The sequence below is a fragment of the Sporosarcina pasadenensis genome (genome assembly GCF_047228845.1).
In the GTDB taxonomy this organism is placed as follows: Bacteria; Bacillota; Bacilli; order Bacillales_A; family Planococcaceae; genus Sporosarcina.
On the sequence record NZ_JBFEGM010000001.1, the window covers coordinates 634234 to 691904 of the forward strand.

Here is a 57671-nt window from a genome sequence, read left to right on the forward strand (position 1 = left end):
CAAAAGTCTGCATAGCCTTCCCATCTTGCCAGGTCTCCCGACCATTTCCCCGTCGAATCCGATGTGAACGCGACCGTTCGACCGAGTCCATACATCCATTCCGCAATGACAGGATCTTCCTTAGGACTTTGTGCCACGATTGTCGCAGTGCCTTTAGGAGTCGTTGCGATATAGGCATTCATCTGCGGGACGCCTTCTCGGAAGATGGACGTCCACTCTGGAACATTGCTTAACGAAACATAGAACGGATCATCTTCAATATATGTTCTCGTCAGCATCGATGTTTCTCTTGTCAATATAGCGGGAATCGTCGACTCGTCAACAGCATTGTAAAACCTGCCGCCACCCAAATCCGCCAATTCCTCCAATAGCGCGCTATCCGCATCCGTACCTATGGCCACGGTTGATAACGTGACATTCGTGTTTTTACCTTCCGCTATAATCTCTTCATAATCCGGAGGCATGGAAGATTGGCCATCCGTCAACAGGATAATATGTTTCCTTTGAAGCTTCAAATCCCCTAAATCTTCATATGCTTTTGCGATAGAAGGGAAAATATCAGTTCCTCCCCCAGCAGGAATTGACAAGATCTGATCCATCGCTTCTTGCTTATCCTGTAAAGATCCGACGGGGATGACTTCCCAAATTTCATGATCAAACGCCGTGAACCCGAAAGTATCCTCATTACGAAGCAACTCAACCGCTCTTGCAGCAGCTTCCCGCGCAATGATGATTTTTGACCCCGACATACTTCCGGAACGATCCATTGCGATGACAAGTCCAAGAGATGGAAGCTGCTCTTTCCCTTTCACTTCCATTTCAACGGGCAATAAACGCTCGATCGGCGACTTGAAATACCCTCCCAATCCATAGCTCTCATCGCCCCCGACCATCATAAATCCAGTCCCGAAGCTTTTAACAGCCTGCTCGATGACTGTCATTTTATGCTCTCCGACGAGATGTCCCGGTACATTGTCAAAGATGATTGCCCCGTATCCTAAATATCCCGATAAAGTTTCCGGTAATTTTTCCGCATCCACTACGTCGACTTCCATCGTGTTCCGGTCGAGCAGCGACGGGATGACGGATGGGCTCCGCTCGGTCTGAACGACAAGCACTCTCGGGGATTGCTCAAGCATCGTTACGGAAAGCATCCGGTTATTTTCAAGGAGTCCATCATCAGGCACAATCAGCTTTGCCTCATACTTCAGTAGTCCTGTTCCCCTAGCTTCATGATGAAATGCAAATTGATTTGCTCCTTCATCCAAAGCTACCGGTTCACGAATGATCTCCTCGTCATTTAAGAAGACCAACAACTGGCCAGCGGTTTGGGTGGATGACTCGACCTCTACTCGTAATAACTGCCTCTCTCCTTCAAAAGCAGTTCGAGGCGTCTCGAATAATGAGATCGAAGCATCCGCATCATTCGTTCGCCTAAGTACGACCGTGTCAATTTGAACATGATCATTTTCATATTTAGGCAACAGTTCTTCGATAGACCCTTCCGTCTCAAGCCCATCGGACAATAAGACGATTCTTGTCGCAACATTCGCTTTTGCCACAGCGGCGGATAAATCAATGGCATTTGCAATATTCGTTACACCATTCGATTCTATTTGTTCCAACTTCGGCATTTTAATTTCGGCATCAGTCAGTCTACTTTCCGTCCTAAATGTTCCGGCAAATGAATAGATGCCGACGGATTGATTCTCTTTTCTCGCCTTCAAACTCTCCGCGATCCATTCTTCTGCTACTTGCCCCGCCTCTTCAACTGAAACGGATCGATCGACGACAAATATGATCTGTTCCTCATCGTCTGGCAGCATGACATACGGAACAGTTAGGGCAAAAACGATACAGAGGATCACCAAGCTCCTTAAGGCATAGAGGATTGTTCCTTTCTGTGCGAATCGCATATTAGAAGTCTTCCAAGCATACGCCATGTAAAGAGTTACTGGTATGAGCACCAAAAGCCATAACGGCTCCTCAATTCGGATATCCACGTCGTCTCTGCACCTCCCACTCTATCAATAAAAGAAGGAGGACTGGTAAAAGGAATAACCATCCGATCATTTTCTTGCCTTCTTCTTTTTCTGTTTCATCAGCTGAGTCGGATCCTAGTTTATAACTGGACCCAGAGGCGACCGATTTTTCATCAGACTCCAACTGAACAGATAAATAATTTTCTGTTCCGCTGTCGACCAGCTTATAAATTCCCGGCCTTGCTGGGGCGACAAAGTTTTCGCCTGCCGGATAAGTTGCAACGTATTTATCATTGATTGTAAAAATCTCTATCCCTTCCGGTCCGCTTCCCGTCAACAGAGCTTTCCTTTCATTCGGGGTGAACGTTCCGGCAATATCGCTTCCGGACCGCAACATTTCAATCGAACTCCAAAAGAATAAAGGAAACGACGGGTGCAACGGCCAATCCGTTAAACCGATATCCGTCAAGATGACGATATCTCCTCTCGGTGAACGCTGAATGAACGGTTTGCCTTCGATGGTCGCCAAAGTCGAAAACCCTTCAAATGGTGGATAGAGAGCACTTACATATACATTATCGATTGAAGCGATTGAGAATAGTGCATCGTTCGATGATTCTACAACACCTGAAATCGGCTCGGTCGTCGAATCATTTCTGCCAATTAATAATATCGGCTCTGTCCCTTCCTCCAAAAAGGAAGTCTCATTCGTCACAATCATTGCATGGTCCCTTGCTGAAATCATTTCATTGACTGACCCTGAACTGACAGTGAGTCCAATTGCTTCAAACGCTTTCTTGACCAATTCATGCAGTTGGTTGTCGACAATCACTTCCGAGGATTCATTACCGATCACGATAAATGCATCATTGTCTGCTGCATAATCATCTTTCACTTCCATGTGCACATGGAAAGCCGGCAGCTCCGGTAAATCCTTGAATGAGAGGAGAGTGTCCGCTTCTTTTTCAACGGAAAATTTCTGTTCGGCCAGTTTGTCGCCCGTCAACCCATTATTGACAATCACTTTTCCCGACTGTTTGGAAGTTGTTTGATTAGAAAGCTTAACGATGGCCTCAGTGCCACCCGCTGTATGTATGGCACCGAATTTCCCGATAGCGATATTGTCTAATGGACTTTCATTATTATGAATCGTCCAGGTAATTCCTTGTTCACTCCCCATGAATATTGAACGATCAAGGTAATCGGTGAAAATATGGACGTCCGCCCCAGCTTGCGAGGCGATTGATCGGACAAAATCGAGCGAACGTTCAAGATGCTCGTGTTCATAATTCAATTCAAGCCTGTCAATTACGTCCGCAATAAGACGCTCATCGGTCTCTTCCCGAAGCAACAGTGCAGGCTCCTTCCCTGTCGTAATGATGGAAACGGATTCACCCGCAAACTCTTCCACAATTGAACGCATCTTAACTTTACTCTCTTCAATTAAAGAAAGTTCACCAACTTTAGCTGCCATGCTTGCAGAAGTATCCACGATGAATACAGTATGACTGTCAGCAACAGTGTCCTTCGGCAAATAAGGTCGAAGCAAGATGAAAAGCAATAGCAACAATGCCGCCATCTGCAAATAAAATAAGGCATTCCGTTGTAAATTTTTCAAGTAAGGCGAAACCTTTGTTTCCCGCATCGATTTTTCCCAGAACAGAGTGGAAGAGATTGTTGTAGTCACGTACTTCTTTCGGAAAAAATAATAAAGAAGGACGGCCAACGGGAAAATTGCCGTCCATAAATTACCGATTTGATCAAACCCCACTTAGCCGTCCCCTTTCAACGCAACCATCCTACATGTCTCATTTTTTTTGTAAAACAATCCATGGCACCTTCCGAAACTTCCGTGCGCAAAAGCTGGATTCCGTATTTTCTCGCCAATGCCGCCAGTTCTGCTTCGTGTTTCAACTTTTTCTCTTTATATTCTTTGATAATTCTCTGGTTCATCGACACTTCTACGGCCGATCCACTTTCCACATCGACGAGACGGACATCTCCTTCATACGCAGGAAGCTCTTCCAACGGCGAGTGGACAGTCAAAATTCGAATATCCATACAAACACCCGGCAATCTTCTGTACAACCGCTCCCACTTTTCCAACTCTTCCAGTCCGTCAGTAATAATGAATAAGACAGTCATCGCTTTAGGGACGTGCTTTAACAGTTGATCTGCAAATTCCCCTGCAAAATCCGGTTCTTGCATTTGTGACACATATTTTGAGAATGAAGCCCTATGCAATGCACCTTTCTTCCGGAAGAAGTAACTTTTGTCAGAAGACCAAGTTGAAAATGAAACAGTGTCTCCACTTTTTAATGCGATATGTCCTAATCCGATTGCCAATTGACGTGCAAAATCCCACTTTCCATCCGTACCCATCGACTTTGTGGAATCAAGCAGTATATGTACCCGCATCTCTTGTTCATCCAAAAACTGTTTAATGAATGGTTTATCCGTACGGGCGAATACATTCCAGTCGATATGGCGCAAATCATCACCCGGGTGATATTCCCTGAAATCCGAAAAGTCCAATGAAGTCCCGGTTTTATTGGAACGATGTGTACCTTTATGATGTCCGAGCCTTCTTGCTCTTGAAATGATGGATAACGATCCTAATCGCTTGGACAAACGATCAGGAAAGATGTCCTCTCTCATTAGACTTGCGCTCCTTGTCGAATGTTCTCCAGCAATCGATCGATGAGTTTATCGACTTCGATTCCTTCCGCTTCCCCCTCATAATTAATGAGAATTCGGTGTCTTAAAGCCGGTTTGGCAACTGTTTTAATATCCGCAATCGACACATGGAAACGTCCGGCCATGAGCGCCCTCGCCTTTGCCAACCGGATAATGGATTGTAATCCACGGGGACCGCTTCCATACTGGACATATTGATTCCAATCATCTTCCGCGCCCGTCCTGTTATGCGTCGCTGATACTAAATCAACTGCATAATCCATCATTTCATCCGCGATGACAACGGTTTTCGCCATTTCTTGAGCTAGTATAATTGTTTCACTATCCATCACTTTTCGAATGGCTACGGTATTCGGCCCGGTCGTCCGTAGCATAATTTCCTTTAATTCTTCCTTACCCGGATAAGGAAGCAAAACTTTACATAAGAAACGGTCCATTTGTGCTTCTGGCAGCGGATAGGTTCCTTCCATCTCGATCGGATTTTGAGTGGCCAGAACGAAAAATGGTTTTGACATCTTCCTGGTTTCGCCAAGTACAGTAACTGTTTTCTCACCCATTGCTTCTAGTAAAGCACTTTGTGTTTTCGGTGTGGCACGGTTAATCTCATCTGCCAAAACCATTTGGCTGAATATCGGTCCTTCTTTAAATACAAAACGCTGAACCCCTTCCGGTTTCCGCTCCAAAATACTCGTTCCTGTAATATCGGCAGGCATAAGATCGGGCGTAAATTGAATACGGGAAAATGACAAGTCCAATACTTCGGATATTGTTCGAATGAGCATCGTCTTTCCTAGGCCGGGCAGACCTTCCAATAATGCATGCCCATCAGCTAAAATAGAATATAGCGAAAACTCAACAGCTTCCTGTTGGCCTACAATGAATTTCCCGATTTCTTCCCGTACTTCTGCAAGCTTACTGCTCATTTCTTCAAATTGTTCAGGTGAAAACGACATTTGCACATCTCCCATCCATTAATCATTCAATTGATGAAAAGTAATCGGAGAGGACTCGCTGTAAATCCGCAGGGAGATTCATCTTATCCGACCCTTTCAAATAGGCGTCTTTATAGCTTCCGATCACTTCTTTATATGGTCGTAACGTTCCCTTTTCAACAAGGCCTTCACGTTCATTTTCTTCAATAAACTCCCCTTCCCCAAGCTCACCGCCTACTACAGAAGGATCATTATAACTTCCAATTCTGTCGAAAGGGATTGAAAGTAGGTTCCGTCCACCTTGACCGGTTCCTGCTCCAGATCCTTGCCCTTGGCCTTGGCCTTGACCCTGGCCTTGACCCTGACCTTGTCCCTGGCCTTGACCTTGACCTTGTCCCTGGCCTTGGCCTTGACCTTGTCCTTGACCCTGACCCTGGCCTTGACTTTGTCCCTGACCTTTACCTTCGCCTTGACCTTCTCCTTGACCTTCGCCTTCGCCTTGACCTTCACCTTCGCCTTGGCCTTGGCCTTCACCTTCTCCTTGGTTGCCCTCATTAGCGCCGGATTGTGACAATCCCGTGCCGGGCTTCGCATTGGAGCCAGTTTGACTATTGCTTGCTGCAGGTGGAGTTCCGGCACTCGCCAAAGCCGGCAACGATGGGGCTTTGCCTATTTTATTCAATGCACTTTGCGCTTTCCCTGCTTGCTGTGCGAGCTGATCAACAATTGACTGAAGTTCTTCAAGTTCCAATTCTTCGGAGTCGCTCAAGCCTTCCTCAGTAGCATTCTTCTTTTCGGTCAATCGTTGCTCTTTCAGCTTGAACTCCTTTTGCTTCTTGACTAATTCCCTTAATGTTTCCTCGGTCGTTTTTGTCTCTTTCAGTTTCTCAGCGAGCTCAGCCAATTCTTTTTTCTGCTCAGGTGTTTTTTCCTTCTTTACTAGTTCGGCTACTTCCTTCTTCAATTCTTCGATAATTTCCTTTTCCTTCGCGACAGCTTTCGCTTCCTGTTGCGCTTCAGAAGGGAATATGAGCAGCAAGAAGGAGCAAACGAGCAATAATAGAAAGCCGACGAGCATTTTTTCATTCACATATTTTTTATCCCGTTTCTTGAATTGAGGATAAGCAGTGTCCATCGCCCTCTCCGCCCGCTGCACAATCGCTTGTGCAAAGTACGATTGATTAACACGTTCATCCAATGCGGTCACGAGTAAATTGTCCGGTACATAGTGATCCAACATCCAGACTGCTTCGTCTCGGCGGACGTTCTTTATGAACAACACGACGACTGTTACAATGATGGCTATTACAAATATCCAAAAGGCAATCCATTCATAGTGAGGCAATATGAACAGTCTAGAAGCAGCAAGGAACAATGTGGACAACAATGCAGTCATAAACAGCCCCGCTTGCAGCATATGGACCGATCGCTCGATACGCAATGATCTCAGAGCTTTTCCTACATATCGATGTAATGCTGTTTTCTCTTCCAACTGTCTCACCCCATCATTTTAATCTTTTCATATTGACTCGAAGTTTTTTCACAGCAATGAACAGTGCCAACACAGTAATGATTGCATAAAAAATTAAATATCCTGCCCAAATCGGAAAATCGATGTTCGTCATCTCTGCGATCGACCGGTCGAGCTCTGGCGATAGGAATGTCGCAAATAGAACCGCCGGATTAATGGAGGCTAAAAACTGGCCGAGATATGAAGGTGAAGTCACCGGTGTTCCTAAGGCCCCCATATGGTTAAATGCTTTCATTTGTATGACGATTATGAAAAGAAAACCGGTCACTACCGCTAAGAACAGCATCGTGCCATAAGTTGCAATCATGGAAACAACAGTTCTTCGTATTAGTGTCGAGAACATGACGCCAATACTGCCGATGGCTAGCAATGTAGCGAACAGGAAAAGGAATATCTTCACGAAATCGCCAGGGGAAATCCCCCCGAATAGGAAGACTAGACTGTAAACAGGAAGACCTGCCACAATGAGCAACAATAGAAAGGCCACTGAAGATAGCATCTTGCCGGAGATGATTTGAAAAGAGCTTTGTGATGTCGTCAACAAAATAGGCAATGTCTGCTTTTCCCTTTCCGAGCTGATTGCCCCTGCCGTCAAGCCAGGAGCAGTAAACAATACGAGCCCTAGTTGGATATAGGAAAGGAATGCGAATAAGACAAAGCTTTGGCTTGGCCTGAAGTAGGAAGTTCCCGTCAAATTGACGGTTAAAAATATATAACCGAAGACGAAAATGCACATTGCCAACAGAAAGAAGAGGATTCCATTAAAGCCTTTGAATGAGCGGAATCTCAGCTTCAATTCCTTAAAAAGAACCGGGTTATTAATATTCATTGTCAATCGGCTCCTTTCGTTATTTCCATAAAGACATCCTCCAAGTTCGTCACATGCTCCGTGAAGGACACAATCGGTAAATTACTTAGAATCGCACGTTTAAGCATTTCAATTTGCCCCACTTCCTCGCCCCTGTAAACGAAGGAAATCCCTTCATCGCCTTCGAGCCTTTCAATCGAGGTGACAAATGTCTGTTCTTCGAAAAATGCAATCGTCTCTGCGATTTTTCCAGCTAAACGGACTGTTATCATTTTCTCGCCTTGCAGTTTTTGCTGGATTTCGGCGACTGACCCATGAGCTATCAATTTGCCATTGTCAATGACCCCAATTTCATCACACATCTCCGCCAATTCAGGCAAGATATGAGAAGATATTAAAATAGTCTTTCCCATGCCTTTCAACGTCTTTAAAATATCTCGCATTTCAATTCGTGCCCTGGGGTCCAACCCTGAGGCCGGTTCGTCCAAGATGAGCACTTTAGGATCATGAATAAGACATCTAGCCAGACATAATCTTTGTTTCATTCCACGGGATAATAGGTCAACATACGAATACCTCTTATGTGACAGATTCACCAATTCCAGCAGTTGTGGAATGAGCTTCTTCCTCTCCTCTTCAGGAATACCGTAGCTTGCACCATAGAAATCAAGGTATTCATCGGCTTTCAACTGGTCATACACCCCGAAAAAGTCGGGCATATAACCAATCAATTTTCGGATATCTGCAGGTTTTTCCCGCACGCTGACCCCATTAATGATTACGTCGCCAGAAGTCGGCTGCAATAATGTGGAGATAATTAAGAACGTCGTAGATTTACCGGCACCGTTCGCACCGACAAAACCGAATACAGTTCCTTCATGCAACGTTAAATTCAAATCATCGAGCGCGGTGAATTGGCCATACTTTTTCGTTAACCCTTTAATCTCAATCATTTTTTCACCTCGCCATGCAACTTAATATGAGGAGCATGCCCTTCATTGCCTCGTTGCTTATTAATGAACTCCAACTTGAACGTCACTTTTCCATCTTCCGTTATATAGTCATCTATCGAATCCAACGTCAATTTACTTTCGGATTCAAGCGGATCGTACGCTTTTGTTTTAGCATTCCATATTTGCAAAGTGTATAACTGCTTTTGTATTTTTGAAATGTCCATTGATTTCCACGCAGATACTTTTTGCATCAAATCTTCTGGGACTTGCCAAGTTTGAATATACGTATCCTCATCAAAATAATACATATTCGCCGAATAACCAACCGGATGGGCCTGAATGTTATTTACTTCAGATATGAGGTTCATTATCATCATTTCAGGATCCACCGTAAAGTTATCGCTAAACTCAACTTTCGGCGTGAACGCTTGCGACAACAATGTTAAGGAATCCGTGTCAGCTTTTGTTTTCTCCAGTTCAATCGGAACAATTTTTGTATCCGTATAGCCGATAAGTACAGGCTTGGAGCCGCTACTCATAAAATCGCCTGAAAATGAAATAAGGCTATCTTTTCTCATTTTTTCCAAGTCATCTGTTGTAGTGGGCATATGCCCCATGTACATCGAAGAATTGGAGGATAGTTTTTGGACCAAAGTTGACGTTTTCAAGGTCTCATTCACCTTTATCGTTTCTCCTGGACCTAAATCCCCGACTTTTATGCGACTCCTTCCCGACCAGATGGCAAGTTCTGTCACAGGGAATGGAAAGTTATTTGTAATCTCACCTGTCAATTGCTTGTCTTTTACTGTCAAGTCAATATCGTAACTCCCGATTGGGTCTAACGTCGTTTGTCCGTAGACTGTCGCGACATCCCAATAGCCAATATCCCGTAAGTGCAAGTTCGAACCTGTCGCACTTCTCTCAAGAACTGCCCGTTTATGTGAATTTGCCCCCATTGAAGACGGTCTGAATAGCCCCATCGAGTAAGGGGTGTATGTGGAGATTGTCGTTTCCTTCGGCGCTGAGAAAACAAAGTCTCCTGCCTTGTTCGTCAAGATCGACTCGACGAAATAACCGGTCAACCTGCCGTCCTGTTCAACATCGAATACAGACGTTTGTTGAAGTTGCGCTTGGCCAATCCGATCACGGGCTCCATAAGCAAAGATAAAGACGGATACCGCAACTGAAATGGCAGGAATGATCCACCATGTATGTTCCCGTTTGTCTTTCTTTTTTAAGATAATATACAAGACCGGAATGATAATAATAATGTAAAAGATGATTACACCAAATAGAAGCGGGGCCGATACTTTAAATGAAGGAAAAAGTTCATTCGAATTGCCGATCGTCCACCGCAATGATTCCATCGGATCGTTGTAATACGGCATCATGCCGCCCGCAACTACTGACTGGCTCGACAAATCGAGTAATATTCTCCACACCGTTACGGCCCCTTGCATTTTGGAAAACGGTTCATCTCCTGCCGAAAAAGCAGTTTGCAAAACTAAACCTTTTCCAAGCGGCTTGGAAGCAGCAAGAATGTCCGCTCCTTTGGAGAAAACGATTTTTGAATCGGGATTCAGAGTTGCTGCGGCCACAGTGATTTCCTGTTCAAAATCCTCTCTCGACGTCCATGCATTGAAAACTTCCGGGCTGATTGTTGTCTTTCCGTTGAACGCCAATGGCAAATGTTCGGCAAATATACCCGACTCCACTTCCACATGATCGGATCCGCCAAAAATGATAACGCCGCCCGAGCGGACCCAATCTAGAAGAGCTTGCTGCTCCGCTGCGGACATGTCTGCAATTGGATATTCATCCACGATGATCATATCCGTCGGCCCCCATCCAGCTGCCTCTTCAGGTAACAATGCAATTTTCGAAGCGTCTATCATTTGAGTACTCGGAAAATTAGTTAACCGGATTCCTTTCAAGGCGGATAAACGATCGATATTATCCGTGAAAGCTGTCATGATTTTCGTGTCGTCATGAAACATCGCGACAGTAATTTGTTGGGTCCCTTTATGATCGATCTCCTTGCCTGTTTTCCAACCTCCATCATAAAAAAAGATGGATTTGCCATTCATCCCATACATGTTGTAATCGAACATTTTTTGATTGATGAATGTCACAGTTTTCGTTTCGCCCGCCCCTATGTCCAGTGGAAAAACCTCTCCAACACCTGACTCATATGACTGTTGCGTATCGATGACCATGTCGCCATTAAAAGAGCTTGTTCCGCTATTTTCAATTACGACCGTAATTGGCGCCCCTTTGCCGTATTTCGCTTTTCCGTCAAAGCCTGCAGTTACCTTCACTTTTAGCTCAGGCGCGGCTGAAGCATGGATCGCCGGCATGAATAAGTAAAATGCAAATATGACGATAATGATTCCCCATTGTTTCTTCAACATATACGATCCCCCCTATTGGCCACCACCAATATTCTATGTACCTTCCTAATTAGTACGTAGTAAAATTAGGAAAGTTCCATTTACTTCAATTCTTTTCTTAATCTTTCGGCATGGGATGTAAGTACTTCGGTAAAAGCGCTCACTTGCTTCAGTTCAAAAGTGGAATCATACCCTATCAACCATGTGTCCCTCGTCAATTCAAATTCTTCCTCGCTATTCAGCAAAGGGATTTTATTCACTTTCTCATCACCCGTCAAAGTGATGGACGGCAAAATCGCATAGCCGATTCCGTTCAATGCCAGCTGTTTGCAAGTTTCGATTTGATCGACCGTAATTTGCCTCTTTGGATACTGTGAGAAATGACGCTGCCACCATCGCTGGATTTCCATATAGTAATTGGAATCACTTTTAAATTGAATGAACGGACGCTCCGTTCCTGTCAGTTCATTGATGGACGTGATTTCCTGATCGACCAAATAGAGCCGGTCCCTGAACAAGTAAGACTTTCTGCTTTTCCAATCCACTTGACCTCGCACTATTCCGACATGCGCCTCACCTTCATACAGAGCTTTCACAATTTCCGAGCTCCACCCTGTCATCAATGAGATCTTCGCATCAGGATACATTCTTACGAACTCTTTCAACACTTGCGGCAACCATGTCTGACCGACGATTGATGCGCAAGCGATTTTAAGGGTACCGTGCACTCTATCTGCCAACGATGCAATCATTTCGGCAGTTTCCTCTTTTTTCAAGATAGTCTCTTTAGCAAATGAAATGACAAGCTCGCCTGCTGGAGTAGGCTCCAGTCCCTTTTGGGAACGGATGAACAGCAATGTTCCCCACTCCTTTTCGATTGTCTGAAGACGTTGTGATAAGGCGGGCTGGGATAAAAAAAGCCGTTCAGCCGCCTTACGCATATTTCCTTCTTCCGCCAATGCTTTAATGATCTCCAACTCAGTTGTCGTCATGAAGAACCACCTTTCCCCTTGGTATCCGCAATATGAGCAACAGGCTGATGATTGCAAAAATGAGTACGGCTACATACACCCATTGCAAAGATCCATCTAGCGATTGTTGCAGAATATTCATCTTTGAAGCATGCAATGTCGACCTCGACTCTTCCGTCAATAAAAGATTAATATCATTTACTTCATAATCGAGATTTCTTTCCCGGAAGGATGACAATAGTGATGCATTTAATACTGCACCGAAAATTGCTGCACCGACAGTATTTCCGAAATTTCTCATGAACATATTCGCCGCGGTTGCGGATCCCCGCTGTTCATGGCTGACTGCTCCTTGAATCGTTACGATGAAGGAAGTGCTCGTTAAGCCCATTCCGACTCCTACAAAAAAGCTCGAAAACGCAGCCCATAAAGGACCCGAGTCCCCACTCATCCAAACAAACATTAGTGAACCGACCACTAGGGAGATTCCGCCTGCAAACGAAACTGAAAAAGTTCCGAACCTGATCAACAAATGTCCGGCGACAGAAGAAGCAATTGGCCATCCAATTGACATCGCTGTCAATGTAAAACCGGCAATCATGGCCGTCTGTTCCATAACACCCGTCACATAAGTAGGCAAATACGAGGAGATGCCAATAAGAATAACGCCAGTAGTTAAAGAAACGAGATTGGCATAAAGGATTACGGGGTTCTTCCAAATGGAGAAAGGCATCATCGGATCTTCCGCCTTCCTTTCAATCCAAATGAACAACGTAAATAGCCCTGCGCCTAAAATAATGAGGAGAAGACTTACTGAAGAAGATCTGCTAAAGGATTGTCCTCCTTCGACGAGCCAAAATAGGATGATCGATAAGGATGTCGTTAATAATGCGGCTCCCTTAATGTCAATAGCCACTTTTCTTTCAGTTGCAGGCTCTTGAAGAAAGAAATAAATCCCGAGCATTGCTAGCAAGCCTAGGGGTACATTAACCCAGAACACGTACTTCCAATCCCAATACTGAACAATTAAACCTCCGATAACTGGACCGGACACCGCAGAGACGCCCCACACGCTCGATAAATACCCTTGGATTTTAGCGCGTTCCTCAGTTGAGTATATATCCCCAACAATTGTCGTTGCGATCGGCATGACAGCCCCTGCTCCTAAACCTTGTATCAATCTGAAGACAATTAGCTGCTCCATCGTTGAAGCAAACCCGCAAAGAATTGAACCGATCAGGAAAATGGATAAGCCGACGAAAAATATTGGCTTTCGGCCGAACAGATCCGCCAGTTTCCCATAAATGAGAACAGTGACGGTACTCATAAGCAAATAGGCTGAAAATATCCAACTATATCTGGAAAAGCCACCTAGTTCTCCGGCAATTGCAGGCATCGCCGTTGAAACAATTGTCGCCTCTACAGCACCGACAAACATTGCTAGCATGACTGAGATGAGGACAAATGGCCGATTCGTCTTTTTATGTATATTCATTTACATTCTCCTTTCCACCAAAAAGCCCGAGAAATAGCAAAAGGCCCCAAATGGAGCCTTCTATTCAAGGAAAAATTCATTGAACAAAAATTATTTCGTGTAAAGATATTTTTTGAATTCCTTCAACATGACTCTTCTTGTCAGTATACCCGCAAATGTGCCATCTTCTTCAGTGACACATAAGAATGTGTTATTAATAAGCAAATCTAATCCTTTTTGAAATTTATCAGTTGTTATAATTGTAGGAATGTCAGTTTGCATGATGTGGTCTACTCTCAAGTCGGCAAGTTTTTCGTATTCGATCCGTTCCATGCCCAAGATTGAGTCTGTAATCATCCCGATACCTAGCAATCCCCTTAGTTGGTTCTTAACGTCAATGACAGGTATTGCTGAATAACCGGTCTTCGTCAGGACTAGAAGGGCGTGTTCAGCATTATTGCCGATTTGGACACATGCCACTTTCTCTGCAGGAATTAGATAATCTGCAATCGGCACCTGAAGAAAATCCCTGTTATTTACAGAAATCATTGAAAATCGCTCCTTCTGATCATAAGCTGTATACCAAATTCTACAATTCTATCATACCATACTAGTTAGTGAACATCCCATTGAAATATGAAAAAGGATTCATAAGAAAACCTCTCCCTAATTGGAAGAGGCCCAGTAATAGAAAATGACAAACAGTATGAACAGCGACGCCACACCGATTACCCAGATGATCGGGTTCAATGAAAACGGATGATCTTCCACAGCTTCCGGTATTCTATGATCCTTATCATTAAATGACGTTGCAGCTATAGCATCCCATTTCCTGACCGCTCTCCATCCGATAAGTCCGATGATTGCAAAGACGATTGCTAACGGAAAAATCCATATAGCCATTATGGATACTACCTCCCCTATTGCACCAATTGGAATTAGGATGTGCAGGTTGGGGAATAAAATACATAACACTGTTGATTTCCGCTACAGGCGAACGCTTTCCGCGGGCACGGCTTCAATCTCCTCGTCACTGCGTTCCTGCGGGGCTTTCAGCTCGTGCTGTTCCCGCAGGAGTCGTCGCCCTCCGCTACAATCAATAATACACTGCGCGTATCACTAGAGTTTTCATCGACCGGATAGACTCTACATTAGAAAGGATATTGATTCAACCATTGTCCACCGTCGAGCGTGACGATTTCGCCGTTCATGTAGGAGGCTTTGTCTGACATGATGAAGGCTGCTAATTCGGCGATTTCTTCAGGCTTGCCTACTCGTCCGAGCGGGACAGAGTTGATCGTCCGCTTCACCGCTTCCTCCGATTGGAATAAACGTTCCGCTCCGCCTGTCCTCTCAATTGGGCCAGGTGCAATTCCATTCACTCTGAATCCAAACTTCCGTCCCCATTCAACAGCAAGCGTACGCGTCAATGACATGACACCAGCCTTTGCGGCAGCCGAATGGACAACACCCGGACCTGCATCCCAGGCATACGTTGCAAGCATATTCAATATGGAACCTTTTTGACCTTTTTTGATCCAGTAGTTGCCGACTGCACTCGTGCAATAAAAAGTTCCATTCAGCACGATATCGATTACGGCATTCCAGCCATTCGGAGAGAGCTCTTCTGCATGTACAAGGAAATTTCCGGCTGCATTGTTCGCGAGACCATCGATTTTCCCGAACTTCTCGTCTGCAAACTCGACCATGCCTTGTACATTTTCAATGTTGCGCACGTCCATCTGATAAGTATACGCACGTTCCCCGATTTCTACCCGTGCAGCTTCCAAGCGTTCAGTATCACGCCCAGTAATAATGACATGAGCTCCTTCGTCGGCAAATTTTTTCGCCATGGATTTCCCCATACCGCTAGATCCGCCTGTAACGATAATCACTTTGTCTGTAAACATGATAATCCCCCATTTCCAATGAATGAATATTCACTCATAATTATATCATAATTTTCTGCATTAGACGACTACTGCAAAATAAAAAAACTTCCTTTTTCGTGGCATATTCGCCTCGTTGCAGGAAGTCTCATCTATAAATTATGTAAAATACTTTTCAACGATTTCCGAGGCTGGGATTGCTTTACTGAATAAAAAGCCTTGTGCCTTATGGCAATCCGCTTCTCTCAAGATCTTCGCCTGCAAATCTTTCTCCACGCCTTCCGCGATGACTTGCATCCCGAGACTGTGGGCAAGGTTAATGATTGTCTTCGCAATCGCCTCGTTCTTTTCATCGAGTTCAATATCTTTGATGAATGAGCGGTCGATTTTTATAATATCAATCGGATATTGCTTTAAGTAACTAAGTGAAGAATAGCCCGTCCCAAAATCATCGACTGAAATCGTCACTCCGATTTCCTTTAATTTCTGTAAGGTGGATAATGTGTCCTTCATATACATCAAAGCAGTTTCCGTTATTTCAACTTCAAAAGACGAGGGATGGATTCCATGCTTACCAATGACGTTTTTTGCTTTTTCTGCAAATGCGCCTGTCCGGAATTGTTTGGAAGAGATATTGACCGCAATACGGACAGGTCTGAACTGCTTATCCTGCCACTCCTTTAACTGCCTGCATACAATTTCCAGCACCCAATCGCCAATTGAATGGATTAAACCTGATTCCTCCGCCAACGGAATGAATTCGGCTGGAGAAACAAAACCGAACTTCCGGTTATTCCATCTTAACAATGCTTCGAAACTGTCAATTTCACCGGTTTGCAAATTCACTTGCGGCTGATAGTGGAGTTCTAACTCATTAAATTCAATTGCACGGCGCAAATGAGCTTCCATTAAAGCTGCATCGGTGAAGGAAGTGTTCATTTCTTCACGGTAAAACCGGTAATGAGAGCGTCCACGTTCCTTTACATAACGTACAGCTTGCTCAGCTTTTTGGAGCAGCTCTTCCAATGACGTTCCGTCGTCAGGGTAAACTGAAATACCAATCGAGGATGAAAGGAAATACTCCTGATGATTGAAATAGAACGGTTTTGTAAAATCACTTAATATCTTCTGTGTAAGCTTTTCAGTTTTTTCAATGGAGTGGTTTTGAAGCAAGATGATATATTCATCCCCGCCATTCCTATATAGCTTTCCCTCTTTTGGACAAACTACCTTAATGCGATCTGCGACCCTCTTCAGGATTTCATCTGCACCGTTTCTTCCAATTGAATCATTGATCGTATTGAAACGATCCAAATCTAAATGTATTAATGAGAGCTTCTCATCACTTCGAATGGCATACTCTGCATCTACATTAAAATGTTCTTTCATTGCTCTCCTGTTCCATAAGCCTGTCAGCTGGTCATGGTACGATAGGAATAAAAGTCTTTCATTGTTCTTGTTATGATAAGAAGTATCCCTTAAAATTAAGTGGATTTCCCGTATTTCTCCCCGGACCGAGACCGGGATCGTCTTCACGTATGCGGATAAATATTGGCCCCGTTTATGAAAGAACAGTATCCCTTCCATTTCAATCGATTCTCCGGAAAATGAACGCGATAAAAAATTCTTGAAGTCGCCAACTTTGTCATCGCCGATCAAATCGATAATGGCACGACCTGACAATTCTTTCAATCGGTAGCCGAACGCTTTATGGACTGCAGTATTTGCATATGCAATACGGCCATTTCGATTGACCGTGATAATTGGATCTAAATTATGATCGATGACGGACATGTATTTTTGTTCGTATTCCAATCTTTTTTTCCGTTCCATCATCAATGCTTCCTGTAGTCTGTTATTGTCCATGTATGCCTCCATGCATGTTATGCTCCTATGTACAATAATTTTGATTATAGACGCCGAAACAGATTTTTCTACGTTATTTTACAAGTATACCTTTAATTCCGACAAAAAAATAGCCGTTTGCAAATATTTCGGTTATCTAGAGTAAATCGCTTTGAAATTGTTTGGGGAACCAGTATGATAGTGTTAAGAAGAACATAACGAAATGAGGGGGAATCCATTGAAAAAAGAAGAAACGGTTCGTCAACTTGCCATCGCCATTTATACAGTGAACCGGCATGCGAAAACAGCAACGAATAACCGTGAACTATATTCATTAAAAAACAAGGCGATCCAACGGCTGCTTCAGTCGGGGGATGCAAAAAAAATCGGCTTGCATTTTGTCGACAATCCTCAGCTTAGCCAGCAAAGCTCCACTGTGCTCGTAAAGTGCAGCGATTTCCTCTTTCATACCTTACCGGAAAAAGGCGACTTCACGTCCCTTCCTCATTTAGGCACGCAAGACCAAACTTTCCGCAATCCACAAGAGAGAATGAATTTAAAAACAGCCAAGGAGTTACTGAGTGAGTTTGTCGGGGAGCAAAAGGTACCGATAAAAACGAGGAAACAAACATTCATTCCAAAACGTCCAAAAGTGTCCAACACACAATCATTCCGATCGTCTTATTTAGACGGTAAATAATAAAAGGCGAATTAACGGGCAGTTCTAGAAAATCAGTTGTACTGATTGACTGGACAGCCCGTTTGTTTTATCCGCGTCTATATTGTTTGTACAAAACTTGAGTCCCTTTTTCGCCATATCCTTCTTCGACGAGTTCATTGTACATTTCCTTCGCCAATTGGAGGCCTGGCAATGGCAATTTCATTAACTCCGCTTCTGCCAAGGCGATCTTCATATCCTTCAGGAAATGCTTAACGTAAAAACCGGGTTCAAAATCCCCTTTGATCATGCGTGGCGCCAAATTTGAAAGCGACCAAGACCCCGCAGCACCCGAGGAAATGGATTTGAGAACTGTTTCTAGATCAAGACCCGCTTCCTTTCCATAAGCCAGAGCTTCACACACGCCGATCATATTCGTTGCAATGGCGATCTGGTTGCACATTTTCGTATGTTGGCCTGCCCCTGCTTCGCCTTGATAGACAATTTGCTTTCCGAACACTTGCAGTAGAGGAAGAACTTCTTGGAATGTCTGTTCATTTCCTCCGCACATAATGGACAGCGTCCCGTTTTTCGCTCCGACATCCCCGCCTGAAACGGGAGCATCGATTGAGGAAATCCCCCTCTTTTCCGCGTCGGCAGCAATTTTTTTCGCCAATGCTGGACTGGATGTCGTCATATCGATGAAAACCATCCCTTCACGTGCATTCTCAAAAATTCCAGCTTCTGAATAATAGACCTCTTCCACATCAGTTGGATAACCGACCATTGTCAAAACGATATCCGCGCCGGCAGTTGCTAGTCCCGCCGTTTCAGCCCATTTTGCTCCGTGTTCAATTAGTGCTTCCGCTTTTTCCTTAGTACGGGTGAATACAGTCACTTCATAGTCCGCTCTCAATAAATGCTTAATGATGCTGCTTCCCATTACACCTGTTCCAATAAATGCAATCTTTTTATTCCCCATCATAACCCCTCCATCTTTACTGTCATTATCCATTATAAGCGTTTCAGACAAAAAAAGGAGGACAGATCCTGTAATAGGGTCCGTCCTCAAAAGGGGGAAATGAGAATGTTGCTGTGTTCAATTATAATGTCCCCCGTTTGAAAACATCTTAAACCTCTTTTTTGAAAAAAGTTTTTTTAATATGATCGAGCTCTTGGAGAAATTTAGAATGCTCCCCTTCAGAAGGTGTCCGTGAGCCATAGCGGACATCATTGTAAATCGATAATATCCATTCATTCTGCTTCCAGCCCATACGAGAAAACCATTCTCTTACTGTTTCCCCATGTAAACGGCTGAAATTGTATTCTTGCGCTTCCTTCTCGAACTGTTCGAATGTTTTCCTTACTTCATCCCGTGCAGATGAATAGTCGTACAACAACTGACGATGTTCTTCTGGTTTTTCTCTTCTTCCTTTAAAAGAGAAAGAATATGTCTCCAGTTGTTCCACTTCTCGTTTCTTCGCTTTTTTTCGTAGAAGTATGATGATAATTACTATAAGGGTTACTAAAACCAATCCTAACGAAGTATACTCGAAAATGGAAGAAGTGGCACCGTGAGTATTCAACTCCTCATCCATTCTAAAATCGATGTATTCTTCTACTATTTCCTCTAAATTTTCTTCTATGAATCGTTCAGAACCCGATTTAAAAAATTCAAGGAGGGAATCCGTCGATTTCCCAAAAAGTGTTAGGATACCACCGAAAAGAAAGCCGAGCACACCTATAACGCCTCTCCTCACCGGATCAAGAACAAAGAAGACGACAATAAATGCAGCAGCCCCCAATCCGATAATGTAACCGAAAATCTTGCTCGCTTCCCTTACTTTGAAATTGCCTAATTGCCGACTATTGACGGTAATCGAAACCATACGTATAAAGAAGTACAAGAACGATGTTAATAGAAAGAGAATCAATTGCTGCATCATAAGTTCTTTTGGGTGATTATGGGCAAAAATCAATCTCGCCATGAAAAAAAGCACTACGAAAACAAGTGTGTTGACCGACAAAAATGGCCATCCTTGAATTCTGGACCCGTTGAAATTCGCTTGAATCCTCCACAAAATATACACGAAGAATATGAGCATATTCATTAGTGGCGCGTTGAAAAGTAGTAAAGATGATGTGAGCACTAGTGCCAATCCAGCACCATAACCGAGGGAATAATCGCGATTGTAAAACAGGAAATAAGCGATGATTCCTCCCATAATTGAGATGAATATCCATACATACGGCATTGCGGATCCAATTTCCCCTAGAAAGAAAATGAATACATAGGATAGGAGAAACATTTCGACAATTAGACGTTCAGATAGGTTGAATCGGTTCCGGTCTTTTTCGTATTTTGATTGTCCCAAATCCTTTCATTCCTTTCATGGGAATTGTCCAAAATGACTTCATAACGTTTCACCCATTGTTTTGCGAGAGCTTTTATACGATCATTTTCATGAGTGATCAAAACTACTGTTTGAGAAAGCTGTCCCGTCCCTTCCATATGTTGAAGCATTTCTTCAAAAGGCAATTTCGCATGTTTGTCCGATATTTTCGCAAGCATAACCATCAATTTCTGAAATTGCACTTTTCCTGATCCGCTAGGCAAAATCAAATACGGTTTTGCTCCAAAACTCCGTATATTAATAGCAACTGAATACGGAATATCATTCTTCATGCAGTAATCTGCATACGATACGAGACGCTCGACCTTTGTTTCAAAGTCCAAAAAACCTCTGTCTTTTTCAATTGTGTTCATCATCAGAACAACACTTTGCGAGCTGACCGGAAGGAATTCCTTCGTCTGCAATTTTTGCATCCTGGCACTTGCTTTCCAGTGAATCTGGTCAAAGCGATCTGTTTGTATATAATCCCGAGTACCAATTGGCTGGAATGAATCGATGAACAAAGATTGTCTCTGTTCGATTTCCCCAGGTTTGAAAGGCGAAGATTTCAATTCCCTACCGAGCGGAGTCACCCTAGGATACACTAAGCTTTGATAATATATCGGCTCATTCAGTTCCATAGTGACAAATCCATCGCCAAATAGATGAGGGATTTCTAACATGACCCTTGTCACTCTCGACATCCCCCTTTTTTTACCTTCAAGAGGAATTCGGATCTCCACTTTTTTATTCCCGCCTATAGCAAAAGGGACCGTCAAATCATAGATTCCACTATAATGCTTCTTATCATCCGCGCTTGGAGCAACAGCATCTTCAAGCGAGAGAGTCAATGTTCCATTCCATATGGGCACAGTTCCATTCTCGAACTCCATGACGAGCTCTTCCGTTTCGCCGATCAAAATCCGCTTCTGCTTCGCACGAAAAGCGACTGACAAACCATTTCCAACTTTAGAAAAATAGATATTTTGGAATGCGAGCATCGCAAATACTGCTGCAAAGCAAGCGGCAAGCCACACTTGCAAATAAATGAAGGCGAATAAGAAAAAAACTGCTGTTATGGTCATCCCTTGGTGAATCGATTTAAAACCATGTTCATAACGTATCCACTTCATTAGACAGTCGCCTCAAGCGGTGCTGTGATGGAACTTGCTATTTCTTCAAGCACTTCTTCGATTGTTTTCGTCAATACCCCTTCCGTCGAAAGTTCCATCCGATGCAATGCGGCTGGAGGAAGAATATATTTGACGTCATCCGGAGTGACATAATCCCTGCCTTCAATATAAGCTTTCGTCCTCGCAGCCTGTAGAATTGCGAGAGCGGCACGGGAACTTAAACCAAGATCTAAGTAAGGATGCTCCCTAGTTGCACGGACAATCTTCAATATATATTTCTCCACATCTTCATGTACTGTCACTTCAGCGGCTTCAGCAGCCCATTTTCCGACCGTTTCGGCATCGATGATCTCCTCTGTCATGATTTTGCCAGGATTCTTGCCGTATTGACGCAATATCTCATGCTCCTCTTCAAATGACGGGTAATCGATGTTCAGTTTGAATAAAAACCGATCCAACTGCGCTGCCGGCAATGGGAACGTACCTTGCTGAGATTCAATCGGATTTTGTGTCGCAATGACCATGAAAGGTGTCGGCAATTGAACCGTTTCCCCATCGATCGTCACTTGCCTCTCTTCCATTGATTCCAACAAGCTTGATTGTGTACGAGGAGTCGCCCTGTTTATTTCATCTGCCAATAATATATTTGTTGAGACCGGACCAGCTTTTAGGATGAATTCCTGTGACTGCGGGTTATAATAACGAATGCCAGTCACATCCGAAGGCAACACATCCGGTGTAAATTGGACACGTTTGAAGTCCCCTCTAAAAGCATTCGCAAAGCTCTTGGCCATCATTGTCTTACCGGAGCCGGGAACACTTTCAAGCAATACATGTCCCTGCTGCAATAAAGCGATGAGCATCAAATCGAATTCTTTCTCTCTTCCAATGACAGCTTTGTTCAATTCTGTTCGAAAGTCTTTAATTGTTACCAATGTAACCCCACCCTTTCTAGTTTTCTGTCCATTCCAACTGTCCAGGCATTCCTTCACGAGAATTGTATTCATTGATCAAGCGATCGAGCACTTGGCTTATCTTTAATGTCTCTATTGACGAGTAGCCCTTTTGGCCAGCAATTATGATCAATTCCATGCGCGTCGACTCAATTTCAGCTTCCAATTTCCGCTTCATGCGCAATACCTCCCGTGTAAGATATACCTAAAAGACCATTATACAGGATTCTATAGAGAAAAAGAAATTCAATTTCCGACATTTTCCGACAAATGAAAACGCTTTTATTTAGTATGAAACACTTTACGTATTACGCTTTTTCAGGCAAACTATAAAAGATAATCTGTTTAAGGAGTGTTTTATAATGAAGATTGCAGAGGTTGGCAATATTATAGAGTTTAAAGATGGTTTGCAAGGAATCGTAGAGAAAGTGAATGAGAACTCCGTCATCGTTGATTTAACTTATATGGAAAACTTCGATGAGTTGGAACTCGAGGAAAAGACAGTCGTCAATCATAAACGCTATACGATCATCCACGGAAGCGATGAATGAAACATTTTTCACCTTCGTTCGTCCAATTATTGAATAGGAGGGATTTTCAATGAAATTCAATTGGAAAATAGTGTGCACAGGATTTGCAGCTGCGATTCTCCTTACAGCTTGTGGAACTGATAATGCGGAACAAAAAGAAGGGGCAAACCCGGATAACGCAGAACAAGTTGTCGACGAGACAAATGGCAGCGTAACAGACGGTACGTCAACAGATTCTGATTCCAAGTCTGGTTCAGAAAGCGAAGGCGTCGAAGAGCCAACAGATAAGATGGCTGGTGCTGTATTGACTGAAAGTGATGAGCAATCATATGCAATTGAAGTACTGCCCGGCTATACATTGACAAGTGAAGAGCCTGGACGGGACAGCTTGTATGCTGAGGAGAATTCAAACGCTTTTATGCGGATTGAAACTCAACCTGCTGAAGACGGATCGTATGAGTATTTATTGGAAAATATGCAAGAAGTGTTGAAAGCTGCGAGTAATGGCGGAGAGCCAGAAGAATTGACAGATGTTTATTCAGACGTGGCTGATAAAGGCATCGATAACGTTAAGGCGTTCAAGGTGGATACAGAAACAGGCCCAGTTACGGGAGTTGTTTTTGAAAAAGATGGTATGGTCGTAAGACTTACTTTGTTTGACACACCAGAAGAAAACTACAAAGAAGATTTCTTGAATATGGGACAGACGATACAGTAAACAAAAGCGGAGGGCGCTCGGAACCACTGCTCGTAATGCTTCGCTTTTACTCCCAAAAGCTGTTCTTCGTCACAGCTTTAGCTGCGACAGGCATAAGACAAAGATACGAAGTGGCGGTCTTTGCCACGTAGTAGCTTTATCTTATGACCCGAGCAGCTAGCGCCCGGAGTATAGACGTGAATACCGTAAAAAAGCCGAACAGGTTAATCCTGTTCGGCTTTTTTATGGAATGAAATTAAGACAGATTCTTTATGGACAAACCTAATTTCCTCAGCAGTTCGATTGCCGTTTCCTGTTCCGAGTTTGAAAGGACGGACATCAATTCATTAATCTTTTCTTCATGGGACGGAAAAATTTCTTCGATCAATTCCTTGCCTGCATCAGTGATGGACATATATGTAACCCTTTTATCTTCCTTGCAAAACACGCGTTTAAGAAGCCCTTTTTTTTCGAGCTTATCGACTACATATGTCATTGATCCACTGCTCAGCAATATTTTTTGACCGATTTTTTGAATCGGCTGCCTACCTTTATGGTATAAAAGTTCGAGGACAGCAAATTCCGTAGGATTCAGCTTATAGGACTCTATCAGTTTATTCGCCTCTTCTAGGACAACTTTGCTTGCCCTTGAAAGGACGATGAATAATTTCAAAGCACGCTCTGTATCATTTACCATTGTTCGGATCCACCTTTTATTTTCCTGTCAACGACTCGACACTATTATATATATAAATGGACGAATGTGTCAAAACGAATCGGTTCAAGAGACGATGGACTGTTTGCTCGGCAAAGAATTGTTCACACCTTCTTTTGCCCTAGGAAAGGATAATGTGAATTTCGTGCCGATGCCGATTTGACTTTCAACACCAATTGCACCCCCGTGGTCTTCCACCGTTTTCAGGACGAATGGCAGACCCAAACCTGTACCGCCTGGCTTCGAGCTGAAGAAAGGCATGAATACTTGATTCACTTGATGGCGCGTCATCCCTTTTCCCGTATCCGATATTGACAGGATCAATTTACCGTCAGACTCGGCAAGATGAATGGAGAGCGTTCCCCCAATTTGCATTGACTCCAATGCATTTTTAAATAAATTCAAAAGCACTTGCTTTATCTTATCAGGATCGCCAAACATGAGAGGATTACCGTTAAGTTCCACTTGCTGAACAACTTCGATACCATCCATGACAGCTTTTGGGGATAGTATTGAAACCATATCTCCTACTAATACTTCGAGGGAGAAGACAGATTTCTTCTTTCCTGACGGTTTCGATAGGACAAGCATCTCCCCAAGGATGGACTCCATTCTTTCGATTTCATCCTCAATTACAGAAATATAACGAATCGAGTCCTCTGTAGCCGACACTTTCAACAGTTGTGTAAATCCCTTTAATGTCGTGATGGGATTTCTTATTTCATGGGCTATGCTTGCCGCAATCTGACCAACTGCAGATAATGAACCCGAATGGGCCAACTGAACTTGGAGATTTTCTTTTTCCGTTGAATCGGACATTTGGACGACAAACATATTTGTTTCTTTATCATAGGAAGTTATAATATGATAGTATCTTGTATCCTCCACTGATCTTTGATACGTTTTAATGGATTCAACAAACCCATGACCTTTTACCTTTTCAAGGATATCCTGAACAGGTTCGTCATGGTTAGGGTCAACTATAGATAGGACTTTGCTTATGCAATGACCAACCAATTCTTTTTTCGGTTGATTGATAAAAATAGTATGCATTTCGTTCACATCGCGGATTTTCCCATTGTGATCGACCAACAGCAAAAAATTGGACGATTGCCTGAATGCGTTAAAATATGTTTTTAAAGAAGGTATATCACAAGGATTCTGCATGTCAAACTTGGCAATGATCTTCTTGATATCAGGAATATAGAATAATTGCATATGACCTTGGCAATTTTCGTTGAAACATAAATTAATCGACATTTTTTCCATCAACATTTGTTCCGATTTCCCCGCTCGCTCAGAAAATGCTGTCCAATCACGCATGGAAGTCGAATCGATGATTTCATTGATATTTCTCTTGTTTATTATGTCGAATTGCATTTTAAATGGCTCATTTTCATAATAAATGTCTCCATTTAAATGTAAAATCAAACTTGGTCGAAAACTATCATCCACTAGAAATGACAAGTTTTTTCTCATATTATCGAAATCACTCAATTTGATACCTCCTGTGCCTATTACCAAACAGTATGTGAAACGACAAGATTTCATGCGAACGAATCGGAAGTGATCGGAAATTAATTTAAATTAAGAACCTTCAATTCTGATTATTTCATATTGTCAGTCGTAATGACATAGTACAAAAAGACTAAAAATGACAACTAATAATGAGTATTATACCAAAGGAGTAGGAATATGAACATAGTCCTGACAACATTAAATGCAAAATATATTCACACGAATCTCGCAATACGATATTTAAAATCGTATGCAATGCCCGAATACGAACCTATCTTGGCTGAGTATACAATTAAAGATCCGACTTTAAATATTGTATCAGACATTTATCAAAAAAAGCCAAATATTGTCGGATTCAGTTTGTACATATGGAATATAGAAGAGTCCATCAAAGTCATCAGGACCTTAAAGAAAGCGAATCCTGAGATGGTCATTGTCGCTGGAGGACCCGAAGTGACGTACGACTTTGACAAGTGGTTGGAAAAAGTGCCTGAAATCGATTTTATCGTGCTGGGCGAAGGGGAAAGGACCTTTAAGCAACTGCTTGATTACCACTCTGGGAAGATTGGTATTAACGAAGTGCAAGGTGTCGCCTATATGGAAGATGGCAAGTTGAAATCATCTGCTCCCGGTCCAAAACTCGACTTGCGTGAGCTGCCCTCCCCTTTCCGATTTCCTGAAGATGTCCCCCATCTTTCCAATCGGGTGACATACATCGAGACGAGTAGAGGATGTCCGTTCTCTTGCCAATTCTGTCTGTCTTCCATCGAAGTCGGTGTCCGTTATTTTAATCGGGATTCAGTCAAAGATGATATTCGTTTCTTGATGAAGAATGGTGCAAAGACAATCAAATTCGTCGACCGCACCTTCAATATTAGCCGGAGCTATGCGATGGAGATGTTCCAATTCCTAATTGATGAACATCTTCCTGGAACAGTGTTCCAGTTTGAAATTACAGGAGACATCATGCGTCCGGAAGTAATCGACTTTTTAAACGAAAACGCTCCCGCCGGCATCTTCCGTTTTGAAATCGGTGTTCAATCGACAAATGACCTGACGAATGAGCTTGTGCAACGTAGACAGAATTTCGAAAAGTTGTCCAGAACAGTCACTATGGTGAAAGAGGGCGGGAAAATCGCGCAGCATCTTGATTTGATCGCCGGACTGCCGGAAGAGGATTATGATTCATTCAGAGATACATTCAACGATGTGTTCGCCATGCGGCCTGAAGAGCTGCAGTTAGGCTTCCTTAAGCTATTAAGAGGGACCGGCTTGCGAATCCAGGCAGAACAATTCGGGTACACATATATCGATGAGGCGCCATACGAAATTTTATCCAATAACGTCCTTACATTCGATGACATTTTACGGATCAAGCAGACCGAAGACGTACTCGAAAAATATTGGAATGACAATCGTATGCCGCGGACGGTTGAGTATCTTGTTTCCGAAGTGTTTGAAACACCTTTCGACTTCTTCCAGCAATTCGGTACGTTTTGGGAAACGCAGGGTTGGTCCAGAATCGGCCACCAACTTCAAGATTTATATACAAGGCTGGAAGAGTTCCTCCTTGTATCTGGGAAAACGGATATGAACATTGTCAGAAGCCTAATGAAGATTGATTATTTAGCCCATCATACATTCCAACCACGTCATGTTTGGTGGAATGACAACCTGGATCCGGCAACATTGACGGCAATCGAGCGGTCGGTCTTAGGTAACAAAGAACTGTTAGACAAAGTGACGACCCCGACACGGCTTACGGAGAGGAACATCCGGAAGCATACATTCATCACACCAGTCGCCGTCAGACCGATGGAAGCAAATGAACAGGATTTTTCGAAGGAAGACGGTTACCTCATCACGTTCTTCTGCAAAGGGCAACAACCACAATTTCATTTTCTCGAAGAAGCAAATTGTGTAGTATGATAAACAAAAAGCATCTTTCCTCACTTTGAAGGAAAGATGCTTTTTTTCATCCGATGATGACACGTTCTTTAGGATAGGCGAAAGGCTTTTTGTTCGTCTTCCCGCCTAATGTATACAGGAACGAAATAAGTCCGACCCTTCCTATGAACATGAGGACCATAATGATCAATTTACCGATAACAGACAAGTCGGACGTAATTCCGAGCGACATGCCACAAGTACCGAATGCGGAAGTAATTTCAAACAACAGCGCGACAACAGGCACGTCCTTTTCAGTAAGGAGCAAAATAAGCAACGCTGTCATGACCATCACCGCCGCAAGCAAAATGACTGCATAAGAGCGGTAGACGTCTATAAGCTTGATTTCACGCCGGAATATGTTGATGACATTATTGCCCTGGGCAAAGTTGAATAGGAACAGCAGAGCAATGGCGAATGTCGTCGTCCTAATCCCCCCTCCTACCGAACTCGGGGAAGCCCCGATAAACATCAAGGAAGAAATGAAAATGTCAGTAGCCTCACTGAACTGGGTAATATCGTACGTCGTCAATCCGGCCGACCGTGAAGAGACAGAGTGGAACAATGATGCAAAGATCTTTTCATGCCATGCGAGCCCTTTGAAAGAGTGGAACGACTCAAGGATGAATATGAGCAGCGCCCCCCATATAAGCAGTAGACCGAAAGTGACAGTCGTAATTTTCGTGAAGAGAGAAAACCTGAAATTAGGCACTTTCTTCGAGAAAAAACTTTTCACTTCTATAAGAACCGGAAAACCGATTGCCCCAAGGACAATTAAAATCATCGTGACAGTTTGCACGAAGTAATCATTGAAGTAAGGGTGCAACGAGGATCCGGTAATATCGAAACCAGCATTCGTCGTTGCAGATACCGACATGAACATCCCATTCAATAATGCTTCACGGAATGAATCGTAATACTTCATAATATACAATGTCAGTATAATTCCACCAGTGAGTTCAATCAAAAAGATAATCCGGACAATATGTTTAATGAGCTCCACAACTCCGGCTAGCGAATATTGGTTATGGTCCACCATAATAAGCTGGCGTTCACGAAGTCCGATTCGCTTCTTGACCAATAGCCAGAAAAAGGTCCCGATCGACATGATACCGATGCCGCCCAATTGAAGGACGAGCATGAGCATGCATAGCCCGAAGACCGAATAGGTGTCCCCTATGCTAATAGGAGTCAGTCCAGTCACACTCACAGCACTTACAGCTGTGAATAGACTATCTATGAAGCTGACGTCGACGCCTGGCAAATAAACGCCTGGCAAATTCAACAATAGGAAGGAAAATCCGATAGCCAAAAAATAATAAAACACAATAACTTGTGCAGGTGTAAACCGACGGAGATTTTCCCTTGTGAATTTCATAAGATCAGACCTTTCTAAAAAGATGGAATCGTCTTCCCATTTTAGTGAACTTCTCTGAAAAAGGAAAGAAAACTACAATGAAATAACTTTGACCGGTACATTTAATATGTACCGGTCAATGTGTATCACGCTTTTTTTCGGTTTTTCGCCATGGCTGTCAAGTAACCGCCTACAGCAATTGCCAAAAGCACTACCCAGAAGGTCGACTTCCAAATTGTCGAATGTGGAAACGCCTCATCGATAATTTGAAGTTTAGGATGTGACAATGTCAACACGACCAATTTAACCCCTACCCAGCCGACGATGAGGAATGCCGCTGTTTCTAGCGATGGGTATTTTTCAAGAAGCACAACGAACTGTCTTGCAGCAAAACGGATAATGACGAGACCGATGATTCCGCCGAGTAACATGACGACGAATTGCCCTCCGTTTATTCCACCGATATGAAAGTCTCCAAGCTCCGGCAAAGTCACGGCCAAAGCGACAGCCGCAAGCATCGAATCGAGGGCGAATGCGATGTCTGCAAGCTCCACCTTAAACACTGTCATCCAGAAGCCGGATTGCTTACGCTGTTTTTTCACATCATTATGTTCATCTTTCCCTCTATCTAATAAGGCTTTGATCGATATGAATAATAGATACGCAGCCCCTAACGCTTGTATTTGCCAGATATTTACTAAGAACGTAATCATGAACAACGCAGCGAAACGGAAGACAAATGCCCCGAGTAGCCCGTAGAATAATGCTTTTTTCTGTTGCGGCTTCGGAAGGTGTTTCACCATAACAGCCATGACAACTGCATTATCCGCAGCCAACAATCCTTCGAGTGCGATCAATACAACTAGTACCCATGCGTATTCCAATAATATTGCTTCCAACTTATTTCCTCCTTATTTCTCCAAATAAAAAAACCCTCACCTAATAATAGGCAAAGGTCTCGCTAAGTCAGAAATTTATGTAGTAAAAATCCTGCTATCATAACCGATGGCGCTTGCCATGTATTGACGACTATGAAATAGGTTGCCCTATAGCTACTCCCCTTTGACAACTGTCAAAAGAATTATTGAGTTGTTGAGTGATTCTGTAGTGATTATACCATCAAATATTTCCGGACACAATTTATTCACCTATTTTTATTTGGAATGCATCATTAAGCTTATGTTCCACGTAAAATTCAGCCATTGAAGGGATCGTTTTTATGAAATCCGGACAGACGATTGCGCTGCCTTCAAGTAGTTTTTCGGCTAATGATGTATCAAAATGGGAATTCCAATTTAAATAATCCAATGTCTCGACTTCAACCCCCAGCTTCCGCTGAACAAAAGTAGGTTTAAGCGACAATTCAACAATTTTCTGCGGCAATCTTCCTTTCGGCTTTTTTCCGGTTAGCGCAATTGTCATTGCCCTGAAAACTTCTTCAACCGGGTGCGGCGAAGGATCCGTCAAATGGATCGTCTTGCCAACCGCTTCATCTTTGCCGGAGAGGTAGATCGTTGCGCTAAGTATATAATCAATCGGAACGACATTGATGCGTGCATGCGTCTTTCCGACATACGGAATGAAAGGCATCCATCGTAAACGGTCTATCATATTCATAAAGAAATAAGGACCGTCAAACTTCATCGTCTCCCCAGTCACAGAATGCCCACGAACGATTCCTGGCCGAATGATCGTAATCGGCTTTTCCTTTTTCAGATTTTCAACAAGAAGCTCAGCCTCGAATTTTGTCTCCTCATAATGGTTTTTAAAGGCTGTCGGGCGAACGAGTTCCGTTTCCAATAAACGCCCTTCCCTCCGCCCAGCTACATATGCTGTACTAAAATACATATACCGGTCAATTGACGGATGTTCATAGACAAATGCATTAACATGGCGCGTTCCTTCAACATTCACCTTCCAAGCAATGTCGGGCTTTACAGCGAGGTCGTAAATAGCGGCCAAATGCCATATGGTCAGCCTGTACCCACGTATTTCTGAAAGATTTTTCTTCGCCAACGCAAGATCAGGCTGTGTAATATCGCCGATAATTATTTTCACAGGAACCTCTTCGCCAACCTCTTGCATAATTTCACGAATCTTTTGCTGCGCATTTTCGGCTTCATGCTGCAAGACAAGTACATAAATCTTTCCAGCCTCGCCCTGACGAATTAACTCTTTAATGAGCTCAGTTGCAATGAACCCTGGAAATCCTGTAAAAAAATGAGTCCGCATAGTTTTTCCTCTTTTTCATCCATTATAGCATTATAATAAACCAATTCATATGATCATTCACACTATTTGAAAATAGAGAGAGCCCGGAGACACTTTGCATCTCCGAGCTTGTATCTACTATTTATTCATTTCAACGGCTCGCCTTCTCGTTTGCCGGTCGAACAAGCTATAGACGATCGGCACGATATACAGCGTAAGGAAGGTGGAACTGATCAATCCTCCGATAACAGCAATCCCCATAGGCTGGTTCATCTCTGTCCCCTCACCGATGCCGAGCGCTAATGGCAACAGCCCTAGAATCGTCGTCAAGGCCGTCATCAAAATTGGCCGGACACGATCCCGCACTGATGCGATAATTGCGTCATACGAAGACATACCCGCCTCTTTCCGCTGATTTATATAATCAACGAGGACAATACCGTTATTGACGACGATACCGACGAGCACGAGAATCCCGATGACTGCAGTCACACTTATCGGCGTATTCGTCACAATTAAGCCGAATGCCACCCCGATCACCATCAGCGGTACGGAGAACATGATAACGAACGGATACTTAAATGATTCGAACTGCGCAGCCATGACGATGTAGACGAGGACGACTGCAAGTACGATCGCCATGAGCATGTCATTGATGGCGCTCTCAAACAGTTCCCGATCGCCGCCATAAGACATTTCCGTCTCTTCCGGCAGATCGATACGATCAACTATTTCATTCACTTTGGTAGTCATGTCGCCTAATGATATTGACGATTCATATTTTACATCGAAGGTGACTGAGTGGGCTTGGTCAACACGTTGGATGGACACTGGCCCTTCCGCAATGGAAATCTTTGCGATGTCACGTAATGCGATGAATTCACCGGACGGCGACCTTAATTTAATCTGCTTCAGTTTCTCGATACTGTTCCGATACTTTTCATCATACTGGACGATGATCGAGACAACATTCTCCTTTTTATCTACGAATTGCGAAGCAAATTGACCGCGTGTTATTGAATTCACAGTTTGCGCGATTTGATAAGGGGCGAGTCCAAGGTCAGATGCCTTCTCTCGATTCACATCGATATGGATCTCTTCGACCGTATCTTGAAGATTATTCGAAATTTCAAGTACCGAATCCATTTTCCGCAGTTCTTCATCGAGTTTAGCTACCGATTCGTTCAGCCTCATCTCGTTCGTATCTTTCAATGTGAAGGATAGTGTATTCGGACTAGATCCAGCTGCAGTCTGCATCTCAAAGCTGACGCGTGCATCTTCTCCTACTAGATTCAGCACATCGGGTTGTACATCATCGACAAACTCAAATACCGAACGACTCCTATCCGCAAGCGGTGCGAGCTTAACGTACATTTCGGCACGATCCGATTTGGAACCGCCTTGCGCCATACTTTGCTGCGTCCCCCCGACAAGACTGACGTATACGTCAATATCTTTTTCCTCTTTTAACCTGTTTTCTATCTTTTTCACGACGTCATTTGTGGAAGATAGCGATGACCCATTCGGCATCTTAATTGAGATGCTGAAGAAGCCCTCATCCGTCGGTGGAAGGAATTCAGTGCCAACCTTGAACAATCCGAAACCGCTTCCCGCAAGAAGGACGATTGTCAAAAGAATAATGACAGCACGGTGCCTGAGCGACCATTTAACAGATCGTTCAAATCTGTTCAATGTCTTTGAACGACGTCTTCTCGCTTCGATATTCTTACGTGGCTTTGTAAGCATCCGACTTGCCATCATCGGCACTACTGTCAATGCAACGACGAGGGACGCAAAAAGACTGAAGGAAATTGTCAATGCGAATTCCGTAAAAATCTGCCCGATCAAACCACTAATGAAAATGACGGGGACAAACACGGCTAGTGTTGTTAACGTCGAAGCGGTAATCGCGCCGCTAATCTCTTTAGCACCATCCCTTGCCGCTTCCTTCCTGTCTTTCCCCATCGCTATATGCCGTTCGATATTCTCGATGACAACGATCGCATTATCGACCAACATCCCGATTCCTAACGCCAACGCGCCAAGCGTCATAATATTGAGCGAAAAATCGGCGAAAAACATAAGCACAAACGTGACGATGACCGAATAAGGGATGGCGATGCCGATTATGATCGGGCTTTTGATTCCCCTGAGGAATAAGAATAAAACGATCATCGCAAATAATCCGCCAAGCAACAATGATTGTCCTATATTTCCAACGGCGAGCTTCACATAGTCACCTTGGTCGAACAGAATATCCGCTTCGACACCTTTATATTCCTCTTGAGCGAGTAACTGATCCAGCGCATCCTTAAATGCTGTGGAAACTGTTGCGGTATTTGCACCAGATTCCTGCAGCACCGACATGAGGACAGCCTGCTGATCATTCGCCCTCGTTTCAGAAGTCGATTTTGCTTCAAGCATCGCAACGTCTGCAACATCTGCAACCCTCACTTTGCCGCCAGTCAGCGGATTGACACCGACGGCGACATTCCTGATGTCGGTTATTGTCGTCAGTGCACTTATGATCCTCGTTGTCAGTTGCTTTCCGTCGTTCGTTTCAATCGGTTCACCAGGCATCGATACATTGTTGGCTTGGATCGCCTGAACAATATCCGACTGGACGAGCCCAAGATCCTCAAGCTTTTTTTGATCTAGGATGACTTGGACTTCTTCCACTAATTTACCTGTAACTGTGACGCTCGCGACTCCTTTCGTCCGCCTTAGCTCAGTTTCGAGCCTTTCGGCGATATCCCGTATATCTGCTTCTTCCGAGCTCGTCCGAAGCGATAACTGAATGACTGGGAATTGGGCAGGGTCGAATTTCATGAATCTAGGAGCATTCGCACCTTCAGGAACTGGCACTTGGTCAATTCGTTGCATGATGTCCAGTTGCACATCATCGATTTTAGTGGACCAGTCAAACATGAGAAGAATGAAGTTTGCGCCTTCCTGTGATGACGATTGCATTGATTTTAATCCAGGTGCGGTAGATAAACTCGCCTCCAGCGGCTTCGTCAGTTTCTCACTCACTTCGGTTGAAGAAGCGCCTGGATAGTTAGTGACGACGACTGCTACCGGCGGATTCAACTCAGGAATGAGTGTCACCGGAATTTTGAAGAAGGAAACTGCCCCTAGGATGATGACTAAGAACATTGTCACAATCGTAAAGACAGGTCGTCTTATGGAAAAATTGCTGATTTTCATTTGCACATCCCTTTCGTGAAACAAACGCTTACTTCTATCATATTGAAAGTCGCATTTAACATCAATCGCGAGCTATCAGAACCGGATATCCGCTACAGGCGTACGCTTTCCGCGGGCGAGCGGTGAGCCTCCTCAGTCGCTATGCTCCTTCCGGGGTCTCCCCTGTCTCGCTTTCCCGCAGGAGTCGACGCCTTTCGCTCCAATCCCAATCATAAATCCAGTTCTACAACAATTGAAATATTCACATTAAAAAACCGGAGAGACTTGATATGTTAAGTCTTCCGGTGGGGTAATAATTATAATAAGCTGTACAGTCGGATGTCCGGATATTTGTCGCCGAACCAACGTAGTGCAAAGTCGTTTTCGAATAGGAATACAAGATTGTCATAACGGTCCTTCACGAGCATGGAACGTTGACCCGTCATCGACTCTTTCACGTCGCTCTCATTTTCAATCCAGCGGGCTACTTTGGAACCGATGTGCTCCATATGGACTTCCACATTGTATTCATTTTTCATACGGTGCTCGAACACTTCGAATTGGAGTTGGCCGACAGCACCTAATAAGACTTCTTCCGTGTGCAACGTTTTGTAATATTGGATGGCGCCTTCTTGAACCAACTGAAGGATCCCTTTATGGAAATGCTTCGATTTCATAACGTTTTTCGCTGTGACACGGACGAACAGCTCAGGCGTGAACTGCGGTAGTGCTTCGAATTGGAAGTTCGATTTCCCTCCGACAACAGTATCGCCGATTTGATAGTTCCCTGTATCATACAAGCCGATGATGTCGCCTGCTACCGCCTCGTTAACCGTTTCGCGGTCATCCGCCAGGAATTGCGTCGTCTGAGATAATTTGATCGTTTTCGAAATACGAGGTACGGTCACCGACATTCCTCTTTCGAATCCGCCGGAAACAATCCGGACAAATGCGATACGGTCACGGTGAGCAGGGTTCATATTCGCTTGGATTTTGAAAATGAAGCCTGAAAACTCCTCGGAATTCGGATCGACAAGTTGATCATCCTTCGTTTTCCTAGCTTGTGGGGCAGGTGCAAATTGAAGGAATGTCTCCAAAAATGTCTGCACACCGAAATTCGTCAATGCGCTTCCGAAAAATACAGGCGTCAATTCACCTTTAGCAACCCGTTCCACATCGAACTCATTGCCGGCTTCATTCAAAAGCAAGACGTCTTCAAGCGCTTGCTGATAATAGGAAGTTTCCGTCATCGGATGCTCAACTGCCAGCTCGCCTTCGTCGTTCAACGGAAGGAAATGGCTGTCCCCTTCGACACGAGCTTGCTCAATACGATTGTTATAACGGTCATAAACGCCGATGAATTCTTTCCCCATGCCGATCGGGTAATTCATCGCGTATGATTCGATTTCCAGTACTTCTTCCAATTCTTCCATCAACTCAAGGGGTTCTTTCCCTTGACGGTCCATTTTGTTCATGAACGTAAAAATTGGTATGCCTCTCATCCGGCATACTTTGAAAAGTTTGATTGTCTGCGGCTCGATTCCTTTTGCCGAGTCAACCATCATGACAGCTGCATCAACCGCCATTAACGTTCGGTATGTGTCTTCACTGAAGTCTTCGTGTCCCGGTGTGTCCAAAATATTGACGCGCTTGCCGTCGTAGTCGAATTGCAACACTGAGGATGTTACTGAAATTCCACGTTGCTTTTCGATTTCCATCCAGTCGGATGTCGCGTATTTGCCTGTCTTCTTCCCTTTTACTGTACCTGCGTCACGGATGGCACCGCCGAAATAGAGCAGTTTTTCCGTCATTGTCGTTTTCCCGGCATCCGGGTGGGAAATGATTGCAAACGTGCGCCGTGATGCAATTTCTTCATGTATAGGTTTTTGCATTTTGTCTGAACTCCTTCTTTTCCACTTTTCTAAGCATAGACAGATTGCAAATCATTTTCAACAATTTTTTCTCGTAACTTTGTAAATTATACTATTGATTTCCGTTACAGGCGGACGCTTTCCGCGGGCGGTCCGTGAGCCTCCTCGGCGCTTGCGCCTGCGGGGTCTCACCTGGACACGCTTTTCCCGCAGGAGTCGCCGCCTTCCACTTCAATCAAAGAAGGATAAATCAAACAATAAAGTAATACAGAACTGCCCAAAACAGAAAAGAGCCGCCCAAATGACAGCTCTTTATCCTCTTATTTCTCTATAAAACCTCTTCCAAATTTCTTTTCAGCTTCGTTCAAAGCAATGGAGGCGTCGGAATGGGGTAGCTTTTCCCTGCCGACGATTTGAAAGTCCTCATGACCTTTTCCGGCAAAGATGATTATATCTCCTTCACCCGCGACTGAAACGGCATGTCGGACGGCTTCCTCTCGATCTCCGATGCACGCGTACTTGTCGTGTTGCATCCCTGCTTCGAGCTCAGACAAAATCGTCTCGTACGCCTCATCTCTCGGATCATCCGTCGTCAATACGACATAATCGGCGATTGACGCTTTTTCTGCCATGATCGGACGTTTAATGCGATCCCTGTTGCCGCCTGTCCCGATGACGAAAATCAATTTACTCTCCGCATGTTTATAAGGAAGCACCGCTTGAATCGCCTTTTCAATTGCATCAGGCGAATGGGCGTAATCGATGTAGATTGTTAATGGCAAATCCGTTTCGACCTTCTCCATCCGTCCTTTAGCGGAAGGAATGACCGCAAGCCCCTCGAGGATCACGTCCATCTCAATCCCTTTCGCATACAAGGCTGCGATGACCGCTAGAGCATTGTATACATTGAACTCACCGATTAGCTCCATCGTGACGTCGAAGCCTCCTGCAGGTGAATCCAAGCGGAATGAAGTGCTGTCCACCGTCAGCTTAATATCCGTTGCACGGAAATCCGCATGATTATGGACACCATATGTCAACACCGGGAAGGAAGTCATTTCTTCCATCCGCTCTCCCCACGGGTCGTCTACATTGACTATACCGAATTTCGACTGTTCTAAGTCTTGTCCGAGCTGTGCAAATAAAAGGCCTTTTGCATGCCCGTAATGTTCCATCGTTCCATGATAGTCCAAATGGTCATGCGATAAGTTCGTGAAGATTGCAATATCAAATTCAGTACCCGCCAATCTTCCTTCCACAAGTCCGTGTGAAGAGACTTCCATCGTCATCGTAGAGCATCCGGCATCGGCCGCTTGCTTAATCATTTGTTGTGTCGTCAGCACGTCCGCGGTCGTATTTTCGGTTTCAAATAAGACGCCGTCTAAATTGAATCCAATCGTTCCTGTCACTGCAGACTTCTCGCCCGCGTGGCGTAAAACGGAATGGAGCATATTGCTGATGCTCGTTTTCCCGTTCGTTCCCGTAACACCGATCATCGTCATACGTTTAGAAGGATAGTTCATAAAACGGGGCGCAAGCAAAGAGATCGCCTTTGATGTGTCTTCCACATAGACGACCGCCACCTTGTCCAAATCGACTTCAACAGGACGGGAAGCCAAGATCACTCTTGCCCCGTTTTCAACCGCTTTCGAAACGAATGCATGTCCATCTACGGTGAACCCTTTTATACAGACAAAAACGCCTCCCGCATTGACAGAGCGCGAATCGACTGCGAGGTCCGTAACTGTTTCAGGCAGAGTTCCTTCCACCTTCTTTACTGGTAAAATTGAAAATAAATAACCGGTTTCCATAACTAGATCTCCTTTAGTTCATCATCTCGGATGTTACATATGCATGCAATAATTGTGCTGTCGCCTTCAAGGAATCGACGTGCGTCCTCTCCAATGCATGGGACGATTCGATGCCAGGGCCAAATAGCGCATGCCGGACATCGAAGCCCGCACGGATTGCAGCGGATGCATCAGATCCATAATAAGGGTAAATATCAAGCTTGAATGGAATGCTCCCTTTTTCACAAAGAGCCGTCAAATGCCTCGTCAGTTCATAATGGTAAGGACCGCTTGAATCCTTCGCACAGATGGATACGGTGTACTCATCGGAAGCTTGTCCATCACCGATCGCTCCCATATCGACAGCAATATATTCAACAGTTTCTAACGGTATATTCGAGTTCCCGCCATAGCCGATCTCTTCATTGTTCGAAATGTAAAAATGGGTCGTGTTCGGAAGTTCCGTTCCATTTTCCTTTAATGAACGGATCAATTCCAATAGAAGGGCAGTACTTGCTTTATCGTCAAGATGCCTTGATTTGACAAAACCGGCCGGCGTCACTTCAAATCTCGGATCAAATGAAACGAAATCCCCCACTTCAATGCCAAGCGCTCTCGTTTCAGCTGCATTCGTCACTTTTTCATCGATACGGACTTCGATATTATCCGCATTTCTCTCTGCGCTTCCCGAATTACGGTATACGTGCACCGTCGTTTGGTGCATCAAAATCGTCCCGCGGACTTCCTTGCCGGCAGCAGTATGTATATGACAATACTCACCTTCCACCGCGTTCCAGTTAAATCCGCCAATCATCGTCAATTTCAGTCTTCCATTGCTTTTGATTTCTTTCACCATCGCCCCAAGCGTATCCGTATGAGCGGTCAACAGACGGTGACGTGAATCATCCTTCCCTTTCAAGGTCGCGATCACCGCGCCTTTATTCGTCCGTTTGAACGGAACCCCGATGTCTCCAAGTTCATCAATGATGACTTGCATAACTTTTTCTGTAAAACCGGATGGACTTGGCGTTTCCACTAACTTTTTCAGCAATCCAATCGTGCTAGTTTCATTAAACTGATGCATCTTCCATTTCCCTCGTTTCTTTTTCTGAAATTTCTGTTTCCAAATTAAATCAAATGAGTTATGATACTTATATTACTACTACTTTCCGAGGTGCATCAATGGAAAACGGTCAATGTATTCAATCGAAAAATAAATACCTCATCATTTCTTTCAGTATTATCGTCTTCGTTCAATTGATTGCTTCACCTTTTTTTGCACAACCGTCATATATATTGCCAATTGCAGCCGGTGCACTCTTCAACCTCAGCCTCTTTGGACTTCTGCATTACGGCAAGCTTGATCAAAAAATAATTAGTTGGCTTATCGTCTTCGGAAGCAATTTTTATATTCTTTCCTTGCTATTCATAAATGCTGATTTTCCCTATCTTTTCTTTTTGCTTTTTCCAATTATCCTGTCTCATCTATATAGCGATAAATACTTGCACGTAACAATGCTAGTATTCACGACAATCGAATTGACCGTATTATTCAAAGTATTAGGTCCATACTTCAACCCAGTCACAGATGCAAAAATGGTTATCCATTATAGCTTTCTATTCGTCATCATTATGTCGCTCCTATTCTTTTTCTCGGTGAAAATCGGCCCACAAATGAAAAAGCTGCTCGTTGAAAAGGAAGTAATGAGCAAGACGCTCTCCTCGAAGGAGGGTTATTTGGATTTGTTCTTCGAGCATGCTCAAGATGCGATTGCAGTGTTCAGTCTTGACGAAAAGCTGCTTGCTGTCAACCCTGCATTTGAAGAGATGTACGGATGGAAAAAAGAAGAGTGTGTCGGCAAATCCATTCAACTTACACCGCCATCGGAATTCGAAAGAATCGCAGATCGGCAAAAATATCTTTTACAAGGAAGAAGCTTTAAAAATATCCGGTCAAAAGAGCTTCGTAAAAACGGGACTGTATTTGAAGCAGAAACGACCGTTGCACCAATCTATGATAAAAACAATGAAATCGTAGCACTATCCCTTATCACCCGTGATATAACGGAAAGACTTCAAGCAGAGCGCATGAAAATCGAAGCGATAAAACTGAATGCCATCGGTGAGATTGCTGCGACTGTCGCCCATGAAGTACGGAATCCAATGACTTCGGTAAATGGATTCGTACAACTGATGAATGAAGACCCGGAAAACCCTTATCGCGCTTACACAGAAATAATGGAAAGTGAAATCGAGAGGATCAATTTAATCGCGAATGAATTCTTAATTTTATCGAAACCGAATATTAAAAAACGAAAAGAGATAGATGTAGAAAACACGATCATTGGAGTAATTGAACTATTCCACTCGGAGCTGAAGATGCGACAAATCAATTGCTCACTGTTTTTAGCGGAGTATCCGTCAACTGTTTTCGGGAATGAAGAAAGCTTGAAACAAGTATTCATCAACCTAATGAAAAACTCGATGGAGGCAGTACAGGACGGCGGTAGCATAACGTTTTTCAATTCGATCATTAATAATTCAATTTCCATTACGTTGAGCGACAACGGCCAAAGTATGGAGCCAGAGATATTTAGTCAAATATTCATGCCGTTCTTTACGACGAAAGAAGGAGCTACAGGGCTGGGGCTCGTCATTACAAAAAAAATCGTGCTGGATCATGGAGGGAATATCGAGTTTAACAGACTTAGGAAGAACGGCACTGAATTGACCGTTACTTTCCCGATTTATTCGCTTCATAGAAGTAACGGTCTTGCTAAAATTGCGGACTGACGGCCAATTTATTAACCATACTAAACGTGCGAAGAAAATTTTCCTACATCACTTCGCACGTTACTTTATTTGGGTTCAACGCAACAGTGGTTTTACAATTGAAAGTTTATTGCCGTATGGCGGATATCCGAGTCTGATTGGTACTGTTGTACTTTTCTTCAAAATTGATTTCGAATGGGTGAACAGATCAAAGCTAGCTTTTCCATGATAGGCATTCATGCCAGATGCTCCAACTCCGCCGAATGGCAGATGGATGTTCCCCACATGGGAAATTGTATCGTTGATGCATCCTCCACCAAATGATAGATGTTCCAAGAAATATTCCTGTGCCTCTTGGTTTTCCGAGAAAATATAGGCTGCCAACGGTTTTGGCATTTGGCGAATTCGATGGATTATTTCGCCCAAATTCTTATACGTCAATATAGGAAGAATCGGACCAAATATTTCCTCCTGCATTGCAGGACCGTCCCATGAAACTCCATCCAATAACGTTGGACTTATGTATAGATCATCACGGTCCAATTTTCCGCCAAAGATGATATGGCTCTTTTCCTTTGTGATCATCTCGGTTAGTCGATCAAAATGCTTTTCATTTACGATTCTGCCGTAATCTTCACTTTCGGCACTATCTTCTCCATAGAAACCGTGGATGCAACTGATGATTTCCTTAAGAAGTTTCTTCTTCACAGTCTCATGGACGAGGATATAGTCAGGAGCGACGCAAGTTTGGCCATTATTTACGAATTTACCCCACACAATCCGTTCCGCTGCCCTTTTAATAACCGCCGTCTGATCGACGATGACAGGACTCTTTCCACCTAGTTCCAACGTGACCGGTGTCAGCCGCTCTGCCGCTGCCTTCATGACAATCTTCCCGACTGTTGCGCTTCCAGTGAAGAAAATGTAATCGAAAGGTGCATGGATAAGCGCAGAAGTTTCTTCGACCCCGCCTTCGACAACTTGTACATAATCTTGCGGATAAATTTCCGTTATTATATCTTTTATGACTTTCGCAGTATGTACAGTAGCTTCAGACGGTTTAACTACAGCGCAATTCCCTGCTGCAAGAGCGCCAACTAATGGGTCCATAATTAATTGAAATGGATAGTTGAAAGGCCCGACGATCAATACCGAACCATATGGCTCCCTCAAGATGAAACTTTTTGCTGGCTGTAGATGTGCAGGTGTTTTTACACGTTCAGGCACCATCCATTCCTTTAAGTGTTTCATCATGAAAGAAATGCTTGATAATACGAAGCCTACTTCCGTCACGTACGATTCAAATGAACTTTTTCCTAAATCCTTTTGTAACGCCTCAAATATTTCTTCTTCTCTAAATTCGATTGCTTTCTTTAATTGTTCCAACATATCCAACCGGAATTCAACATTTTTCGTTGCCCCGGAATAATAAAAGTTGTGCTGAAAAGCGATTATCGAGTCAATTTCTCGAGCAATTCCCACAGCAATCATCCTCCTTCAACAATTCAAATTGTCAATATAGCAAAAGAACTGAATTCATTTCTACAAATTCCGACCAATTACGCAGTTTGGGGAAATGGGTCCCAACATATACTATGATTACATAATTCATTATTTTGGTCCCGATATTTGATTACTTTAGCTTGTGCAATTAATGAAAAATGGCATGTTAAACGAGACAGCAAGCAATAGGTCTAATGGTTCCTTTTCGGAAGTAAGCGTTTTAGTCCTTCTCTTTCGAGGGTAAAGACATATCACATAGCCAAAACCAACAAGGAATGAAATGGAGGAAATGAACATGACAACGACAGATACTTGGTGGGAAACAATTTTTGAAGGAAATCTTTCATTAGGTCTCAACAAGGAGCGAATTACAGACCTAGATAATGAAACTTTCCTCTACTTTGACCAACAACATGAAATGGAACAAAATTCTAGCCAGACGCATACACATTAATTGACCAGGCTTCCCTTTTAACGGGAAGCTTTTTTATGTTCAGCGACGGATGGCTTATACTTTTTGTTATTCTATGCTTCTCCATAAATATAGCGCAGCATAACTTAAGAACGGCGACCATGACGGAAAGTGAGCCATCATTTCTTCAGCAGTCGGTTTACGGTCGAGGTTCCATAAATGTTTTAAAGCGTTTTGAAGACCGATATCCGCTAATGGAAATAAATTCGGCCGCCCTAACCCGAACATAAGGAAGTTTTGAGCAGTCCACGGACCAACTCCACGATGCTTGACCATTTCTTTCGTCACTTCATCATCGTCCATCTGCGAAAACTTCGACAAATCCAACTCCCCGTCCACGATCGAACGCGACAGTCCAATGACATATTCCGCTTTCCGGCCGCTGAATTGAAGCTTTCGCAAATCCTCCACATCGAGAGCGGCAATCGTTTCAGGATCTGGATATCTCCAAACTCCCTCCTGCCGGGTGCCGAACGATTCTACGAAGCGCAGCGTCAGTACATGGGAGAACGCTAGGTTCATCTGTTGATGGATAATATTTTTCATTAACGTACCATAGAGTGAGAAACTTCGGATGAGAGGCGTTCCGGCATGATCCTTGAAAAGCTGTTCAAGATCGGTACCTACGAAATGGTTTGCAATCGTATCCAACGGTCGGTCAAAATGAAAAATGGAGCGGATCTTATCAACCTGTTTAGCACCAATTGCGTCTCTCAGTATGAAGGTTGGAGATTCCGTCGAGCCCACGCTACATAGACTGACAATATTCCCTTCTTCCATCGGAATGCGAATTTCACGTTTCTTCAATTCGACGGCATTCACGGGATCACTCGCCAATCTTTTCAGCGCTCTATCAAAGTCATACGTAAACGGAAGCGAAAATTGAGTATCGATTATAATCACCTCTTTTCTTCATATTCTACCTTTTTTTCGTTGCTTTAAAAAACTTTTAGAAAAAGTGTTGACTTCTATCGCAAACAAGCTATAATAATAAATGTGCAGTAAGCAAGCACGACATTCCCGATTCCGTAGCTCAGCTGGGAGAGCGCTACCTTGACAGGGTAGAGGTCGCTGGTTCGAGCCCAGTCGGAATCATACACGACGGCAAAACGTTGATATAACAGCGTTTGAGCCGTTTTTTGTATTCGTTATGACTTGATACAGATAAGCGCTCCTAAACGAAACAGATAACAGCACGTCTTTTCATTACGATAACAATTCGTATTGAAAGGGCGTGTTTTTTTATGGGCGAAAATCATTCAGCTAAACGAAAAGGTAAACGGGTCAAGAATGATAGATTCGGCGTCTCTTCGTCTTCCAACAATGATTTAGACGTTCTATTTCAATTCTTCTATAATGCGAAACTTGCGGAAGGTCGAGCGAAACGAACGCTTGAAAAGTATCGAATTATTCACGGCAACTTTTGCAAGTATTTGGACGCTCACGGAATCGGTCGTGATATTCGACTTATTGACGTTGACTTGATTCGTGATTACATTTCGTGGTTGCTCGAAGATTACGTTCAATTCGAAGACCATAAATTCAAACCCGATTATGCGAAGAAAATAAGATTGAAGCGAATCCATTCGAAGAAGTCAACAACGTCAAATATACAGAAACCGAAATTGTCGTATTGACCGCCGAAGAATTGAAATCGCTACTTGAAGCACCGGACAAACGGACATATACCGGATTCCGTGACTTCGTTGTTATGACGCTACTTATCGATACGATGGCACGAATCAATGAAATATTGTCGTTGAAGATTTTGAATGTCGATTTCTCGAATGAAATGGTGACAATTCCCGCATCAATCGCAAAGAATCGAAAGTCCCGCATAATACCGATACAGAAGCACACGGCGAAATTGTTGCGGGAACTTATCAAGGAAATCGATGACTTCGATTCGGAATATATCTTCCTTGCGAATTACGGTGAACCATTGACACCCAACAACTTTAGAAATCAATTGCGGCGACATTATATCAAGACGGCAGGAATCAAGAAAAGAGTACATCCGCATTTATTTCGACATACGGCGGCGACTATGTTTCTTGAAGCGGGCGGCGATATTCGTCACCTTCAATTATTGCTTGGTCATTCTGATTTGCGGATGGTCATGCGTTACACTCACCTATCGAATCAAGCGTTAAAAGAGCAACACGCCCGTTATTCGGCTTTGAATCAAGTCACGGGGAAATTAAATCAGAAGCGAAAAACAAAACGATAACAAAAGGGGAAAACGTCAATGACTACATATACGGCCATCAATCTAAAAGAATTGCAGAAGCACGAAACATTTAAAAGCGTTGCGGAAATGGAAAAAAATATTTACGACTATATTGAACATATACGCCATGACGTGCCGAAATCGGTCATTGACGTTTTGCTATGTTTAGGCAAGGCGTCTTTGCGTTGCGTTGGCATATCGTTCATGAAACAAGCGACGATTGCGGCGGATACGGGCTATTCACGGAAGACAATCAACAAAGCATTGAAGACACTTGAAAGGTTGGGCGTCGTTGATTCTGTGCGGACAAAAACGCAGGCGGGTCGCCCTTCCGTTAAAGTCATGCGTATCCTTCCCTTTTCGATCGAAAGGTTACAACAGGCGGTTACATCATCCGAAGCGGACAAAGCCAACAGCGACAACGGTTTGACGCTAATTGAAGAGTTTGAACCATTTGTACAAGAATCAGTAAAACTAGAAAGTAATATTATAAGGGATTCTAAATCTATCATTGAAAAAGTACCGAAGTTATCGACAGATATCGACCTTGACGGCACTCTAAAGAACATTGTTCGCTATCTTACGTTGAAGGTCGGTGACAAAGTGAAACAGGGTCTTCAAATCGAATCATTCGGGGCGTATTGTGAAAAAGTATTCTCGAATGAAATCCGTCGCTTTGCCGTTATGCATAAGATTGCCGAATCCGTGTGAGGTCGATTTGTAGCGGAAACAAAAGAAAACGCCAATCCATTACGAATTGACGATTCTTTGTCGGTATTCTATTAACGATTGAATGATTTCTTCGTTTGTAAGGTCTTTCGCTGCCAATTCGTCAAGATATCGCCTTGAATCGCTTGCAACGTTTAGAACTTCATCTTTCTTGAAGTCTAATTTCGACAATATCATAAATGCGTTGTATTGGTGGACACGTTCAAACGGCGTTCCTTCTTCGTAATTGATCGATTTGAGGTCAACTGCTTCCCCTTCGGAAATAATGCGTTTATGTGCTTGGATTGCGTTCAAAGAAGTTTATCTTTCGAGTATGTCTTCAAACCATTCATTCCCCTCCACGTTTTCTTTTATTATAACATCACGCAAAGATTCCCGAAGGTATTGAAAAACTTATGAAATTGTTATCCCCGCTTTTGTAGCTTTTACCGCTAAATAGTTGCAAAAAGTAGAGCATGAGACCAACATGAATTTTGCATCCTCGAAGGTAACCGTTGGTTGATCCTTTAAAGCATGACGAATTCCTTCGGAATCGTTAGTATAACCGTAAATCTTCTTCAAACCTTCTTTTAAATCGGGGTGAAATTCAATTATTCCGGTATTTTCGATTTGATTTAATGCCGCTCCTAAGGTTGTAGTTGGATTATTTGTTATAGCTTTTGCGATACATTCTACCGCACTTATTGATTCCTTCATTGAATTTCTATAATCGGGAGACTGTCTGTCTGCCATCAATGTCAAAGCTTTAGAAATATGTGTTTTTACAAGTTCACTTGTTGATGAATTTATAAGAGCGTCCTCTATTTCTTGTATCTCTTCATGTGAAGTTATTTGGACAATTTCCCCACCAACAAAACGATATGCAGAAACCTCTCTTTCAAAAATACTATTACAGTAATCCATAAACTCAAAATTCACTCTTGCCGTTTGTTCAAAAGTATTAGGAATAAATTCTACCAGGTCATAAATTTCATACCATTCAGTATATTCATCAAAGATATAATCCCGTAGCATATCAATTGGTTTACGAGATTCGAGGTTAATCTCATCAAGTGGTTCTTTAAAATAATCTTTCACTAATTTTTTTGTTAATTCTTTTAGTGTTTCATAATTCACTTCAAAATGATATGGATCAAAATAATGGGAGTAATAGAATTCTAGGATTCCATTCCATATTCCATTTAACAAATCCTTATCAATTGAATCAACCTGAATTACACTTTTTACTTCCCTAAATCCCATCCGTTCAGAAAATCTCATTATGTCCCCTTCTTTCTCATACAAATAATAACAATTATATTATATCAATAGTGGGTATTGTTTCCAACGATTAATAGTGATTATGGATAAAAAGAACACCTACTTGTTAGTTCTATTGGGTTACGTTTTGGACGTTAACGGCTTTCGGCATGGCTTCGAATAGGTAACGTGCAAACCTCGCTCCGTGCGTCTGATCATGTCCGAAAGAATCCGACAATAAAACTCGAACAAACCGCATAACGTCGGTAGTTCGTCAAGCATTTCACCTTTACACCATCGGACATGCGACAAAAGAAAAAGCCGTCCCATTGGAACGACTACTTGAACGCTATTTCCTTCGCCTTCGCTTCCCTTCTCGCCCGTGTCAATGTCGAAGGACTTATTCCCGTAGTTTCCGACACTTCTTTATACGACAATCCTTCGTCAATCATCTTCAAAGCGTGTTCAATCTGTTTCTTCGTGTACTTCTTCGGGCGACCTTCTCGAAAGTCGGGGCGTTGCTTTGCGATTGCCTTCCCTTCTTGCGTCCGTTCAACGATTAGATTCCTTTCCATTTCCGCAACGGCTAAGATTCGCAGGAACGTCAAAAAGCAATGCACGACCAAATGAACGAGCAGGACAAAACGGACGAAAAGCAGGAACGAGAAGAATCGGTCAATGATTCCGACCAACTGGCAGCGGTGCAAAAACAGCTTGCGAAACTTCAAGAACAGCTTGCGAAACTTGGCGTAGGAGAATCCGACGATGAGTAATAAGAGAATAAACCTACGAGACGAAACCGACGAACTTCTTTCGAGAATGTCGGTTCGTCTTTATGGATTCGATACGACGAAATTGAACTGGCGTGAACAACAAGCGGCAGAAGAAGCGGCACACCGACGATGGGAACTCGAAGAAGAACTTCGTCGCCGAAATCCGCAACCCGAACCAATACTTTCGGAAGCCGAACATCTTGAAAAGCTACGGGTAGAATTGTTGACCGCAAAACTTCAGAAGGTTTCTTCCAAACCGTTGAGAGACACAACCGATGAAGAATTAAAAGAACAGCTTAAAATATTACGTTCTATTGTCGAAGGGGGTGTATGATTTGGACATTTACGCAGGATTGAACGAAAACGAAATTCGAGCAGTAAAAGAATTGGCAAACAAAGCCGGACGGACTTACGAAGAAGTTGCGAAAGCCGTCGGCATTTCCGAACGTCAATTGTATCGAATTAGGCAAAAGCCGCAGGTCAAAGCGGCGGTTCGAGAATTAGTGATTCAAGACGTTGAAGACGACCTTCCAGACATTATGCGTTCATTACGAAGCAAGGCAAAACGTGGGGATTTCCGCAGCCAAGAATTGGTCGTCAAAATGACGGGGCTTCTTGTTGAACGTTCCGAAGTGAAGCAAACGATCGAAGATAATCGATTCAAAGGAATGTCCGAAGAAGATATCGACAAAGAGCTTGCGAACATTGAACAACAATTGAAAGTTATTGAAGGTGGGGCGAATTGACGCTTCGCCTTTCCTGATGTTACGGAACAAATATCTACCTGTTTTAGTCGGGAATAAGTACTTTGATTCTTTTAAAAAATCGCAAGTATAGAGATGTTTATACATTAATGACGATTTAAAAAAGAGGTTTATGTAGTATTGCTAAAACAGTACCGAATAGACATAATGGAGGTGTAATTCATTCAACAAAACAGCACATTGTGGAAGTAGATTTAAATTATTGATTACCAAAATATATTCTGTGCTATAAATGTACCAAAATTTCATAAACAAGCAGGTAGATAAGTGTCTAAGAATGGAAGGTGGTTATTAAAATGAAAAAAGAAGAGTTGATCTCTAAAATAGATTTAGCGGTTGTTACAACTATCTTTATTGGTATTAGTTATGCTTTGACCTATTTATTCTATGCTGGAAAATTCTATTTTTATGGTATACCTATTGACTTCTTAGAAGTCGATGCAATAGATGTGTTTTCTACAATGCTTACACTAAGTCCATTGATTATTTACTTATTTTGGGGTGTGAAAGCCGAGCTGAAAAATAGAGATGGAGTTCCAAAAAATGCTTCAAGTATTACTATCAGGTTAAAAAATGTAAAAAAAATGATGGGAAAGATAAAAGCGGATATCGAAATCAATAATATTGAGGCCGATGAATTAGGAAAGTAAATAGCTGAGTTACAAACAAAGTTAAAGGATGATTTAGCTAAAGCAGAATCTGAAGAGACAAGAAGAGAACTGACAAAATATATGGCTATTACAAAAGAAAACGAGGAAAGACTAAAAAACAGAAAGAATCAGTATAAAGAATTCGAAAAAGAATTATTTGATGCCGAAAGATTAATTAATAGAGTGAGAAGGACAAGAATAACAAATATTACTTTACTTGGTACTACATTAAGTTTAATACTTACCGGAATTCTCTTCTTATTTAATGCTCAGTACTATTTTTTTGCATCCAGTATTACAATCCATTTAATATTTTACGTTGGAATTTATTGGTTGAATAGAAAAGAAAAATACGGATTGTTATCTATTTTCATTGTCCTAATTTTAATAACCTATTCAGTAGGCTTGGGTATTAATACTGCATATTCAACTGATAAATATATTACATTTGAAAAAGATAAGAATACTTATGTTGTATTGACTATCTATAAAGATCAATTTTTGTATGTACCTATAAATAAAAAAACAAATAAAATAAAGAAAACCTTTAACATTATTGATATAAAAGATGTTGAAAGCTTTAGTAGGGAATCAATTGGAAGAGTTAAAATGTAATAACTATCACTACATAAGAAATTTCTAAGCTATCGTTCATTTAGGTTCAAAAAACCATGTCTAAAACGCTCTGTTTTTTGAGCGTTTTTCTTCTTCCTTTTACATTTCATGTCCCCTCCTTCTCTCCCGTCAATGCGAAATAATAATCATGAAAAGCAGAGGAATCAAAATGACGTATGACAAATTATTATACGTTCCATCAAGCTATTCTACGGGTACGAGAAAATTCAAAGGTATGCGGACGAGTTTACTGTCTCCAACACTTCAGACGTACAATCAACGGTAAAAATCAATGTTGAAGAATCAATCAACGGTTTATTTGGGCACCGTTTGTTCAATCAATCGAGATAGTTATTGCAAAGTCGATTTTTCTTTACTAACACTTTGAATGAATTTACGGCAGGGATCAATCCCGTCTTTATTGTGTTTTTAATTAAATTGAACAGAACTCTAATATTTGTTAGAGTATTTGTAACGTTATGAAAGGAGAATTGTAGATTGAAAAAACTAAGCGTTTCAATCGGTTCTATTATTATCGGCGGAATGTTTATGGCAGGTTGCAGTGAAGAAGAACCCGTTGCACTTGCGGCAGATGAAGTCATTAACGAAGTCACGGAGGACTTTACGCCACAAACCGGACCATTTTCAAAATATCAGACTGTCACGGAATATATAAAGGGAATTGCGGATAGATGGGTAAATGAAACTATAAAAAGCGAAAATGATGTAATAACGAAGTCGGAGATGGAAGTTGTCAATGACGCATTAGTTTACGCTGATTGGTTTCAAGATGAAATAGCTGAAATGGGGTTAAAGGAAGACTTCGACAAATTGAATTCGGTAGGTAGTTCGATAGTAAATCTTCGAGAAAATGAACCACTTGGGGAACTTCGGGATAAATTTAAGAATCAGATAGGAGAAATCCTTTCACAAATCGAGGGAACGGGCGTTGTGAAGAAGTCCCCGAATTCTCAAATAAAGCATTGGGCTTCGGCTTCGATCGAAATACTTTCCGAACCAATCGAAGCGAATGACGCCGAAGGAATCGCAATGAAGGCACGAAAAGTCTTGGAAGGCTTCCCGAATCATTTGTTGTCCGATGACTACGAAACCGAAGAAGAAAAGATTCATTCGGGAATGTTCCTTCTTGTAAGCGAAATTCTTCACCTTCAATCCTTCGCCGAAAATGACGAAGACGTTGCCGAAGTGCGGGCGAAGTTCAAAGAACTGAAAAAGTATATGGAAGAAGTTGCGGCGGAAGCCGTAGGGAAATCGGAAGCCATGACGAAAGATGAATCACGCCTTGCAAAATTGAAGGAACAAACGGTTGAACATGGTGAATATTCGTCGTTGGAAAACTTCGTGTATGATATTTCGGATGGATTGCAAGAACCATCGATAAAGCGAAGTAAAATCGCAAATCCCGAATATCACCTTGCGTATGTTACCATTCCTTACGTGAATTACTTCGAAGATGAAATCACGGCGTTGGGATTGAACGCAGACTTTGACGAACTTCAATTGTTGGCGGACGATGTTCTTAAAAAAGAATTTGAAGAAGACTTCGATAAACAACACGTGGGAGCGTTCAAGGATAAATTGTCCGACGTTATTAGGAAGATTCACGAAGAATCAAGATTCGATGATATGCCGTCATGGGTTGCGGCTTCGATCGAAATACTTTCCGAACCATTAGGCAAGTTCGATGAAAATACAAAGATAGCCGCATGGAGAGCACGACAAGTCGCATACAGTTTCCCGAATCATAAGCTATCCGAATTTGGCGGCTTGGATTCCGAAGAAGGTAAGATTCATGCGAAAACGCATCTTCTTATGAACGAAATACAATTCAATCATTTCGTCGCCGATAGTGCCAAACACTATGAAACCGTATGGGCGAAGTACGATGAACTGAAACAGTATATGGAAGAAGTTGCGGAAGAATATCAATAATAGAAAGTGAAGGCGGAAGGATTGATTGAAATTGTGGAGATATCTTTTCAATAACGCACCTATGTTTGTTTTCTTGACGGCAATTTCGATCGTTATTGGAGTACTGTTCAATTGGGCATTACTTGTCGATATATCTACAAACGAAAACGCATCGGAACATTGGACGATTATCTTTTTCGACCTAACCTATTTTACAACGGAAGTTGGAAAGATTGCGTTGACCTTCGCAACCATATTGAACTTAACATACTACGGAACCAAAAGTATATTTCGTCCATTAAAAATCGAATAGTATCGATTCGAAGCGTCTATCCTCGCCGGTCGATGTGCTTTAACGATATTAATTGACCCCCTACCGCCCTTCTATCGAAATATAATAGAAATCGAAGAACGATCGAAACATTATCGGCGGGGTGAACGGGTGCAATTCGCCCTATCCCCCGTCAAAATATATCGCAGATAACAGCTTTTTGTTGTTGCAGATAACAGCGCCTATATGCTATAATCGTTATATCGTAATGAATTGACGTTTGACTTGCCGATGACTTTTCGTTGACATGACGGGCTTCGCAAGACTTTCGCTCGTATCAACGAAAGATTCCGTAGCTCAGCTGGGAGAGCGCTACCTTGACAGGGTAGAGGTCGCTGGTTCGAGCCCAGTCGGAATCATTGGGTGCCAAACCCTCGGAAGTATTGTCGGAACAACGATACTTCTCCGAAACAGTCCTATTAGGCCGGATGCCTAGGGGCTGTTTTTTTGTGTTCAAAATTGCACTAACACTTTAGTAGATATGACAGACTCCTGAAGACTAACTAATTGTCACACTTTTCTTTTACGCCTGATGTATGTCCAATCCTCCACAAAACTTCCACATATAATGTATTACTATTCATGAGGGAGGTGTTACATTATGGGTTCAGGTACAGGTGGTTATGGATATGGCAGCAACTTCGTATTAATCGTCGTTCTGTTCATTCTCTTAATTATCGTAGGCGCTTCCTTCTTCCATGGAGGATATTAAGTTGAGATTCACAGTAGCAAAAAACACTCAAAAATTTGAATAAGAGTATTCAGGACAAGTGTTCACTTCGTAATATCGTCTAAACTCCCCCTAAAACAGTATAGATATATTCTATCACCAAAATAATGACTCTTCCCTTCAAAAAGAAAACTTCTTCTCAATAAACAGACCTGGTAGACTTTGCCAGGGTCTGTTTTTAAGGGGGATTTCAAAGAAAAATGAGTAATCCCGCTGGAAAGCCTCTCGAATATGGCTTTCCGCAGGATTATTTTGTAAGCAAGGCATATTATGAAAACTCACCTACAAATTCTTGCTTTGTTGAAGAAGTTTAGATTCCCCAGTTCTTTCCCATTCCTCCACTGTCTCATATGCTTTTTCCGGTGTATATCCTTTTCCTACTAGAACCCCCATTAGAATAAACTCTTGAAGGATATGGGTAGCATTTATTCCCCTCTTAACATCCTCCAATCCTTTATTCACGAGAAACTCCGTGTATCGGACCCAATCATCGGGAGTTTTGCCTGAAACAACGGTCTTCCCATTATGACGACCGTTACCTCGCTCTTCATTCATTGCATCTGCTTTGGTAGGGTGAATAGTTCCAAATGGATGATTAGGCGGGGCATATATCGAATAAAGTTTTAATGGGACATCACCTGTATTTGTTAAGTTATGCCATGTGCCAGCGGGTACAAAGATGGCAGAATCATCATAGACATTTCTTCTAAAGTTTAAATCGCCCTTGCTCTTACCCATTTGGGTAATCCCTTGACCCTGTTCGATACGAAGAAATTGATCGACATCAGGATGTATTTCCAAACCGATATCTTCACCTACACCGAGACTCATTAAAGTAACTTGTAAATGTGTTCCCGTCCATAAAGCGGTTCGATACGTATCGTTTTGCTTAGTTGCTTCGTTAATATTTATGACAAAAGGATTAGGTCCATAATCTTTTAACATTCCTTTATCATTACCATTAATCACGCGGTTACCATGATTTATCCCGTAAGGATAGGTTAAGTAGTTTGAGTCTCTACCGTAGTTATACATTGACGCATTACAACAATTAGGGTTTTGATACAAATACCCGTAAGGATAATAATACATTTTCTCATCCCCTTCTCTGATCTCTATTATCATATGTTGCATGTTTAGAAACGTCCTTACGAATCCTGAACAACTAAAATTAGAATAAACAGCTATTTTTTTTAGAGTAAAACACCAAAAAAGTTTGACAACTTTGTGAACAAGGTCAATAATAGAGAAAAGGGGTGTTGGTAATGGAATCCAAATTTAAGATGTTGAATGCCGTTAAGGTTGTCGGTCTTACAGTGCTAGCAATCGGAATCTCCATTTTCTTGTACGGTTTCTTTGTAAGCGATTACAGCGCAATCACCGGCATCGGAATTGGAACTGTAATGGGAGCTATTTTCATCTTCCTAATGGGGGTCTTCTTTGTCGCAACGGAAGAAATGCTTGAAAAGACGGATAAAGGGATGCGAAGCATTCAATAAAAAAAGAAAGGAGCGCCCATAAAGGCGCTCCTTTCCATTTTATTACATATCCCAAACCAAGATTAACAACGTTCCGAAGATGGTGACGAGCGCGATAGCGATTCCGTAATAAATATTTGCGTAAATCGCCACTTTGTCTTCCGACTCACCAGCATGCATAAATCCGACAAGCTGTACTGCCGCTTGTATGAATGCAGTGGCCAAAAGTATCGTCATCCCTACAGCGAACGACAGATCCAAGAAGTAGACCGTCAGTGCTGCAGCAGTCAGAACTAACGAAAAGACAAATCCCATTACTTGTTTACGCGGGAATAATTCGCTCATTTTACATCATTCCTTTCAAGTAGATGAAGCTGAAGATGAAGATCCAGACAACATCTAAGAAATGCCAGTAAAGCGAGAAGATGAATGATTTATTGGCCGTTTCAGGCGTCAAACCACGTTTTTTCACTTGCATGATGATGAACAATCCCCAGAAGAGACCGAGTGTCACGTGGGCACCGTGCGTCCCTAATGTCGTCAAGAGAATGCCTGTGAATGCACTCACTTGTAGACCAGCACCAACATGGACGTAATGAGTGAACTCATAAATTTCGACACCCAAGAATGACAGACCGAGCAGCAATGTGATCGCAAAGAATGTGATCATCGCATTTTTTCTACCGAGCCGCATTGCGTGAACGCCAAGACCGATTGTAAAGCTACTAGTTAACAGCAAAATCGTTTCAATGAGCACCGGCGTGAGTTCGAAAATCTCCGCACCAGCCGGTCCGTTTCCGATCCGATTCTCCAATGTGAAATAGGTCGCAAAAAGCGTTGCAAACAGCATCACTTCGGCCCCTAGGAAGATCCAGAAACCAAGTATGTTCAATTTATTCTGTTCTGTACCATATTCGAGCGGAAGCGAGTTATCTATTTTCATATGCTAACACCTCGCTATCTTTTTCTGTTGCTTCAATTTCTTTGACGGAAATGTAATGACCGTCGTCTTTTTCAAATGAACGGTGAGCCATGCATGCAAAGATTGCAATCGTCGTAATGATCGCTGGAATCCACATGCTGAATACGAACGAGAAGCCCCAAACAAAGAAGATGCAACTCATAATAAACGGCACTCCACTGTTATTCGGCATATGAATCTTTTCAATATCCCCTTTGAATAAAGGTTGGCCATTTTTCTTATGATCCCAGAATGCTTCGATAGAATCGACATGCGGTGTTCTCGCAAAGTTATACGATTGAACAGGAGTCTGTGTCGCCCATTCAAGCGTACGAGCATTCCACGGATCGGAACTGATATCTCTTGAAGAATGCCGCGTGCTGTAATAAACGTTATAGACGATTAAAGCGAAGCCAATCGCCAAACCAACAGCTCCCACGAAGGAAAGCATGTTCAATGGACCATACCCAGATGCTTCAGAGTACGTGTACATCCGGCGCGCTTGCCCATCCAACCCAGTGAAGAACATCGGGAAGAATGTGACGTTAAAGCCAATTGTGATAAACCAGAATGCCCATTTTCCGATTCGTTCATTGAGCATGAAGCCGAACATTTTCGGCCACCAGTACGTAAGACCGGCCAGCATCGCGAATACGACACCTGGAATGATCGTGTAATGGAAATGCGCGACCAAGAACATCGTATTATGGTATTGATAATCAGCACTCGCCATACCGAGCATCACTCCTGTCACCCCGCCGATTGTGAAGATCGGGATGAACCCTACTGAATACAACATCGGAACTGTAAATTCAATTTTCCCTTTTCGCATCGTCAACAGCCAGTTAAAGATCTTAATTCCAGTCGGAATCGCAATCGCCATTGTTGTGATGGAGAATATACTGTTCGTCAAAGGTCCTTGCCCCATCGTAAAGAAATGGTGAGTCCAAACTAAGAATGAGAAGAAGGAAATGATCACGATTGAAGCGACCATCGATGTATAACCGTAAAGGTTACGGCGTGAAAACGTGGAAATGATTTCACTATAAATACCGAATGCGGGCAAAATGAGGATATATACTTCCGGATGTCCCCAAACCCAGAACAGGTTCGCCCAAAGCATATCCATTCCGCCATTTGTCATCGAGAAGATATGGGTTCCAAATAGACGGTCCATCGTCCCTAGCAAGAGTGTAACTGTAAGGACCGGGAATGCGAAAACTACGATTGCATTCGTAATTAAAGCAGTCCACGTGAACATCGGCATTTTCATCAACTTCATACCTGGTGCTCTCATCTTAAAGATTGTCGTAATGAAGTTAATGCCCGAAATCAACGTACCAATTCCGGCAATTTGAATCGACATCAAATAATAATTCGTTCCGACAGATTGACTGAAGTCATTCCCTGCAAGCGGGAAATACGAAGTCCAACCAGCATCAGGAGAACCACCGATAACGAATGAAATATTAAATAACATTGCACCCATAAAGAACAACCAGAAACTGAGTGCATTCAAACGTGGAAACGCTACATCGCGAGCCCCGATTTGTAAAGGTACAACGAAGTTCATTAGCGCATAAATGAATGGCATCGCCATGAAGATAATCATGACAACCCCGTGGGTAGTGAAAACTTCGTTGTAATGTTGTGCATCCAGCAATTTGTTGTCAGGCACTGCAGTTTGCGCCCGCATCATAAGCGCATCTACGCCGCCTCGGAATAACATGAGCAACGCGGCGATGATATACATAATACCGATACGTTTATGGTCGACAGTTGTCAACCATTCACGCCATAAATAGCCCCATTTTTTAAAATATGTCAAGCCTATAAGAATCGCAATCACGGTAAGACCAATGGCTACCATAGACGCGTAAATTGCAGGACTAGGATGAGGTATGGCAAATCGATCAAAGTAATCCATACTTGTTGTACTCCTTTCGGAAATTTATTTCGTTACAGATAAAGATAGAAATGTGGATTCTAGTAAAATTCATTAATGGCCTGAATGATCCGTCTCTACATCGTCATGAGCGTCATCTGAATGATGTGCATGAT

General features: G+C 42.8%; 55 protein-coding genes, 2 tRNA genes and 1 pseudogene (2 of these 58 only partly in view). 20 read left to right on the top strand and 38 right to left on the bottom strand.

Annotation, left to right across the window (positions count from 1 at the left end; all coding sequences use genetic code 11):
* The 14 genes from AB1K89_RS03235 to AB1K89_RS03300 all read right to left on the bottom strand — a co-directional run.
* Window positions 1-2003 carry the 5' portion of a VWA domain-containing protein gene (locus AB1K89_RS03235; RefSeq protein WP_413053329.1) on the bottom strand. 595 nt of this gene lie to the left of the window's left edge, so the window shows 2003 of its 2598 coding nt (coding positions 1-2003); its start codon is at window positions 2001-2003; its stop codon lies off the left edge, out of view.
* Window positions 1987-3753 carry a vWA domain-containing protein gene (locus tag AB1K89_RS03240; RefSeq protein WP_413053330.1) on the bottom strand — a complete coding sequence of 589 codons (1767 nt, stop codon included), beginning with the start codon at window positions 3751-3753 and terminating at the stop codon, window positions 1987-1989. Before AB1K89_RS03240 ends, AB1K89_RS03235 begins: the two co-directional genes overlap by 17 nt.
* Window positions 3754-3767: 14 nt before the next feature.
* Window positions 3768-4640, bottom strand: a complete 873-nt coding sequence (locus AB1K89_RS03245) for a DUF58 domain-containing protein (RefSeq protein ID WP_413053331.1) — start codon at window positions 4638-4640, stop codon at window positions 3768-3770.
* Entirely contained in the window at window positions 4640-5632 is a 993-nt protein-coding gene (locus tag AB1K89_RS03250; protein ID WP_413053332.1) for an AAA family ATPase, read from the bottom strand. Before AB1K89_RS03250 ends, AB1K89_RS03245 begins: the two co-directional genes overlap by 1 nt.
* A 22-nt stretch (window positions 5633-5654) precedes the next feature.
* The gene (locus AB1K89_RS03255; protein WP_413053333.1) at window positions 5655-7103 is read right to left on the bottom strand and encodes a coiled-coil domain-containing protein; all 1449 of its coding nucleotides are present in this window, start codon (window positions 7101-7103) and stop codon (window positions 5655-5657) included.
* Between the two features lie 13 nt (window positions 7104-7116).
* Window positions 7117-7971, bottom strand: a complete 855-nt coding sequence (locus AB1K89_RS03260; protein ID WP_413053334.1) for an ABC transporter permease — start codon at window positions 7969-7971, stop codon at window positions 7117-7119.
* A gap of 2 nt (window positions 7972-7973) precedes the next feature.
* Window positions 7974-8903, bottom strand: a complete 930-nt coding sequence (locus AB1K89_RS03265) for an ABC transporter ATP-binding protein (protein WP_413053335.1) — start codon at window positions 8901-8903, stop codon at window positions 7974-7976.
* Window positions 8900-11314: a DUF8725 domain-containing protein gene (locus AB1K89_RS03270; protein ID WP_413053336.1), complete on the bottom strand. Its 2415-nt coding sequence runs from the start codon at window positions 11312-11314 to the stop codon at window positions 8900-8902. Before AB1K89_RS03270 ends, AB1K89_RS03265 begins: the two co-directional genes overlap by 4 nt.
* A gap of 80 nt (window positions 11315-11394) precedes the next feature.
* A complete protein-coding gene (gene ccpC, locus AB1K89_RS03275; RefSeq protein WP_413053337.1) occupies window positions 11395-12285 on the bottom strand; it encodes a transcriptional regulator CcpC in 891 nt (296 codons plus the stop codon).
* The gene (locus AB1K89_RS03280) at window positions 12272-13759 is read right to left on the bottom strand and encodes an MDR family MFS transporter (protein WP_413053338.1); all 1488 of its coding nucleotides are present in this window, start codon (window positions 13757-13759) and stop codon (window positions 12272-12274) included. Before AB1K89_RS03280 ends, ccpC begins: the two co-directional genes overlap by 14 nt.
* A gap of 90 nt (window positions 13760-13849) precedes the next feature.
* Window positions 13850-14287, bottom strand: a complete 438-nt coding sequence (cbpB, locus tag AB1K89_RS03285) for a cyclic-di-AMP-binding protein CbpB (protein ID WP_413053339.1) — start codon at window positions 14285-14287, stop codon at window positions 13850-13852.
* Window positions 14288-14404: 117 nt separating this feature from the next.
* The gene (locus AB1K89_RS03290; protein WP_413053340.1) at window positions 14405-14641 is read right to left on the bottom strand and encodes a hypothetical protein; all 237 of its coding nucleotides are present in this window, start codon (window positions 14639-14641) and stop codon (window positions 14405-14407) included.
* A gap of 248 nt (window positions 14642-14889) precedes the next feature.
* A complete protein-coding gene (gene fadH, locus AB1K89_RS03295) occupies window positions 14890-15648 on the bottom strand; it encodes a 2,4-dienoyl-CoA reductase (protein ID WP_413053341.1) in 759 nt (252 codons plus the stop codon).
* Window positions 15649-15786: 138 nt separating this feature from the next.
* A complete protein-coding gene (locus tag AB1K89_RS03300) occupies window positions 15787-17493 on the bottom strand; it encodes a putative bifunctional diguanylate cyclase/phosphodiesterase (protein WP_413053342.1) in 1707 nt (568 codons plus the stop codon).
* 217 nt (window positions 17494-17710) lie between these two features.
* Between AB1K89_RS03300 and AB1K89_RS03305 the strand changes: the two genes are divergently transcribed.
* Complete coding sequence (locus AB1K89_RS03305) at window positions 17711-18172, top strand: YkyB family protein (RefSeq protein WP_413053343.1); 462 nt, start codon at window positions 17711-17713, stop codon at window positions 18170-18172.
* Between the two features lie 67 nt (window positions 18173-18239).
* On the opposite strand, the gene AB1K89_RS03310 is transcribed toward AB1K89_RS03305, so the two are convergent.
* From AB1K89_RS03310 to AB1K89_RS03330, 5 genes are all read right to left on the bottom strand, one after another.
* A complete protein-coding gene (locus tag AB1K89_RS03310) occupies window positions 18240-19112 on the bottom strand; it encodes an NAD(P)-dependent oxidoreductase (protein ID WP_413053344.1) in 873 nt (290 codons plus the stop codon).
* A gap of 148 nt (window positions 19113-19260) precedes the next feature.
* Window positions 19261-20505 carry a hypothetical protein gene (locus AB1K89_RS03315; RefSeq protein ID WP_413053345.1) on the bottom strand — a complete coding sequence of 415 codons (1245 nt, stop codon included), beginning with the start codon at window positions 20503-20505 and terminating at the stop codon, window positions 19261-19263.
* Window positions 20448-21656 carry a DUF58 domain-containing protein gene (locus AB1K89_RS03320; protein WP_413053346.1) on the bottom strand — a complete coding sequence of 403 codons (1209 nt, stop codon included), beginning with the start codon at window positions 21654-21656 and terminating at the stop codon, window positions 20448-20450. The genes AB1K89_RS03315 and AB1K89_RS03320 overlap by 58 nt, the downstream gene beginning before the upstream one ends.
* Window positions 21656-22591, bottom strand: coding sequence for an AAA family ATPase (locus AB1K89_RS03325; RefSeq protein WP_413053347.1), 936 nt, complete (start codon window positions 22589-22591; stop codon window positions 21656-21658). Before AB1K89_RS03325 ends, AB1K89_RS03320 begins: the two co-directional genes overlap by 1 nt.
* 16 nt (window positions 22592-22607) lie before the next feature.
* Window positions 22608-22787 carry an aspartyl-phosphate phosphatase Spo0E family protein gene (locus AB1K89_RS03330; protein WP_413053348.1) on the bottom strand — a complete coding sequence of 60 codons (180 nt, stop codon included), beginning with the start codon at window positions 22785-22787 and terminating at the stop codon, window positions 22608-22610.
* 184 nt (window positions 22788-22971) lie between these two features.
* Between AB1K89_RS03330 and AB1K89_RS03335 the strand changes: the two genes are divergently transcribed.
* Complete coding sequence (locus AB1K89_RS03335) at window positions 22972-23160, top strand: YkvS family protein (RefSeq protein ID WP_060210187.1); 189 nt, start codon at window positions 22972-22974, stop codon at window positions 23158-23160.
* Between the two features lie 49 nt (window positions 23161-23209).
* Complete coding sequence (locus tag AB1K89_RS03340) at window positions 23210-23857, top strand: hypothetical protein (protein WP_413053349.1); 648 nt, start codon at window positions 23210-23212, stop codon at window positions 23855-23857.
* 235 nt (window positions 23858-24092) lie between these two features.
* On the opposite strand, the gene AB1K89_RS03345 is transcribed toward AB1K89_RS03340, so the two are convergent.
* On the bottom strand, window positions 24093-24533 hold the full coding sequence (locus tag AB1K89_RS03345) for a MarR family winged helix-turn-helix transcriptional regulator (RefSeq protein WP_413053350.1): 441 nt from the start codon (window positions 24531-24533) through the stop codon (window positions 24093-24095).
* Between the two features lie 84 nt (window positions 24534-24617).
* On the bottom strand, window positions 24618-26048 hold the full coding sequence (locus AB1K89_RS03350; protein WP_413053351.1) for an ATP-binding protein: 1431 nt from the start codon (window positions 26046-26048) through the stop codon (window positions 24618-24620).
* A gap of 198 nt (window positions 26049-26246) precedes the next feature.
* Between AB1K89_RS03350 and AB1K89_RS03355 the strand changes: the two genes are divergently transcribed.
* A complete protein-coding gene (locus AB1K89_RS03355; RefSeq protein WP_413053352.1) occupies window positions 26247-27998 on the top strand; it encodes a B12-binding domain-containing radical SAM protein in 1752 nt (583 codons plus the stop codon).
* A gap of 46 nt (window positions 27999-28044) precedes the next feature.
* Here the strand turns inward: AB1K89_RS03355 and AB1K89_RS03360 are convergent, their stop codons facing one another.
* The 7 genes from AB1K89_RS03360 to AB1K89_RS03390 all read right to left on the bottom strand — a co-directional run bounded on the left by AB1K89_RS03360 (window position 28045) and on the right by AB1K89_RS03390 (window position 39515).
* The gene (locus tag AB1K89_RS03360; RefSeq protein WP_413053353.1) at window positions 28045-29394 is read right to left on the bottom strand and encodes a TrkH family potassium uptake protein; all 1350 of its coding nucleotides are present in this window, start codon (window positions 29392-29394) and stop codon (window positions 28045-28047) included.
* A gap of 125 nt (window positions 29395-29519) precedes the next feature.
* Window positions 29520-30272, bottom strand: coding sequence for a TerC family protein (locus AB1K89_RS03365; RefSeq protein WP_413053354.1), 753 nt, complete (start codon window positions 30270-30272; stop codon window positions 29520-29522).
* A gap of 241 nt (window positions 30273-30513) precedes the next feature.
* Window positions 30514-31605: an SDR family oxidoreductase gene (locus AB1K89_RS03370; protein ID WP_413053355.1), complete on the bottom strand. Its 1092-nt coding sequence runs from the start codon at window positions 31603-31605 to the stop codon at window positions 30514-30516.
* Between the two features lie 117 nt (window positions 31606-31722).
* Window positions 31723-34791 carry an efflux RND transporter permease subunit gene (locus AB1K89_RS03375; protein WP_413053356.1) on the bottom strand — a complete coding sequence of 1023 codons (3069 nt, stop codon included), beginning with the start codon at window positions 34789-34791 and terminating at the stop codon, window positions 31723-31725.
* A 296-nt stretch (window positions 34792-35087) separates the two neighbouring features.
* A complete protein-coding gene (locus tag AB1K89_RS03380; protein ID WP_413053357.1) occupies window positions 35088-36662 on the bottom strand; it encodes a peptide chain release factor 3 in 1575 nt (524 codons plus the stop codon).
* 299 nt (window positions 36663-36961) lie between these two features.
* Entirely contained in the window at window positions 36962-38452 is a 1491-nt protein-coding gene (locus AB1K89_RS03385) for a UDP-N-acetylmuramoyl-L-alanyl-D-glutamate--2,6-diaminopimelate ligase (RefSeq protein ID WP_413053358.1), read from the bottom strand.
* A 13-nt stretch (window positions 38453-38465) separates the two neighbouring features.
* Complete coding sequence (locus AB1K89_RS03390) at window positions 38466-39515, bottom strand: M42 family metallopeptidase (RefSeq protein ID WP_413053359.1); 1050 nt, start codon at window positions 39513-39515, stop codon at window positions 38466-38468.
* 98 nt (window positions 39516-39613) lie between these two features.
* Here AB1K89_RS03390 and AB1K89_RS03395 point away from each other — a divergent pair, with 98 nt between their 5' ends.
* Complete coding sequence (locus AB1K89_RS03395) at window positions 39614-41224, top strand: two-component system sensor histidine kinase NtrB (protein WP_413053360.1); 1611 nt, start codon at window positions 39614-39616, stop codon at window positions 41222-41224.
* Between the two features lie 75 nt (window positions 41225-41299).
* Here the strand turns inward: AB1K89_RS03395 and AB1K89_RS03400 are convergent, their stop codons facing one another.
* Window positions 41300-42685 (bottom strand): aldehyde dehydrogenase, encoded by a 1386-nt coding sequence (locus AB1K89_RS03400; protein WP_413053361.1) that lies wholly within the window; start codon window positions 42683-42685, stop codon window positions 41300-41302.
* 316 nt (window positions 42686-43001) lie between these two features.
* On the opposite strand from AB1K89_RS03400, the gene AB1K89_RS03405 reads away from it, so the two are divergent.
* The gene (locus AB1K89_RS03405; RefSeq protein ID WP_413053362.1) at window positions 43002-43160 is read left to right on the top strand and encodes a hypothetical protein; all 159 of its coding nucleotides are present in this window, start codon (window positions 43002-43004) and stop codon (window positions 43158-43160) included.
* Window positions 43161-43226: 66 nt separating this feature from the next.
* On the opposite strand, the gene AB1K89_RS03410 is transcribed toward AB1K89_RS03405, so the two are convergent.
* Window positions 43227-44081 (bottom strand): DNA-3-methyladenine glycosylase family protein, encoded by an 855-nt coding sequence (locus AB1K89_RS03410; RefSeq protein ID WP_413053363.1) that lies wholly within the window; start codon window positions 44079-44081, stop codon window positions 43227-43229.
* 119 nt (window positions 44082-44200) lie between these two features.
* On the opposite strand from AB1K89_RS03410, the gene AB1K89_RS03415 reads away from it, so the two are divergent.
* The 4 genes from AB1K89_RS03415 to AB1K89_RS03430 all read left to right on the top strand — a co-directional run bounded on the left by AB1K89_RS03415 (window position 44201) and on the right by AB1K89_RS03430 (window position 46119).
* A tRNA-Val gene (locus tag AB1K89_RS03415) sits at window positions 44201-44273 on the top strand.
* A 149-nt stretch (window positions 44274-44422) separates the two neighbouring features.
* A complete protein-coding gene (locus tag AB1K89_RS03420; protein ID WP_413053364.1) occupies window positions 44423-44815 on the top strand; it encodes a hypothetical protein in 393 nt (130 codons plus the stop codon).
* Window positions 44812-45408, top strand: a complete 597-nt coding sequence (locus AB1K89_RS03425) for a tyrosine-type recombinase/integrase (protein WP_413053365.1) — start codon at window positions 44812-44814, stop codon at window positions 45406-45408. Before AB1K89_RS03420 ends, AB1K89_RS03425 begins: the two co-directional genes overlap by 4 nt.
* 18 nt (window positions 45409-45426) lie before the next feature.
* Window positions 45427-46119, top strand: coding sequence for a helix-turn-helix domain-containing protein (locus AB1K89_RS03430; RefSeq protein WP_413053366.1), 693 nt, complete (start codon window positions 45427-45429; stop codon window positions 46117-46119).
* A 39-nt stretch (window positions 46120-46158) separates the two neighbouring features.
* On the opposite strand, the gene AB1K89_RS03435 is transcribed toward AB1K89_RS03430, so the two are convergent.
* The 3 genes and pseudogenes from AB1K89_RS03435 to AB1K89_RS03445 all read right to left on the bottom strand — a co-directional run.
* Window positions 46159-46431 carry a hypothetical protein gene (locus AB1K89_RS03435; RefSeq protein ID WP_413053367.1) on the bottom strand — a complete coding sequence of 91 codons (273 nt, stop codon included), beginning with the start codon at window positions 46429-46431 and terminating at the stop codon, window positions 46159-46161.
* Between the two features lie 99 nt (window positions 46432-46530).
* Window positions 46531-47397, bottom strand: coding sequence for an AbiJ-NTD4 domain-containing protein (locus AB1K89_RS03440; RefSeq protein WP_413053368.1), 867 nt, complete (start codon window positions 47395-47397; stop codon window positions 46531-46533).
* Between the two features lie 317 nt (window positions 47398-47714).
* Window positions 47715-47987, bottom strand: a pseudogene (locus AB1K89_RS03445) (helix-turn-helix domain-containing protein); the annotation flags it as partial.
* A gap of 3 nt (window positions 47988-47990) precedes the next feature.
* Here AB1K89_RS03445 and AB1K89_RS03450 point away from each other — a divergent pair.
* From AB1K89_RS03450 to AB1K89_RS03490, 9 genes are all read left to right on the top strand, one after another.
* Entirely contained in the window at window positions 47991-48149 is a 159-nt protein-coding gene (locus AB1K89_RS03450) for a hypothetical protein (RefSeq protein WP_413053453.1), read from the top strand.
* Window positions 48142-48483 (top strand): hypothetical protein, encoded by a 342-nt coding sequence (locus AB1K89_RS03455; RefSeq protein WP_413053369.1) that lies wholly within the window; start codon window positions 48142-48144, stop codon window positions 48481-48483. Before AB1K89_RS03450 ends, AB1K89_RS03455 begins: the two co-directional genes overlap by 8 nt.
* Before the next feature lies 1 nt (window position 48484).
* Window positions 48485-48895 (top strand): phBC6A51 family helix-turn-helix protein, encoded by a 411-nt coding sequence (locus AB1K89_RS03460; RefSeq protein WP_413053370.1) that lies wholly within the window; start codon window positions 48485-48487, stop codon window positions 48893-48895.
* A gap of 314 nt (window positions 48896-49209) precedes the next feature.
* Entirely contained in the window at window positions 49210-49563 is a 354-nt protein-coding gene (locus tag AB1K89_RS03465) for a hypothetical protein (RefSeq protein ID WP_413053371.1), read from the top strand.
* An 81-nt stretch (window positions 49564-49644) separates the two neighbouring features.
* A complete protein-coding gene (locus AB1K89_RS03470; RefSeq protein WP_413053372.1) occupies window positions 49645-50178 on the top strand; it encodes a hypothetical protein in 534 nt (177 codons plus the stop codon).
* A 498-nt stretch (window positions 50179-50676) separates the two neighbouring features.
* On the top strand, window positions 50677-52131 hold the full coding sequence (locus AB1K89_RS03475; protein ID WP_413053373.1) for a hypothetical protein: 1455 nt from the start codon (window positions 50677-50679) through the stop codon (window positions 52129-52131).
* 25 nt (window positions 52132-52156) lie between these two features.
* Entirely contained in the window at window positions 52157-52423 is a 267-nt protein-coding gene (locus tag AB1K89_RS03480) for a hypothetical protein (protein WP_413053374.1), read from the top strand.
* Between the two features lie 304 nt (window positions 52424-52727).
* Window positions 52728-52800 (top strand) — tRNA-Val (locus AB1K89_RS03485).
* A gap of 242 nt (window positions 52801-53042) precedes the next feature.
* Entirely contained in the window at window positions 53043-53153 is a 111-nt protein-coding gene (locus AB1K89_RS03490; RefSeq protein ID WP_413053375.1) for a YjcZ family sporulation protein, read from the top strand.
* A gap of 300 nt (window positions 53154-53453) precedes the next feature.
* Here AB1K89_RS03490 and AB1K89_RS03495 read toward each other — a convergent pair whose 3' ends face one another.
* Window positions 53454-54263, bottom strand: a complete 810-nt coding sequence (locus AB1K89_RS03495; RefSeq protein WP_413053450.1) for a cupin domain-containing protein — start codon at window positions 54261-54263, stop codon at window positions 53454-53456.
* A gap of 173 nt (window positions 54264-54436) precedes the next feature.
* Between AB1K89_RS03495 and AB1K89_RS03500 the strand changes: the two genes are divergently transcribed.
* Window positions 54437-54670 carry a hypothetical protein gene (locus tag AB1K89_RS03500; protein WP_252503784.1) on the top strand — a complete coding sequence of 78 codons (234 nt, stop codon included), beginning with the start codon at window positions 54437-54439 and terminating at the stop codon, window positions 54668-54670.
* Between the two features lie 42 nt (window positions 54671-54712).
* Here AB1K89_RS03500 and qoxD read toward each other — a convergent pair whose 3' ends face one another.
* The 4 genes from qoxD to qoxA all read right to left on the bottom strand — a co-directional run.
* Window positions 54713-54994, bottom strand: coding sequence for a cytochrome aa3 quinol oxidase subunit IV (gene qoxD / locus AB1K89_RS03505; protein ID WP_252503785.1), 282 nt, complete (start codon window positions 54992-54994; stop codon window positions 54713-54715).
* A 1-nt stretch (window position 54995) separates the two neighbouring features.
* On the bottom strand, window positions 54996-55592 hold the full coding sequence (gene qoxC, locus AB1K89_RS03510) for a cytochrome aa3 quinol oxidase subunit III (protein WP_413053376.1): 597 nt from the start codon (window positions 55590-55592) through the stop codon (window positions 54996-54998).
* Window positions 55579-57537 (bottom strand): cytochrome aa3 quinol oxidase subunit I, encoded by a 1959-nt coding sequence (gene qoxB / locus AB1K89_RS03515; protein WP_413053377.1) that lies wholly within the window; start codon window positions 57535-57537, stop codon window positions 55579-55581. The genes qoxC and qoxB overlap by 14 nt, the downstream gene beginning before the upstream one ends.
* A gap of 72 nt (window positions 57538-57609) precedes the next feature.
* On the bottom strand, window positions 57610-57671 hold the end of the coding sequence (gene qoxA / locus AB1K89_RS03520) for a cytochrome aa3 quinol oxidase subunit II (RefSeq protein ID WP_413053378.1). The gene runs 850 nt beyond the window's last position; the window shows 62 of its 912 coding nt (coding positions 851-912); its start codon lies off the right edge, out of view — the gene reads right to left on this strand; its stop codon occupies window positions 57610-57612.

Coding starts and splice junctions, on each gene's coding strand:
- AB1K89_RS03245 (WP_413053331.1), bottom strand. CDS start 4,640: ATGAGAGAGGACATCTTTCCTGATCGTTTGTCCAAGCGATTAGGATCG.
- AB1K89_RS03250 (WP_413053332.1), bottom strand. CDS start 5,632: ATGTCGTTTTCACCTGAACAATTTGAAGAAATGAGCAGTAAGCTTGCA.
- AB1K89_RS03260 (WP_413053334.1), bottom strand. CDS start 7,971: ATGAATATTAATAACCCGGTTCTTTTTAAGGAATTGAAGCTGAGATTC.
- AB1K89_RS03265 (WP_413053335.1), bottom strand. CDS start 8,903: ATGATTGAGATTAAAGGGTTAACGAAAAAGTATGGCCAATTCACCGCG.
- AB1K89_RS03270 (WP_413053336.1), bottom strand. CDS start 11,314: ATGTTGAAGAAACAATGGGGAATCATTATCGTCATATTTGCATTTTAC.
- ccpC (WP_413053337.1), bottom strand. CDS start 12,285: ATGACGACAACTGAGTTGGAGATCATTAAAGCATTGGCGGAAGAAGGA.
- AB1K89_RS03280 (WP_413053338.1), bottom strand. CDS start 13,759: ATGAATATACATAAAAAGACGAATCGGCCATTTGTCCTCATCTCAGTC.
- cbpB (WP_413053339.1), bottom strand. CDS start 14,287: ATGATTTCTGTAAATAACAGGGATTTTCTTCAGGTGCCGATTGCAGAT.
- AB1K89_RS03290 (WP_413053340.1), bottom strand. CDS start 14,641: ATGGCTATATGGATTTTTCCGTTAGCAATCGTCTTTGCAATCATCGGA.
- fadH (WP_413053341.1), bottom strand. CDS start 15,648: ATGTTTACAGACAAAGTGATTATCGTTACAGGCGGATCTAGCGGTATG.
- AB1K89_RS03300 (WP_413053342.1), bottom strand. CDS start 17,493: ATGGACAATAACAGACTACAGGAAGCATTGATGATGGAACGGAAAAAA.
- AB1K89_RS03310 (WP_413053344.1), bottom strand. CDS start 19,112: ATGGGGAATAAAAAGATTGCATTTATTGGAACAGGTGTAATGGGAAGC.
- AB1K89_RS03320 (WP_413053346.1), bottom strand. CDS start 21,656: ATGAAGTGGATACGTTATGAACATGGTTTTAAATCGATTCACCAAGGG.
- AB1K89_RS03330 (WP_413053348.1), bottom strand. CDS start 22,787: ATGAAGCGGAAATTGGAAGCTGAAATTGAGTCGACGCGCATGGAATTG.
- AB1K89_RS03335 (WP_060210187.1), top strand. CDS start 22,972: ATGAAGATTGCAGAGGTTGGCAATATTATAGAGTTTAAAGATGGTTTG.
- AB1K89_RS03340 (WP_413053349.1), top strand. CDS start 23,210: ATGAAATTCAATTGGAAAATAGTGTGCACAGGATTTGCAGCTGCGATT.
- AB1K89_RS03345 (WP_413053350.1), bottom strand. CDS start 24,533: ATGGTAAATGATACAGAGCGTGCTTTGAAATTATTCATCGTCCTTTCA.
- AB1K89_RS03355 (WP_413053352.1), top strand. CDS start 26,247: ATGAACATAGTCCTGACAACATTAAATGCAAAATATATTCACACGAAT.
- AB1K89_RS03360 (WP_413053353.1), bottom strand. CDS start 29,394: ATGAAATTCACAAGGGAAAATCTCCGTCGGTTTACACCTGCACAAGTT.
- AB1K89_RS03370 (WP_413053355.1), bottom strand. CDS start 31,605: ATGCGGACTCATTTTTTTACAGGATTTCCAGGGTTCATTGCAACTGAG.
- AB1K89_RS03375 (WP_413053356.1), bottom strand. CDS start 34,791: ATGAAAATCAGCAATTTTTCCATAAGACGACCTGTCTTTACGATTGTG.
- AB1K89_RS03380 (WP_413053357.1), bottom strand. CDS start 36,662: ATGCAAAAACCTATACATGAAGAAATTGCATCACGGCGCACGTTTGCA.
- AB1K89_RS03385 (WP_413053358.1), bottom strand. CDS start 38,452: ATGGAAACCGGTTATTTATTTTCAATTTTACCAGTAAAGAAGGTGGAA.
- AB1K89_RS03390 (WP_413053359.1), bottom strand. CDS start 39,515: ATGCATCAGTTTAATGAAACTAGCACGATTGGATTGCTGAAAAAGTTA.
- AB1K89_RS03395 (WP_413053360.1), top strand. CDS start 39,614: ATGGAAAACGGTCAATGTATTCAATCGAAAAATAAATACCTCATCATT.
- AB1K89_RS03405 (WP_413053362.1), top strand. CDS start 43,002: ATGACAACGACAGATACTTGGTGGGAAACAATTTTTGAAGGAAATCTT.
- AB1K89_RS03420 (WP_413053364.1), top strand. CDS start 44,423: ATGGGCGAAAATCATTCAGCTAAACGAAAAGGTAAACGGGTCAAGAAT.
- AB1K89_RS03430 (WP_413053366.1), top strand. CDS start 45,427: ATGACTACATATACGGCCATCAATCTAAAAGAATTGCAGAAGCACGAA.
- AB1K89_RS03440 (WP_413053368.1), bottom strand. CDS start 47,397: ATGAGATTTTCTGAACGGATGGGATTTAGGGAAGTAAAAAGTGTAATT.
- AB1K89_RS03450 (WP_413053453.1), top strand. CDS start 47,991: ATGCACGACCAAATGAACGAGCAGGACAAAACGGACGAAAAGCAGGAA.
- AB1K89_RS03455 (WP_413053369.1), top strand. CDS start 48,142: ATGAGTAATAAGAGAATAAACCTACGAGACGAAACCGACGAACTTCTT.
- AB1K89_RS03465 (WP_413053371.1), top strand. CDS start 49,210: ATGAAAAAAGAAGAGTTGATCTCTAAAATAGATTTAGCGGTTGTTACA.
- AB1K89_RS03470 (WP_413053372.1), top strand. CDS start 49,645: ATGGCTATTACAAAAGAAAACGAGGAAAGACTAAAAAACAGAAAGAAT.
- AB1K89_RS03490 (WP_413053375.1), top strand. CDS start 53,043: ATGGGTTCAGGTACAGGTGGTTATGGATATGGCAGCAACTTCGTATTA.
- AB1K89_RS03495 (WP_413053450.1), bottom strand. CDS start 54,263: ATGTATTATTATCCTTACGGGTATTTGTATCAAAACCCTAATTGTTGT.
- AB1K89_RS03500 (WP_252503784.1), top strand. CDS start 54,437: ATGGAATCCAAATTTAAGATGTTGAATGCCGTTAAGGTTGTCGGTCTT.
- qoxD (WP_252503785.1), bottom strand. CDS start 54,994: ATGAGCGAATTATTCCCGCGTAAACAAGTAATGGGATTTGTCTTTTCG.
- qoxC (WP_413053376.1), bottom strand. CDS start 55,592: ATGAAAATAGATAACTCGCTTCCGCTCGAATATGGTACAGAACAGAAT.
- qoxB (WP_413053377.1), bottom strand. CDS start 57,537: ATGGATTACTTTGATCGATTTGCCATACCTCATCCTAGTCCTGCAATT.